Genomic DNA, 56,564 nt, shown 5'->3' with positions numbered 1-56,564 from the left:
ACCCGGACCAGGCGAAGCTCCTGCACCGGCTCAAGGCCAAGGAGATGCCGGCCGAGCTCGCCGACGCCATCCCGAGCTTCGACGCCGACCCCAAGGGCATCGCCACCCGCGCCGCGTCGGGCAAGGTCATCAACGCCATCGCCGGCGTGGTCCCCGAGCTGTGGGGCGGCTCGGCCGACCTCGCGGGCTCGAACAACACCACCATCGAGTCCGCGCCGTCGTTCATCCCCGAGAGCCGCTCGACCAAGGAGTGGGAGGGCGACCCCTACCAGGGCCGGGTGCTCCACTTCGGCATCCGCGAGCACGGCATGGGCGCGATCATGAACGGCATCGCGGCCGACGGGCTGACCCGCGTCTTCGGCGGCACCTTCCTCACCTTCTCCGACTACATGCGCGGCTCGGTGCGGGTGGCGGCGCTGAGCCAGCTGCCGGTCACCTACGTGTGGACCCACGACTCGATCGGGCTCGGGGAGGACGGACCGACCCACCAGCCGATCGAGCACCTGGCCGCCCTGCGCGCCATGCCGGGCCTCGACGTCGTCCGCCCGGCCGACGCCAACGAGACCTCGGCCTGCTGGCAGACGGTCCTCTCGCACAGCGACCGTCCGGCGGCGCTGATCCTGACCCGGCAGAACGTCCCGGTCTTCCCGCGCGGCACCGACGGCTTCGCCACCACCGACAACGTGCACCGGGGCGGCTACGTCCTCCTCGACGCCGAGGACGCGACGCCCGACGTCGTGCTCCTGGCCACCGGCTCCGAGGTGCAGATCGCGGTCGAGGCGCGCGAGCTGCTCGCGGCCGACGACATCTCGGCCCGGGTGGTCTCGCTGCCGTGCCTGGAGTGGTTCGAGCAGCAGGACGCCGCCTACCGCGACCAGGTCCTCCCGCCCATCGTCAAGGCGCGGGTCTCGGTCGAGGCCGGCGTGAAGCAGGGCTGGCGCGAGCTGGTCGGCGACCGGGGCCGCATCGTCTCCATCGAGCGCTACGGCGCGTCCGCCGACTACGCGCGGATCTACCAGGAGTTCGGCATCACCGCGACGGCCGTCGCCGACGCGGCCCGCGACAGCATCCGTGAAGGGAACAACGCATGAGCGAGCGTCTTCAGGCTCTGGCCGACGCCGGAGTGTCCATCTGGCTCGACGACCTCTCCCGCGAGCGCATCGAGACCGGCAACCTGGCCGAGCTCGTCAAGGACAAGTCCGTCGTCGGCGTCACCACCAACCCGACGATCTTCGCCGCGGCCATCGCCGACGGCGAGCGCTACGACGAGCAGGTCCGCAAGCTCGTCGCCGACGGCGCCGACGTCACCAAGGTGATCTTCGAGCTCACCACCGAGGACGTCCGCAACGGCTGCGACATCCTCAAGCCGGTGGCCGACAGCACGAAGTACGACGGCCGGGTCTCGATCGAGGTCGAGCCCGACCTGGCCAACGACACCGACGCCACCATCGCCTCGGCCAAGAAGCTGTGGGCGGCCGTGGACCGGTCCAACGCCCTCATCAAGATCCCCGCCACCGAGGAGGGGCTGGCGGCGATCACCGCCGCGATCGCCGAGGGCATCTCGGTCAACGTCACGCTGATCTTCAGCGTCGAGCGCTACCGCAAGGTGATGGACGCCTACCTGGCCGGGCTCGAGAAGGCACGCGACGCCGGCATCGACCTGTCCACCATCCAGTCGGTGGCCTCGTTCTTCGTCTCGCGCGTGGACAGCGAGGTCGACAAGCAGCTGGAGGGCATCGGCACCGACGAGGCCCTGGCCCTGCGCGGCAAGGCGGCCGTCGCCAACGCCCGGATCGCCTACGCGGCGTACCTCGAGGTCGGCGCCAGCGAGCGCTGGAAGGCCCTCGAGGAGGCCGGCGCCAACCCCCAGCGGCCGCTGTGGGCCTCCACGGGCGTCAAGAACCCCGACTACCCCGACACCCTCTACGTCACCGAGCTGGTCGTCGCCGACACCGTCAACACGATGCCGGAGAAGACCCTCGACGCCTTCGCCGACCACGGCGAGGTCGAGGGCGACCGGGTCACCGGCGAGAAGGACGGCGCGCAGGCGGTCTTCGACCAGCTGCAAGAGGTCGGGATCTCACTGGACGACGTGTTCATCACCCTCGAGGAGGAGGGCGTGGACAAGTTCAAGAAGTCCTGGACCGAGCTGGTCGAGACCGTCCAGGGCCAGATGGAGCAGGCCGAGTCGTGACCCAGGGCTCGAGTGCCCCGGTCGACGCCACGACGACCGAGGCCTGGGACGCCCTGCGCGCCCTCGCGGACGGCTTCACCCCGAGCCTGCGGGCCTGGTTCGCCGAGGATCCCGAGCGCGTCGACGCGCTCACCTTCGCCGCGGCGGACCTGCACGTCGACCTCTCCAAGGGCCTCGTCACCCAGCCGGTGCTGACCGAGCTGCTGGCCCTGGCCGAGCAGGTCGGGCTGACCGAGCGGCGCGACGCGATGTTCCGCGGCGAGCACATCAACGTCACCGAGGACCGCGCGGTGCTGCACACGGCGCTGCGGCTCCCCCGGGACGCCCAGCTCGAGGTCGACGGCCAGGACGTCGTGGCCGACGTGCACGAGGTGCTCGACCGGGTCTACGCGTTCGCCGAGCAGGTCCGCTCCGGTGCGTGGACCGGCGTCACCGGCGAGCGGATCCGCACGGTGGTCAACATCGGCATCGGCGGCTCCGACCTCGGACCGGTGATGGCCTACGAGGCGCTCGAGCCCTACCGCCAGGAGGGGCTCGAGTGCCGGTTCATCAGCAACATCGACCCCACGGACGCCGCCCAGACCCTGAAGGGTCTCGACCCCGCGAGCACGCTGTTCATCGTCTCCAGCAAGACCTTCGGGACCCTGGAGACGCTGACCAACGCCCGGCTGTGCAAGGCCTGGCTGCTCGACGGCTTGTCGGGTCAGGACGAGGCCGAGGCGGTCCGCAAGCACTTCGTGGCTGTCTCCACCGCGTTGGACAAGGTGGCCGACTTCGGCATAGACCCGGACAACGCGTTCGGCTTCTGGGACTGGGTCGGTGGGCGCTACTCGATGGACTCCGCCATCGGCACGTCGCTGGTCGTGGCCATCGGGCCGGAGCGGTTCGCCGAGCTGCTGGCCGGGTTCCACGCGATGGACGAGCACTTCCGCACCACCCCGCTGGAGCGGAACGTCCCGGTGCTGATGGGGCTGCTGAACGTCTGGTACGCCGACTTCCTTCGCGCCCAGACCCACGCGGTGCTCCCTTACAGCCAGCTGCTGCACCGCTTCCCGGCGTACCTCCAGCAGCTGACCATGGAGTCCAACGGCAAGGGCGTGCGCTGGGACGGCACCCCGGTCAGCGCGGGCACCGGCGAGGTGTTCTGGGGCGAGCCGGGCACCAACGGCCAGCACGCGTTCTACCAGCTCATCCACCAGGGCACCCGGCTGATCCCGGCCGACTTCATCGCCTTCGCGGAGCCGGCCTACCCGCTGAGGGATGACCACGACGGACAGAGCACCGACGTGCACGAGCTGTTCCTGGCCAACTTCTTCGCCCAGACCCGGGCGCTGGCCTTCGGCAAGACCGCCGACGAGGTCCGCGCCGAGGGCACCGACGAGTCGGTGGTGCCGGCCCGGGTGTTCACCGGCAACCGGCCGACCGCCTCGATCATGGCGCCGGCGCTGACCCCGTCGGTGCTCGGCCAGCTGGTCGCGCTCTACGAGCACACCACCTTCACCGAGGGCGTGGTCTGGGGCATCGACTCCTTCGACCAGTGGGGCGTCGAGCTGGGCAAGCAGCTGGCCCAGCAGGTCACCGCCGCGGTGGCCGGCGACGAGTCGGTCGCCGCCGAGCAGGACCTGTCCACCCAACGGCTGATCGCCTACTACCGGGAGCACCGCCGCTGATGGCCGCGTCGTACACGAACCCCCTGCGCGACCCGCAGGATCGCCGGCTCCCCCGGATCGCCGGCCCGTGCGGGATGGTGCTGTTCGGGGTGACCGGCGACCTGTCGCGCAAGAAGGTCATGCCGGCCATCTACGACCTGGCCAACCGCGGGCTGCTGCCGCCGGGCTTCAGCCTCGTCGGCTTCGCCCGTCGCGACTGGGCCGACCAGGACTTCGCCGACATCGTCCACGACTCGGTCAAGCAGTACGCCCGCACCGAGTTCCGCGAGGAGACCTGGCGCCAGCTGGCCGAGGGCTTCCGGTTCGTGCCCGGCGAGTTCGACGACGACGTGGCCTTCGACCACCTGCGCCGCACCATCGAGGAGCTCGACCAGTCCCGCGGCACCGACGGCAACCACGCCTTCTACCTGGCCATCCCGCCGGCGTACTTCGGCACCGTCGCCCAGCAGCTCAAGGAGCACGGGCTGGCCCAGGCCAGCGAGGACCGCTGGCGACGCGTGGTGATCGAGAAGCCGTTCGGCCACGACCTGGCCTCCGCGCAGGAGCTCAACGCCGCGCTGATGGAGGTCTTCCCGCCGGACTCGATCTTCCGCATCGACCACTACCTCGGCAAGGAGACGGTCCAGAACATCCTGGCGATGCGCTTCGCCAACGAGATGATCGAGCCGCTCTGGAACGCCAACTTCGTCGACCACGTGCAGATCACGATGGCTGAGGAGGGCGGCATCGAGGGCCGGGCCGGCTACTACGACGGCATCGGCGCGGCCCGCGACGTCATCCAGAACCACCTGCTCCAGCTGATGGCGCTGACCGCGATGGAGGAGCCGACGTCGTTCGACGCCACCTCGCTGCGCCACGAGAAGCAGAAGCTGCTGGCCTCGGTCTCGCTCCCCCGCCGGCTCGACCTCACCACCGCCCGCGGGCAGTACGCCGCCGGCTGGTCCGGTGGGCGCAAGGTCAACGGCTTCCTCGACGAGGACGGCGTGGGCCGGCGCTCGACCACCGAGACCTTCGCCGCCGTCACCCTGCACGTGGACAACCGGCGCTGGGCCGGGGTGCCGTTCTACCTGCGCACCGGCAAGCGGCTCGGGCGCCGGGTCACCGAGGTGGCCGTGGTCTTCAAGCGCGCGCCGCACCAGCCCTTCAACGCCACCGCGGTCGAGGAACTGACCCAGAACGCCTTCGTCATCCGGGTCCAGCCCGACGAGGGCGTGACGCTGCGGTTCGGCTCCAAGGTGCCGGGCTCCTCGATGGAGATCCGCGACGTGAACATGGACTTCGTCTACGGCGGCTCGTTCACCGAGTCCTCGCCGGAGGCCTACGAGCGGCTGATCCTCGACGTGCTGCTGGGCGACCCGCCGCTGTTCCCGCGGCACGAGGAGGTCGAGCTGTCCTGGCAGATCCTCGACCCGATCCTCGAGCACTGGCAGCGCAAGGGCTCGCCCGAGCCCTACGCCTCCGGCGGCTGGGGTCCGCAGGCTGCCGACAAGATGCTCGCCCGCGACGGACGCACCTGGAGAAGGCCGTGATGCAGCCATGATGATCGCGCTCCGCGACACCGACTCCGCGGCCATCGCCGCGGAGTTCCGGCGGTCCCGCACCCGCGCGGGCAGCCCGGCCATGGGCATGGTGCTGACCATGGTCATCGTCGCCGACGAGGACGACGCCGACGCCGCCATGGAGATGGGCCGTGAGGCCTCCCACGAGCACCCCGCGCGGGTGCTCGGCGTGATCCTGGGCGACGGCCGGGGCGCCTCCCAGGTCGACGCCCAGGTCGGCACCGGCTCGGGCTGGACCGGCGAGACCGCACTCATCAAGCTGAGCGGCGAGGTGGTCAAGCACCCCGACTCGGTCGTGCTGCCGCTGCTGCTGCCCGACTCGCCGGTCGCGGTCTGGTGGCCGACCGACCCGCCCCTCGACCCGGCCGCGGACCCGCTCGGCGCGCTGGCCCAGCGCCGGATCACCGACTCGGCCAACGTCTCGCGCAACCACGCGGCGGTGCTGCGCAACCAGTGCAAGGCCTACACCCGCGGCAACACCGACCTGGCCTGGACCCGGCTCACCCCCTGGCGCGCGCTGCTCGCCGCGGCGCTCGACCAGCACCCGCTCAAGGTCACCGGCGGCTCGGTCACGGCCGAGCGGGCCAACCCGTCCGCCGACCTGCTCGTGGCCTGGCTGCACAGCCGGCTGGGCGTGGCCATCGAGCGCAAGAACTCCAAGGGCCCCGGCGTCACCGCCGTCGAGCTGACCACCAAGGAGGGCCCGATCCGCATCGACCGGCCCGACGGCCGGCTCGCGACGTACTCCTCCCCCGGCCACCCCGACCGTCCCATCGCCCTGCGTCGCCGCGACGTCCACGAGCTGCTGGCCGAGGAGCTGCGTCGCCTCGACAAGGACGACGTCTACGCCTCCGTCGCCCGCGCCCTCACCAGGAGCCACGCATGAACGCCCCCCGCGTCGAGGTCCACGACGACGCCCCCGCCCTGGCCACCGCCGTGGCCGGCGAGCTGCTCAACCGGCTCGCCGAGGTCCAGTCCGCCGGCGGCGAGCCGCACATCGCGCTGACGGGCGGCACCATCGCCGACGCGATCCACGCCGAGCTGGCCCGGCTGGCGCCGGCCTCGGACGTGGACTGGTCGCGGGTGGTCGTGTGGTGGGGCGACGAGCGGTTCGTGGAGCCGGCCTCCGACGACCGCAACGAGCGCGCCGCCCGCGAGGCGTTCCTCGACCACGTCGACCTCGACCCGGCCAAGGTCCACCCGATGCCCTCGACCGAGGCCGCGGCCGACGTCGACGAGGCCGCGGCGGCGTACTCCCGGGAGATGCAGGAGTACGGCTCGGGTGCCTTCGACGTGCTCATGCTCGGCGTCGGCCCCGACGGGCACGTCGCGTCGTTGTTCCCCGGCTTCCCGCAGCTCGACGTGGACGACCGGATCGCGGTCGGGGTCACCGACTCCCCCAAGCCGCCGCCGCTGCGGACCAGCCTGACCTTCGACGCCCTCAACCGGTCCAAGTCGGTCTGGTTCCTGGTCAGCGGCGAGGGCAAGGCCGACGCGGTGGCCCGCGCGCACGCCGAGGGCACGGACCGGCACGACTGCCCCGCCTCGGGGGTGCAGGGCACCGACGAGACGATCTGGTTCCTGGACCGCGAGGCCGCCTCCCGGCTCTGATGCGCTGATGAAGCTGCTGCTGACGTCCGGTGGCGTCACCAACCCCAGCATCGAGGCGGCGCTCGTCGACCTGCTCGGCCGGCCGATCGCGGAGTGCGACGCGCTCTGCGTCCCGACCGCGCAGTACGCCCACCCGTGGGTGGGTCCGGGGGTGAAGCCCTGGGGCTTCATCAGCGGCACCGAGCCGCACGCGATGACCGCGCTGGGCTGGCGCTCGGTGGGCGTGCTGGAGCTGACCGCGCTCCCCTCGATCCCGCGCGAGCTGTGGGAGCCCACCGTGCGGGAGGCCGACGTCCTGCTGGCGGCGGGCGGCGACGCGGCGTACCTCGCCCACTGGATGCGCGAGTCCGGCCTGGCCGACCTGCTGCCGGAGCTGGACGCGGTGTGGGTCGGGCTCAGCGCCGGCAGCATGGTGATGACGCCCCGGGTCGGTGCGGACTTCGTGCAGTGGGAGCCGCTCATCGGCGACGACCGACAGCTCGGCCTGGTCGACTTCTGCCTCTGCCCGCACCTGGCCGCGGACGGCGAGCCGGGCAACTCGATGGCCGAGTGCGAGGCCTGGGCAGCCGGGATCGGCCACCCGGCGTACATCGTGGACGACCAGACCGCGCTCGTGGTCACCGACGCCGGCGTGGAGGTCGTCTCCGAGGGCCGGTGGCGCTACGTCGAGCCGGCCTCCTAGAGGCGCGTCGCCGTGCGCACGAGCCCGGCGACGCCGGTCGACGTGCTCTGCGGCGGCCAGGCGATGACCGTGGTCACCTGTGGCGCGTCGCAAAGCGGGACGACCGCGAGGCCGTCGCGCAGGTTCACCCGGGCCGACTCGGGCAGCACCAGGGCGGTGCGGCCCAGCCGCACCAGCTGGAGGACCTGCGTGAGGTCGCGCAGCTCGGGGCCGGGGCCGTCGGGGTAGCTGCCGTCCACGCGTGGCCACCGCGGGGGCGGCAGGTCCGGGAGCGACCGGGCCTCGGCCACGCTCAGGCTGGTCCGGCCGCTGGCCGGGTGCCCGGCGGGCAGCACCAGGACCTGGTCCTCGACCACGAGCGGCTCGGTGTCGAAGCCGCTCAGGTCGTCGAAGGGGTCGTGGAGGATGGCCACGTCGGCCCGGCCGTCGCGCAGCATCAGGGCCTGGTGCCCGGGCGGGCTGAGCACGACCTCGACCTCGACGGCGTCGGGCTCCGCGGCGTAGGCGTCGAGCAGCTTGGCCATCAGCTCGCTGGACGCGCCGGCCTTGGCGGTCAGCACCACGCCGGCGGTCGTCCCGCGGCCGGCGTCGGCCGCCCGCCGGGTGCGGCGCTCGGCGGCGTCCACCGCGGCCAGCGCCGCGCGGCCCTCCTCGAGCAGGGTGTGGCCCGGGGCGGTGAGCGTCACGCCGCGCGGTCCGCGCACGAACAGGCGTGCGCCGAGCCGGCGCTCGAGCTGAGCGATGGCCCGCGACAGCGGCGGCTGGGCCATGCCCAGGCGCTCGGCCGCCCGCCCCACGTGCTGCTCCTCCGCGACGGCGACGAAGTAGCGCAGCTCGCGGGTCTCCACGTCAGCGAGCCTACGCCTGACCTGGTGTCATACCCGCGCGGTATGGCGCGGCACCGGATCGGTCCTGGTGCCGCGCAGGTGGCGAGCCCATGATCGAGGCATGACCACTGACTCGTCCTCCACCAAGCCGGTCGCCCTGGTGACCGGCGCCAACAAGGGCATCGGCTACGAGATCGCCGCCGGCCTGGCCCGCCTCGGCTTCCGCGTCGGCGTGGGCGCCCGCGACCCCCAGCGCCGGGCGGACGCCGTGGCGAAGCTGAGCGCCGAGGGCCACGACGTGTTCGGCGTACCCCTCGACGTGACCGACGACGCCAGCGTGGCCGCCGCGGCCGCCCAACTCGCCGACGAGGGTGGGCTGGAGGTCCTCGTGAACAACGCCGCCATCACCGGCGGGATGCCGCAGGAGCCCTCGCAGGTGAGCGCCGAGCAGGTCCGGGAGGTCGTGGACACCAACGTGCTCGGTGTCATCCGCGTGACCAACGCCGTGCTCCCGCTGCTGCGCGAGGCCCGCTCGCCGCGGATCGTCAACGTCTCCAGCACGGTCGGGTCGCTCGGCCTGCAGACCGCCCAGCAGGAGGCGGTGGGGCCGATCTCCGGCGCCTACTCGCCGACCAAGACCTACCTCAACGCGATGACCGTGCAGTACGCCAAGGAGCTGGCCGGCACGGGGATCCTCGTCAACGCCGGCTGCCCCGGCTACGTGGCCACGGACCTCAACGGCCACCGGGGCCTGCGCACGCCCGAGCAGGGCGCCGCGGTCTTCCTCGAGCTCGCCACCCTGCCCGACGACGGCCCGACCGGCACCTTCCGCGACGAGACCGGCGTCCAGCCCTGGTGAGGGCTCAGGCCCGGGGCCCGTCGCCGGGCGGGACCCGGGCCGCGCCCGCGAGCATCAGGTCCCGGACGTCGCCGAAGGTCGCGCTCCAGTCCTCGGCCAGCGCGGGCGTCCACCCCTCCCCGGTGAGCTCGCACATCGCGGCGAGCATGCACTCCTCGAACGCGTCGTACATCGGCTCGGTCACGCCCCACGCGGCGTGCTGCGCGCCGAGCGCGCCGAGCGCCGTGCTCAGCCAGTCCCGGTCACCCAGGTGCTCCAGGGTGGCCTGCATCGCCGTGCGGAGCATGGCCGCCTGCGGCCGCACGTCGGCGGCGAACAGCCGGCGCACCCCCGGGTAGGGCTCGAAGAGCAGGGCGTACAAGCGCCGGGTCAGCCCGTCGTCCGGAAGCGCCAGCAGGGCCAGGCTGTGCCTCCGGGTGCGCAGGTGCCGCGGGTCCTCGGTCCCGGGGGCGTTGCGGTCCTCGCCCAGCTAGCGCACCGCGCGGCTGCGCGGGTCGAGCACGTAGCTGTGCCACAGCGGCTCGTCGGAGGCCTCGTCGACGACGAACGTCACCACGACCGAGCCCGGCAGCTCGCCGCAGCTCAGGTCGAAGCTGACCGTGGCACCGTCGAACGGCCCGGCCTCGAGCTCTGCGGTCCAACCGCTGGGCTCCTCGCTCATCGGCGGCCAGTACCCTCTGGCCACCCGAGCACGCGCCTGGTCGGACGGCGCCGGCGGCGGCGCGAGGCTCAGAAGATGATGTCGCCGGACTTGCGCCGCGAGCGCAGCAGCTGCAGGGCCTCGTCGAGGATGTTCTCGGCCTCCTTGTCGGAGCGCCGCTCCTTCACGTAGGCCAGGTGCGTCTTGTAGGGCTCGATCTTGGGCGCCGGGGGCGGGTTGTCGGAGTCCACGCTGGCCGGCAGGCCGCACTTGGGGCAGTCCCAGGTCTCCGGGGCCGCGGCCTCGATGGCGAAGGTGACCACCGAGCGGTGGTCGTGGGAGCAGAAGTAGGTGATCGTCTGGCGGGGTGCGGCCTCGCCGCGCTCCGCCTCGCCCATGGGGCCGGCGCCGACCCGGCTGCCACGGATGGCGTTCCCTCCACCGGCCATGGTGTCCCCCTCAGCCCTGGTAGGCGAGCAGCAGGCCCAGCGCGATGACGCAGGCGAACCAGATGACGCCGATGCCGACCGTGAGCCGGTCGAGGTTGCGTTCGGCGACCGAGGAGCCGCCCAGCGAGCTGGAGACACCGCCACCGAACATGTCGGAGAGGCCGCCACCGCGACCCTTGTGCAGGAGGACCAGCATGATCATCAGCAGGCTGGCGATGATCAGGATGATCGTGAAGAGGAGATCCACGGCCGCGATCCTACGTCACGCAGGCATCCCACCCCTACGGGTGGATCAGAGCACCGGCATGTCGTAGTAGCGGCAGATGCCGCCGAACTCCTCGGCCTCGAGGCTGGCGCCCCCGACCAGGCAGCCGTCGACGTCGACCTCGGCCATGATCCCGGCCACGTTGGCCGCCTTGACCGAGCCGCCGTAGAGGATGCGCACGGCGTCCGCGGCCGCCTCGCCGTACGCCTCGCGCACCTGGCCGCGGATGGCCTGGCACACCTCCTGCGCGTCGGCCGGGGTGGCCACCTCGCCGGTGCCGATCGCCCAGACCGGCTCGTAGGCGATGACGAGGCCCGCGACCTGCTCGGCGCTGAGGCCGGCCAGGGACCCCTCGACCTGGCTCATGCAGTGCGGGACGTGCTCGCCGGCCTGGCGGACCTCCAGGCCCTCACCCACACAGACGAGGGGCGTCATTCCGGCGGCCAGGGCCTTGGCGGCCTTGGTGGCGACCAGCTCGTCGGTCTCGCCGTGGTGCTGGCGGCGCTCGCTGTGCCCCACGACGACGTAGGAGCAGCCCAGCTTGGCCAGCATGGCCGCGGAGATCTCGCCGGTGTAGGCGCCGCCGTCGTGCTCGGAGACGTCCTGCGCGCCGTACTTGATCTGCAGGCGGTCGCCGTCGACCAGGGTCTGCACCGAGCGGATGTCGGTGTAGGGCGGCACGACGGCCACCTCGACGCGCCCGAAGTCGTGCTTCTTGTCGGCGAGGATCCACGCCAGCTTCTGGACGAGGACCACCGCCTCCTGGTGGTTGAGGTTCGACTTCCAGTTGCCGGCCATCAGCGGCGTGCGGGTCATGCGCTCAGTCCTCGAGTACGTCGATGCCGGGGAGCGTCTTGCCCTCGAGGTACTCGAGGCTGGCGCCGCCGCCGGTGGAGATGTGGCCGAACGCGTCGTCGTCGAAGCCGAGCGTGCGCACCGCGGCCGCGGAGTCACCGCCGCCGACGACCGACAGTCCGTCGACCTGGGTCAGCGCCTCGGCCACCGCACGGGTGCCCTCGGCGAACGCGGGTGTCTCGAAGACGCCCATCGGGCCGTTCCAGAAGACCGTCCGCGCGCCCCGCACCTGCTCGGCGAAGGCCTGCGCCGACTCCGGGCCGATGTCGAGGCCCAGCGCGTCGTCCGGGATGGCGTCCGCGGCCACGACCTGCGGCTGCGGCTCGCGGTCACCGCTCGGGAACGCGGTGTCCACGACGATGTCGGTGGGCAGCACGATGGTCTTGCCGGTGTCCTGCGCGCGCTGGAGGTACTCGCGGCAGGTCTCGACCTGGTCCTCCTCGAGCAGCGACTTCCCGACCCCGAGGCCCTGGGCCCTGAGGAAGGTGAAGACCATCCCGCCGCCGATGAGCAGGGTGTCGGCCTTGCCGAGCAGGCTGTCGATGACGCCGAGCTTGTCGGAGACCTTGGAGCCGCCCAGCACCACGACGTACGGGCGCTCGGGGTCCTCGGTCAGGCGCCGCATCACCTCGAGCTCGGCCGAGACCAGCCCGCCCATGGCGTGCGGGAGCCGCTGCGCGACGTCGTACACCGACGCCTGCTTGCGGTGCACGACCCCGAAGCCGTCGGAGACGAACGCGTCGGCCAGCTCCGCGAGCTGGTCGGCGAACGCACCGCGCTCACCCTCGTCCTTGCTGGTCTCGCCCGCGTTGAAGCGGACGTTCTCCAGCAGGGCGACCTGTCCGTCCGCTAGCGCTTCCACCGTTGCCCGGGCGCTCTGGCCCACGGTGTCGGTGGCGAACGCGACGTCCTGGCCGAGCAGCTCGCCGAGGCGTACGGCGACCGGCTGCAGCGAGTACTTCTCGTCCGGCTCGCCCTTCGGCCGCCCGAGGTGGGCGGTCACGACCACCCGGGCGCCCGCGTCGGCGAGCGCCTGGATGGTCGGCACGCTGGCCCGGATCCGGCCGTCGTCGGTGATGCGCTGGCCGTCCAGGGGCACGTTGAGGTCCGACCGGACGAGGACCTTCTTGCCCTGCACCTCGCCCAGCCCGGCGTACTCCCCCACGGTTAGAGCGACTCGCCGACGTACTTGATGAGGTCCGCGAGGCGGTTGGAGTAGCCCCACTCGTTGTCGTACCAGCCGGCCACCTTGACCTGGTTGCCGATGACCTTGGTCAGCGGCGCGTCGAAGATGCACGACGCCGGGTCGGTGGTGATGTCGGTGGAGACCAGCGGGTCGGTGGAGTAGCGCAGGTAACGGCCGTCGGCGGCGGCCTTGACCGCCTCGTTGACCTCCTCGACGCTCGTGTCCTTGCCGGCCTCGAACGTGAGGTCGGTGAGCGAGCCGGTCGGGGTCGGCACGCGCAGGGCGTAGCCGTCGAGCTTGCCCTTGAGCTCCGGCAGGACCAGGCCGATGGCCTTGGCCGCGCCTGTCGACGTCGGCACGATGTTGAGCGCCGCCGCCCGCGCGCGGCGCAGGTCCTTGTGGATGTTGTCCTGGAGGTTCTGGTCCGCGGTGTAGGCGTGGATCGTCGTCATCAGGCCCTTGGTGATGCCGATCGAGTCGTTGAGCGCCTTGGCCATCGGCGCCAGGCAGTTGGTCGTGCACGAGGCGTTGGAGATGATCGTGTGCGCCTCGGGGTCGTACTGCTCGTGGTTGACGCCCATCACGATGGTGATGTCGTCGTTGCTCGCCGGCGCAGAGATGATGACCTTCTTGGCGCCACCGCCGTCCACGTGCGCCCGCGCCTTGGTCGCGTCGGTGAAGAAGCCGGTCGACTCCACCACCACGTCGACGCCCGCGTCGGCCCACTTGAGCTGACCCGGGTCCCGCTCGGAGAAGACGGTGACGTTGGAGTCGCCGACCTTGATCAGCCCGTCCTCGGCCGTCACGTCGACGTCGAGCCGACCCAGGATCGAGTCGAACTTGAGCAGCGGCGCCAGCGCCTTGGGGTCGGTCAGGTCGTTGACCGCGACGATCTCGAGGTCGAGCCCCTCCTGCTGCTGGAGGACTCGGACGGCGCGGTAGAAGTTGCGGCCGATCCGGCCGAAGCCGTTGATGCCGACGCGTACGGTCACTGGTCTTGCTCCTGGATCTCGGTGACGTCTGGATCGTTCAAGTCGACCCTACCGAGCCCGCTGAGAAGCGCCAGCGCGGCGTCCGGCGTACGTGCGAGTAATCGGGCTCCGGAGGAATTCGGCGACGGCTCTGCGGCTCGGGGGCCGCGGCGCGGCGACTGGACTGTGGCTCGAGGGCACCGGCGCGGCGACTGGTCTGCGGCTCGAGGGCAGCGGCGCGGCGGGTGTCATGGCGCCGGCAGCGCCAGCGACACGCGGAGCCGGGCCTCCTCGAGTGACCACCTGACGGCGCGCCTCCCGCGGCAGCAGCTCGGCGCGCCGGATCGGCCCGCGTGCCTCGGACGGGAGCCCGTGCGGTCCGCACGCAGTGCGGGCGGCGGTCGTCGTCCGTGGTGCGCGGGCCGGTTCGTCGGAGCGCGCCGAGCACGCGGCGACGGAGTCGCCGCCATCTGCACAGCCCTCACTCCTCGGCGAGCATCTCCGGGGTGAGGCTCGCCTCGGTGTCCGGGATGCCCAGCTCTTCTGCGCGCTTGTCCGCCATGGCCAGCAGTCGGCGGATGCGGCCGGCGATGGCGTCCTTGGTCAGGACGGGGTCGTGCAGCTGGCCGAGCTCCTCGAGGGAGGCCTGCTTGTGCTCGAGGCGGAGCTGGCCGGCCTGGCGGAGGTGGTCGGGGATCTCGTCGCCGAGGATCTCGAGGGCGCGGTCGACGCGGGCGCCGGCGGCGACGGCGGCGCGGGCGGAGCGGCGCAGGTTGGCGTCGTCGAAGTTGGCCAGGCGGTTGGCGGTGGCGCGCACCTCGCGGCGCATCCGGCGTTCCTCCCAGGCCATGAGGGACTCGTGGGCGCCGAGGCGGGTGAGGAGCTGGCCGATGGCGTCGCCGTCGCGCATGACGACGCGGTCGACGCCGCGGACCTCGCGGGCCTTGGCGGAGATGCCGAGGCGGCGGGCGACGCCGACGAGGGCGAGGGCGGCCTCGGGACCGGGGCAGGTGACCTCGAGGGAGGAGGAGCGGCCGGGCTCGGTGAGGGAGCCGTGGGCCAGGAAGGCACCGCGCCAGGCGGCCACGGCGTCGCAGCCGCCGCCGGAGACGACGGCGGGCGGGAGGCCGCGGACGGGGCGGCCGCGCTGGTCGAGCAGGCCGGTCTGGCGGGCCAGGGCCTCGCCCTGCTTGGTGATGCGGACGAGGTAGCGGCTGCCCTTGCGGATGCCGTTGCCCTGCACCATCACGACGTCGGACTCGTGGCCGTAGACCTCGGCCACGTCGGTGCGCAGCCGGCGCGCGGCGGCACCGGTGTCGAGCTCGGCCTCAACCACGATCTTGCCGTTGACGATGTGCAGCCCCCCGGCGAAACGGAGCATCGAGGCCACCTCGGCCTTGCGGCAGCAGGTCTTCGTGATCGAGGTGCTCGCGAGCTCGCTCTTGACCTGTGCCGTCATCGCCATGCGCCGATCCTCGCACGGGAGTCAACAACCCTCGGAGGGTGCCGGAAGCCCTTGCTCCTAGGCGGTTCCGGCGATGATCTTGGCGTACGCCGCGGCCAGCTTGAGCGGGTCGTGGCGCGGCGTCCCGGGGGCCTCGGCCACGTCCTCGAGGACCAGGTGCGCGCCGTACGCCGCGACCACCGACTCGAGGTCGGCGAGCTCGTCGGCGGCGGTGCCGAGGTCGGCCAGCACGGTGTGCACGCGCAGGTCGGGGGCGTGCTCCGCGAGGACGCGCAGGTGGTCGGCGGGACCGAAGCCGGGCGTCTCGCCGTCCTCGGCCGCGAGGTTGAGGACCACGACGACGCGGGCGTCGGTGGCCACCAGTGCGTGCCGCAGCGCAGGCACCATGAGGTGCGGGATCACGGACGTGAACCACGACCCCGGCCCGAGCACGACCCAGTCGGCGGCCTCGATGGCCTTGAGCGCCTTGGGCGCCGCGGGCGGGTCCGGCGGGACCAGTGCGACGGACTCGATGATCCCGTCGGTGCTGGCCACCTCGACCTGCCCGCGCACGGCGACGAGGGCGTCCGGGTCCTCGGGCACCAGCCCGCGCACCTCGGCCGTGATGTCCATCGGCACCAGCGCCATCGGCAGCACCCGCCCGGTCGCACCGAGCAGCCGGCCGACGTAGTCCAGCGCGTCCACGTGGTCGCCCAGCAGCTCCCACAGCCCGACGATCAGCAGGTTGCCGATCACGTGGTCGCGCATCTCGCCCTCGCCGGCGAACCGGTGCTGCAGCACCCGCGACCACGTCACGCCCCACTCGTTGCGCCCGCACAGCGCGGCCAGGGCCATCCGCAGGTCCCCGGGCGGGAGGACGCCGAACTCGCCGCGCAGCCGCCCCGACGAGCCGCCGTTGTCGGCGACCGTCACCACGGCGGTCAGGTCGTCGACGACCAGCTCGTCGACGAGCAGCCGCAGCGCGGAGAGCGAGGCGAACAGGCCGTGCCCGCCGCCGAAGGCCACCACCGCGACGGCGCGGTCCGGCAGCACGTCCTCGGCGGACGGCGTCACGCTCACTCCCGCCCCAGGTCGCGGTGGTAGGCGCGCGCCTCGATGCCGCGCTCGCCGAGCCGGCGCACGACCTCCTCGGTCACCGTCACGCTGCGGTGCTTGCCGCCGGTGCAGCCCACCGCGACCTGGGCGAACCGCTTGCCCTGGCGCAGGTAGCCGTCGGCGACGCCCGCGATGAGGTCGACCCAGCGCCGCACGAACTCCTCGGCGCCGTCCTGGCGCAGCACGTAGTCGGCCACCTCGGGGTCCAGGCCGGTACGCGGGCGCAGGTCGGGGATCCAGTGCGGGTTGGGCAGGAAGCGCATGTCGGCGAGGTAGTCGGTGTCGACCGGGATGCCGTACTTGAAGCCGAAGCTCACCACGCTGACCTTGAGCCGGACCTTCTCCGGCGTACCGAACTCGGAGGCGATCCGGTCGGTGAGCTGGTGGACGTTGAGCGAGGTCGTGTCGATGACCAGGTCGGCGTCGCCGCGCAGCCCGGCGAGCACCTCGCGCTCGCGCTGCAGGCCGTCGAGCAGCCGGCCGTCGCCCTGGAGCGGGTGCGGGCGGCGGGCCGCCTCCTGGCGCCGGACCAGCACCTCGTCGGTGGCCTCGAGGAAGACCAGGGTGGCGTGCCGGCCGGTCGCGCCGTGCGCGAGGTGCTCGGCCAGGGAGTCGAAGAAGGCGCCCGAGCGGACGTCGGTCACCACCGCCACGGGGGTGTCCGCACCGCGGCTGTCGTCGACCAGCCGGATGACGTCCTTGATGAGCCCGGGCGGCAGGTTGTCGACGACGAAGTAGCCGAGGTCCTCGAGCTCCTTGGCCGCCGTGCTGCGACCGGCGCCGGTCATGCCGGTGACCACGACCAGCTCACCGGGCCGGGCGGTGGCGTCCTGGGTGACGGGTGCGCTCACTCCTCCACGATCTCCCCGGTCGCGGCGTTGAAGGCAGGCGTCACGGAGACAGTCTCGCGAGAACCGGAGGCCGCGGCCACCGCTTCCTTGATCGAGGCCGCGGTCGCCGGCCCGATCCCCGGCACCTGGGCGATCTCGGCCACCTCGGCGTCGCGGAGCTTCTTCAGCGACCCGAAGTGCTTGAGCAGCGTCTTGCGGCGCACCTCGCCGAGCCCCGGCACGTCGTCCAGCGCGCTCTCGACCATGGACTTGGAACGCCGCGAGCGGTGGTGGGAGATGGCGAACCGGTGGGCCTCGTCGCGGATGCGCTGCAGCAGGTAGAGCCCCTCCGACGAGCGGCGCAGGATCACCGGGTCCTCCTGGCCCGGCACCCACACCTCCTCCAGCCGCTTGGCCAGGCCCACGACCGGGATGTCGTCGATGCCGAGCTCGTCCAGCGACCGCTGCGCCGCCGCGACCTGCGGCGGGCCACCGTCGACGACGACCAGCCCGGGCGCGTAGGCGAACTTGCGCGGCCGGCCGGTCTCGGGGTCGACCAGCATCGGCCCGGACTCCTCGGTGCCGGGCTTGAGCTCGGAGCGCGCCTGCTCGTCCAGCAGCCGGCGGAAGCGCCGGGTGATGACCTCGTGCATCGACGCGACGTCGTTCTGCCCGTCGACGCCCTTGATGACGAAGCGGCGGTACTCCCCCTTGCGCGCCAGCCCGTCCTCGAAGACGACCATCGAGGCCACCACCTCGGTGCCCTGGAGGTTGGAGATGTCGTAGCACTCGATGCGCAGCGGTACGTCGTCCAGCTCGAGCGCCTGCTGGATCTCCTCCAGCGCGCGGTTGCGGGTGGTGAGGTCGCTGGCCCGCTTGGTCTTGTGCAGAGCCAGCGCCTCGAGCGCGTTGCGGGCGACGGTCTCCTGCAGCGTCTTCTTGTCGCCGCGCTGCGGCACCCGGATCGACACCTTGACCCCGCGCAGGTCGCTGAAGAGCTGCTCGAAGGTGTCCACATCGGGCGGTAGCGCGGGGACCAGGATCTCGCGCGGGATGGCGTCGGAGTCGCCGGCGTACAGCTGGAGCAGGAAGTCCTCGACCAGCTCCGACGTGCCGCCCTCGTCGACGCGGTCGGCCACCCAGCCGCGCTGACCGCGGATCCGGCCGCCGCGCACGTAGAAGATCTGCACCGCGACCTCGAGCGGGTCCTCGGCCAGCGCGATGACGTCGACGTCGGAGCCGTCGCCGAGCACGACGGCCTGCTTCTCCAGGGCGCGGTTCATCGCGCCGAGGTCGTCGCGCAGCCGGGCGGCCTTCTCGTAGTCCTGCCGCTCGGACGCGGCGAACATCTCCCGCTCGATGCGGCGCATGAACGGCCGGGTCTGCCCGCCCATGAAGTCGCAGAAGTCCTCCACGATCGCGCGGTGGTCCTCGGCGGAGATGTTGCCGACGCACGGCGCCGAGCACTTGTCGATGTAGCCGAGCAGGCACGGGCGCCCGATCTGCCCCGACCGCTTGAACACGCCGTTGGAGCACGAGCGCATCGGGAAGACCCGCAGCAGGATGTCGACGGTCTCGCGGATGGCCCAGGCGTGGCTGTAGGGGCCGAAGTACCGCGTCCCCTTGCGCTTGGCGCCGCGCCCGACCATGACGCGCGGGAACTCGTCGCCCAGCGTCACCGCCAGCCAGGGGTAGGACTTGTCGTCGCGGTACTTCACGTTGAACCGCGGGTCGAACTCCTTGATCCAGGAGTACTCCAGCTGGAGCGCCTCGACCTCGGTCCGCACCACGGTCCAGTCCACCGCCGCCGCCGTCGTCACCATGGTCGCGGTGCGCGCGTGCAGGTTGCCGATGTCCTGGAAGTACGACGACAGGCGGGCCCGGAGGTTCTTGGCCTTGCCGACGTAGATCACGCGCCCCCCGCGCGTCGCGGAAGCGGTAGACCCCGGGCTGGGTCGGGATCGACCCCGGCTCGGGACGGTACGACGCCGGCCCGCCACTGGTGCGAGGAGTCCGGCGAGCCACCCCTCAACCCTACGGTCGGCCGGGGACAGTCTCCGCGGGTGCGGTCGGGTGCCGCCGGTGCGCGCGCAGGTGCGGGCCCGCAGCGTCTGCTCCGTCCGGTCCAGGTCGGCGCGACACGCCGTGGTGGGCTTGGACAGCAAAGTCGAGTGATCTAGTCTACTTGCATGCCGTGTCGTGACCCCTACGGGTACGCCCTCACCACCTCGCCCGAGGCGGCTGCGGCGTACTCCCGGGGGCTGCTCGACGTACTGCGCCTCAAGAGCGGGTCACTGCCCGCGCTGGCCTCGTCGCTGGCGCACGACCCGACCTTCGCGCTGGGCCACGCGGCGCTGGCCCTGCTGGGCCACGAGCTGTGCGCGAACGTCGACGTGCAGGCCCGGCTGCGGGACGCCTCGCTGCACGCGGCGCGCGGCACCGAGCGCGAGCGCAGCCACGTGCACGCGGTGGTGCGCCACGTGGCCGGGGACTCCGAGCCGCTCGTCGCGCACCTGCGCGCGTACCCGCTGGACGCGCTGCTGCTGTCGACCGCGGTGCCGACCATCGCGTTCGCAGGGGTGACCGAGGTGCCGGAGCAGGCGTGGTCGATCGTCGAGGGCGCGGCGCCGGCGTACGGCGACGACTGGTGGTTCACGGGGCTGCTGGCCTTCATCCGGCAGGAGCAGGGCCGCTTCGACGAGGCGATGGCGCTCTCGTGCGCATCGCTGGCCGTCGAGCCGGTCGCGGGCCACTCGGCGCACGCCCGGGCGCACGCGCACTACGAGACCGGGGACCACGCCGCCGGGCTGGCGTGGATGGACTCCTGGGTCACCGGCGACGGCGCGTCCATCGACTCGCTCTCGCACTTCGCGTGGCACGCCGCGCTGCACGAGCTGTCGCTGGGCGACACCGAGGCGGTCCGGCGTCGGTACGACGCGCAGCTGAGTCCGGAGCACGGCCTCGGCTGCCGGGCCCTGGTCGACACCGGGTCGCTGCTGTTCCGGTGGGCGCTGACCCCGGACGCCACCGACGTCCCCGGCCTCGAACAGGTCGCGGCACTGGCCGGCCGGGGCGTGCTGGAGCGGCCCTCGACGCCGTTCCTGGCCATGCACAGCGCGGTGACGCTGCTGGCCCTCGGCGACCGGGCGGGCCTCGACCGCCTGGCCGCCTGGGCCGGCCGGCACGACCACCCGACCCAGCGCGAGGTGGTCGCGCCCCTCGCGCGCGCCCTCGGCCGACTCGCGGCCGGCCGGGCCGGAGAGGCCGCCGACGACCTGGCAGCCCTGGCCGGGCCGAGCCGGCGGCTGGGCGGCTCCGACGCCCAGCGGGAGGTCCTCGAGGAGACGCGGATCGCGGCGCTGGTGCGCGCCGACCGGCTCGACGAGGCGCGGCAGCTCCTCGACGGCCGGCTCGACCGGCGGGTCTCGCCGCGCGACCGGCGCTGGCGCGAGCAGTGCCAGCAGGCGCTCGCCGCCCAGCTGGAGCAGGCGCAGCCGGCCTGACCGGCGGCTAGGGCAGCCCGGCGTGCGGCACGTCGACGGTGACCGCCCGGATCGTGGCCTCCCGTGCGGCACTGCGCGCGTGCTCGTCGAAGTCGGGCGCGCAGCAGATGAAGAGCGTCCGGCCGTCGCTGCCGCCCAGCATGCAGGCGAACGCGCCGGTGCCGGGCGAGACGGTCTCCAGGATCTCGCCGCCCTCACGGACGCGGCAGACCCGACCGCCGAGCGCGTCGGCCACCCACAGGCAGCCGTCGGCGTCGAGGGTGCAGCCGTCCGGGGCGTACTTGCCCTGCGGGATGGCCTCGGCCAGCGCGCGGCTGGTGGACAGCTCGCCGAAGGTGGCCCAGTCGCGCCGCTCCCCCAGCGAGCCGTCGGGGTGGATGTCGAAGGCGCTGATCCGGTTGCCGAGGGTCTCGTCGACGATGAGCGTGCCGCCGTCGGGGGTGACCACGCTGCCGTTGGGGAACCACAGGTCGTCGGCGACCGCCGTGACCGTGCCGTCCGGGTCGATCCGCAGCAGCCCGGTGGTCTCGATGTCGGCGCCGCCCATCAGGTCGAAGCCGAAGTTGCCCAGCCAGGCCCGACCCTCGGCGTCGACCACCATGTCGTTGGCGTGCCCGGTCACGTGGTCCGACACGTCGGCGTGCACCACCGACGTGCCGTCCGGCTCGCGCCGCATCACCAACCGGTCGCGCATCGAGACGTAGAGCAGCCGTCCGTCCGGCAGCCAGCCGAGGCCGGACGGCTGCTGCGGCACCTCGACCTCGGTGCGCAGGTCCGAGCCGTCCTCGGCCACCGAGCAGACGACGTGGGTGTAGAAGTCCACGAACCACAGCCGGCCCTCGTGCCAGCGCGGGCACTCGGTGAAGGACATCCCGGAGACGACGGTGCGCAGCTCGTGGTCGGCCATGGGGACCACCCTGCCACCGCGGCCGGGGCTAGCCCAGGGTGATCGAGTCGCCCGCCACGTTGATCGGCTCCTCGGCCAGGGCGAAGGTCGCCGGGCCGGTCACGACCGAGCCGTCCTCGATGGAGTACTGGCTGCCGTGGCAGTCGCAGTTGATGGTGCCGCCCTTGACGTCGCTGACGATGCAGCCCTGGTGGCTGCACACGGCGGTGAAGCACTTGAACTCGCCCGCGGCGGGCTGGGTGACCACGACCTCCTGGTCGGCGAAGATCTTCCCGCCGCCCACCTCGATGTCGGAGGTGGAGGCCAGCGCGTCGCCGCCGGGTGCGGCCGCGCTGCTCTCCGGTGCCGCGCTGGAGGACGCCGCCGTGGGCGCGCTCGACGAGGCCGCGGCGCTGCTGGCGGGGTCGGAGGCCGTGGCGCCCGAGTCGTCGCTGCCGCACGCGGCCAGCAGGGGTACGCCGACCCCGGCGGCGGCGAGCCCGCCGAGCGTGCGGCGCGAGATCTGGTCCGAGAGGTGGCCCGAGAGTCGGCCCGAGGGCTTGTCGGAAGTCATGCGTGGAGTACGGGCGGGGTCCCCGGACGGTTCACCCGGCCTCACGCCGACTTGCGGGTGCTGCGCGTGGCCTTCTTGGCGGTCGCCTTCTTCGCGGTCGCCTTCTTGGCCGGCGCCTGGACCGCTGCGCGCGGCCCGCGACCGACGGGCGCCGCCGAGGCCGGCTTCTTGCGCGTCGGCTGCTTGGCCTCCTTGCCCTCGAGCAGGGGCTTGAGGAACACGCCGGTGAAGCTCTCGGGGTTGTCCGCGACGTCCTCCGGCGTCCCCTCGGCCACCACCAGCCCGCCGCGCGAGCCGCCCTCCGGACCCATGTCGACCAGCCAGTCGGCGGTCTTGATGACGTCGAGGTTGTGCTCGATGACCAGCACGGTGTTGCCCTGGTCGACCAGGCGGCCGAGCACGAGCAGCAGCTTGCGGATGTCCTCGAAGTGCAGCCCGGTCGTGGGCTCGTCGAGGACGTAGACGGTGCGGCCGGTCGAGCGCTTCTGCAGCTCGGAGGACAGCTTGACGCGCTGGGCCTCGCCACCGGACAGCGTGGTGGCGGGCTGGCCCAGGCGGACGTACCCCAGGCCCACCTCGACCAGGGTCTTCATGTGCCGGGCGATCGCGGGCACCGCGGCGAAGAAGTCGACGGCCTCCTCGATGGGCATGTCGAGGACCTCGGCGATGGTCTTGCCCTTGTAGTGGACCTCGAGGGTCTCGCGGTTGTAGCGGGCGCCGTGGCAGACCTCGCACGGGACGTAGACGTCCGGCAGGAAGTTCATCTCGATCTTGATCGTGCCGTCACCGGCGCACGCCTCGCAGCGCCCGCCCTTGACGTTGAACGAGAACCGGCCCTGCTGGTAGCCGCGCATCTTGGCCTCGGGCGTCGAGGCGAAGAGCCGGCGGATGTGGTCGAAGACGCCGGTGTAGGTCGCCGGGTTGCTCCGGGGCGTGCGGCCGATCGGCGACTGGTCGACGTGGATGACCTTGTCGACGTGGTCGAGACCGGTGATGCGCTGGTGGCGGCCCGGGATGGTCCGCGAGCGGTAGATGGTCTTGGCCAGCGAGGTGTAGAGGATGTCGTTGACCAGGGTCGACTTGCCCGAGCCGGACACGCCGGTGACCGCGACGAACAACCCGAGCGGGAAGGTCACGTCGATGTTGCGCAGGTTGTGCTCGCGCGCCCCGACCACCTTGAGCTCGCGCCCGGTCGTGCGCGGTCGCCGGATCGGCGGGACCGGGATCTGCCGCTTGCCGGAGAGGTACTGCCCCGTGACCGAGTGGTCGTTGGTCAGCAGGTCGGCGACCGGACCGCTGTGCACCACCTGGCCGCCGTGCTCACCCGCGCCGGGGCCGATGTCGACGACCCAGTCGGCGACCTGGATGGTGTCCTCGTCGTGCTCGACGACGATGAGGGTGTTGCCGAGGTCCTTGAGCCGGACCAGGGTCTCGATGAGCCGCTGGTTGTCGCGCTGGTGCAGCCCGATGCTGGGCTCGTCGAGGACGTAGAGCACGCCGACCAGGCCGGCGCCGATCTGGGTCGCGAGCCGGATCCGCTGGGCCTCGCCGCCGGACAGCGACCCGGAGGGCCGGTCGAGCGAGAGGTAGTCCAGGCCGACGTCGAGCAGGAAGTTGAGCCGCTCCTGGATCTCCTTGAGCACCCGTTCGCCGATCTGGCGCTCGCGGGCGGACAGCTCGACGTCGCGCAGGTAGGCGGCGGTCTCGTTGATGGGCAGCGCGCAGACCTCGGCGATGTTGAGCCCGCCGCGGCCGGTCTCGCGCAGGGCCAGGTCGCCCAGGGTGACGGCCATGCTGACCGGCTTGAGCCGGCTGCCCCGGCAGACCGGGCACGGCACCTCGCGCATGAACCCCTCGAACCGCTCGCGGCTCGTGTCGGACTCGGCCTCGCGGTGCCGGCGCTCGATGTAGGTCCGGACGCCCTCGAACTCGGCCCAGTAGGCGCGCTGGCGGCCGTAGCGGTTCTTGGTGACCACGTGGACCTTGGTCTTGTGCCCGTCGAGGATCGACTTCTGGGCGCTCGTGGGCAGCTCGCGCCACGGGGTGTTGAGGTCGAAGCCGAGCTCCTCGCCCAGCGCGTTGAGCAGCCGGAGGAAGTAGTCGGCCACGTGGGCCTGGCTCCACGGCTGGATCGCGCCCTCGCCGAGGGTCGCCTCCTGGTCGGGGACGACCAGCTCGGGGTCGACCTCCATGCGGGTGCCGAGACCGGTGCACTCCGGGCAGGCGCCGAACGGGCTGTTGAACGAGAACGAGCGGGGCTCGAGCTCGTCGGTGTCGATCGGGTGGTCGTTGGGGCAGGCCATCTTCTCGCTGAACTTCAGCTCCCGGCCCGGGTCCTTGGCGTCCAGGTCGACCAGGTCGAACACGACCAGACCGCCGGCCAGGTTGAGCGCGGTCTCCACCGAGTCGGTGAGCCGCCGCTTGCTGGTGTCCTTGACCGCGAGCCGGTCGACGACCACCTCGATGGTGTGCTTCTTCTGCTTGTCGAGCTTGGGTGGGTCGTCGAGGGTGTGGATCTCGCCGTTCACCCGAGCCCTCGAGAAGCCCTGGGTCTGGAGCTGGCGGAACAGCTCGACGTACTCCCCCTTGCGGCCGCGGATGACCGGCGCGAGGACCTGGAAGCGGGTGCCCTCCTCGAGCGCCATCATCCGGTCGACGATCTGCTGCGGGGTCTGGCGCTCGATGGGCGCCTGGCAGACCGGGCAGTGCGCGCGGCCGGCGCGGGCGTAGAGCAGGCGCAGGTAGTCGTAGACCTCGGTGATGGTGCCGACGGTCGAGCGCGGGTTCTTCGACGTGGACTTCTGGTCGATCGAGACCGCGGGGCTCAGGCCCTCGATGAAGTCGACGTCCGGCTTGTCCATCTGGCCCAGGAACTGGCGCGCGTACGCCGACAGCGACTCGACGTAGCGGCGCTGGCCCTCGGCGAAGATCGTGTCGAAGGCCAGGCTGGACTTGCCGGACCCGGACAGACCGGTGAAGACGATGAGGGAGTCGCGCGGCAGGTCGAGCGAGATGTCCTTGAGGTTGTGCTCCCGGGCGCCCCGGATGATGAGCTTCTCCTGCACCAGCGAGTCCTCGTCCCTGTCCTCGTCGTTCGAACAAACGTTCCCACAGTAGCGGTCCGAGCAAGCGTCTCACGCACCGCCGACAGTGGTCCCGGCCCGCCCGGCGGGCGGCCGTCCCGGGACCGCCGGATGGTGTTGGATGGCGGTCATGGCGGACGCCCAGCTGCTCGAGCTGCTCGACTCCGGTACCCGCAGGCTGGTCCGCTCCGTCGACGGTCTCACCGACGAGCAGTGGAGCGAGCCGTCGCTGCTCCCCGGCTGGACCCGCGCCCACGTGGTGGCCCACCTGACCCTGAACGCCGAGGCGCTCGGCGCCGCGCTCGAGGGTGTCCACGAGGGCCGGGCGGTGCCGATGTACGCCTCCGACGAGGCCCGCGACGCCGAGATCGTGGCGCTGGCCGAGCAGGAGCCGTCGACGATCCGGGACCGCTTCTACGCCTCCAGCACCGTGCTCGGCGAGTGGGTGGAGGAGCTGGCCGACAACCTCGCCGGCGCCACCGTCGAGCGCACCCCGGGCGGCCGCACGTTCACCGCCGGGCAGGTCGGCACGATGCGCACCCGTGAGGTCGAGATCCACCACGCCGACCTGGGCCTCGACTACACGGCCGCCGACTGGCCGCCGGCGTTCGCCGCCCTCGTCCTCGCCACCCGCGCCGCCGACCACCCGCCCGGTCCCGGCCCGGTCGCCCACGCCGTCGACCTGGACCAGCGCTTCGTCTTCGGTGACGGCTCCGGCCCCACCGTGTCCGGACCCGGCAGCGCCCTGGCATGGTGGGTGACCGGCCGGGGTCCCGGCGAGGGACTGACCAGCGACGACGGCCAGGTGCCGAGGATGGAGCCGTGGTGAGCGAAGAGACGTACACCGGCCACGTGACCCCGGGCGGGCCCGCCCAGACCCGGACCCTGGAGCACCTGAGCATCATCAAGGTCGCGGTGGACGAGCAGATGTCCAACAACTGCTACCTGCTCACCTGCCGCGAGACCGGCGAGCAGGTGCTCATCGACGCCGCCGACTCCGCCCAGACCCTCCTCCCCCTCGTCGGCGACGGCCCGCTCACCCACGTCGTCACCACCCACCAGCACTGGGACCACCACCGCGCCCTGGCCGACGTCGTCGGCGCCACCGACGCGGCCACCGTGGCCGGTGACCCCGACGCCGAGGCCATCACCGAGCAGACCGGCGTCCCCATCGCCCTGCAGGTCGGCGACGGCGACACCGTCCCGGTCGGGTCCTGCTCGCTCTCGGTCATCGCGCTGGCCGGTCACACGCCCGGCTCGATCGCGCTGCTGTACGACGACCCGTCGGGTCACGGCCACCTGTTCACCGGCGACTCGCTCTTCCCCGGAGGGGTGGGCAACACCCAGGGCGACGCGGAGCGCTTCCGCCAGCTGCTGGACGACGTCGAGGCCAAGATCTTCGACCGGCTGCCCGACGACGTCTGGTTCTACCCCGGCCACGGCGACGACTCGACCCTCGGCGCCGAGCGCCCGCACCTGGCGGAGTGGCGCGAGCGGGGCTGGTGACCCGGGCCGCCGCCGGCGACCGGTGCGACGTCGAGGTCGGCGGACTGCGGCTCTCCTGCCTCCGGGCAGGTGGCCCGGGGCCGACTGCGGTCCTGCTGCACGGCCTGCTCGGCAGCGCCGCGACGTGGGCGCCGGTGACGCGGCTGCTCGAGGCCGAGTTGCGGGTGGTGGCGCCCGACGCCCGCGGGCACGGCCGCTCGAGCGCGCCGACCACCGGCTACCGCTACGAGGACCTCGCCGGCGACGTGGTGGGGCTGCTCGACGCGCTGCACCTGGACCGCCCGGTCCTCGTGGGCCACTCCATGGGCGGGCTGACGGCGCTGCTCGCCGCGACCCGCCTCGGGCCGCGGCTGCGAGGCCTGGTCCTCGTCGACCCGACCTTCCTCGACGAGACGCGCCAGCGCGAGGTGTACGCCGACGACGTGCTCGGCCAGCACCTCACGGCGGTGGCCCGCGGTGAGGCGGCGCTGCTGGACGAGGCCCGGAGCCGGCACCCCCACCGCTCCCCCGAGGTCCGCGCCGCCCAGGTCAGGGCGCGGCTGGACACCGCGCCGGCGGCGTTCGACGTGCTGCGCCCGCCCAACCCGCCCTACGACGAGCTCGTCGCCGCGCTGGACGTGCCGACGCTGCTGGTCGTGGGCGACGCGCCCGTCGTCACGCCCGACGTGGCGGAGCGGCTCGTGGCGCTCAACCCGCTCGTCCACGTGCAGGAGGTGGCCGACGCGGGGCACGGGCTGCCGTTCGACCAGCCGGAACAGCTGGTCGAGGCCGTGCTGACCTTCGTGCGCGGACTCAGCCGACCCGCTCGCCCAGGGCGACCGTGATGCCGCCGACCACCCTGTAGCCGTCCGCGGCCAGCCGGTCGACGGTGGCGTCGAGGTCGGAGACGGTGATGCCAACGCTAGGCTCCCTCCCCGTGCTGGGACAGGGCGTCGATGGCTGAGCCGACGCCCGCGCCGCCCTGGCGCCGCCGGATCGGGACCATGCCCAAGACGTGGGTGCTGCTCATGGCGGTCGGGGTGTCCCTGGGCTGGCTGCCGTTCGCCGGGCGCTCGCTCAGCCCGGACGAGGCGGGCTACCTCATCGTCGGCGGCCAGTGGTCGGACGGCGTGAGCCTGTACGGCGACTACTGGGTCGACCGGCCGCCGGTGCTGGTCGCGCTGTTCGGGCTGGCCGACGGGCTGGGCGGGGCGGTGCCGCTGCGGCTGCTGGGCGCGCTGGCCGCGGTGCTCACGGTGGTCCTGGCCGGCGTCCTGGGGCGGCTGGCCGCCCCGGAGCGGCGCTCGGCCCCGCTGCTGACGGCCGGCACGGCCGCGGTGTGCGTGGGGACGCCGCTGTTCGGCGGCACGGTGGTGGACGGCGAGGTGCTGGCGCTGCCGTTCCTGGTCGGCGGCATGGCGGCGTACGTCGCCGCGGCGGCCAGCCGGCACCGCGTCCGCGGGACGGCGCTGAGCGTGCTGGCCGGGGCGGCGGGCGCGGTCGGCATGCTGGTCAAGCAGAGCCAGGTCGACGTGTTCGCACTGGTGGTCGCGCTGCTCTTCACCAGCCGGGCCGCCCGGCGAAGGCTGCCGGGGTTCGTGGTCGGCGCGCTGGTGGCCGGCGGCCTGGTCGTGGTGGCGGCGGCCGCGCGCGGGACGGCACCGGCCGACCTGTGGGACGCGGTGGTGACCTTCCGGCTGGACGCGGCCCGCGAGCTGGCCGGCGACAGCGGCGCGGCCTCACGACGGCTGGTGGCCGTGGTCGAGGCCCTCGCGGCCAGCGGGCTGCCGCTGGTGGTGGCGACGTTCGTCTGGAAGGGCCGCGGCGAGCCGTCGGTCCAGGGCCCGTGGACCGCTCCGGACCTGCGCACGGCGGCGTACGTCGTGCTCGCCGTCGAGGTCCTGGTGGTGGGCCTGGGCGGGAGCTACTGGCTGCACTACCTGATGGGGCTGGTGCCCGGAGCGGTGCTGGTGGCGGCCGGGTTCGCCCAGCGGCCGGCGCCGGTCACGCGGAGCATCGGCACGTCGTTCGCGCTGGCCGGGCTGTCCAGCGCCGTGGTCATCGGCTGGGTGCTGGCCCACCCCATCGATCGGCCCGAGGAGCAGGCGATCGCCTACCTCGACGACCACGGCGGGCGCGGCGACTCCGCGGTCGTGGTCCTCGGCGCGGCCAACATCATCCGCGACGCCGACCTCACCTCGCCCTACCCGTACCTCTGGAGCCTGCCCGCGCGCGTGCGCGACGCCGACCTGCGCACCCTGGTCGGCCTGCTGCGCGGCCCCGAGCGCCCGGAGTGGGTGCTGGTCGCCGAGCACTCCCTGGACGTCTGGCGCCTGGACTTCTCCACCGCGCAGGGCGAGCTCGACCGCGAGTACGACGAGGTCACCCAGGCCGGCAAGTTCACCGTCTACCGCCGCGCCGACGCGTGAGCCGCCGCGTCCTCGCGGTCGCGGCGTACGCCGTGGCGCTGCTCGCCTGGTGCTGGCTCGTCGGCCTGCCCAACGACCCGCCCGGGGTGGCGATCTGGCTGTGGCTGCTGGCCATCGCCTGGCGCGGCGACTGGGCCTGGCAGTTCCCGCGGGACTGGTGGCCGTGGCTGGTCGCGCTCGCGACGTACGGCGTGGTCCGGGGCGTCACCGACGACCTCGGCTTCGCCCCCCCACGAGACCTGGCCGATCCACGCCGACGAGTGGCTGGCCCACCTGTGGGGCGGCAGCCAGGTGCCGACGGTGAGCCTGCAGCACGAGCTGTGCGGCGACCCGTGCGTGCCGCGGCTGCGGTGGTGGGACTACCTCACCAGTGCGACGTACGCCTCGCACTTCGTGGTCGGCCTCGGCCTGGCCGGCGTGCTCTGGCTGCGCGACCGGGCGCTGTGGCTGTCGTGGATCCGGCGCTACGTGACCATCGCCTACCTCGCTCTGGCCGGCTACATCGTGTTCCCGATGGCGCCGCCGTGGATGGCCTCGCGCGACGGGCTGCTGCCGCCGCTGGCTCGGATGTCGAGCTACGCCCTCCACGACCTCGGCCTCGAGCGCACGACCATGGTCTTCGGCGGGCTGGCCAACAAGACCGCGGCGATGCCGTCGCTGCACACCGGCTTCTCCTGCCTGGTCGCGCTGTGGGCGGTGACCCGGCTGCGGGCGTGGTGGCGCTGGGTGTTCCTGCTCTACCCCGCGCTCATGGCGGGCGCGCTCGTCTACTCCGGCGAGCACTACCTGGTCGACACGCTGTTCGGCTGCCTCATCGCCGGGCTGGCCATGCTCATCGGCGCCTGGTGGGACCGGCGCCGGCCGCCGGAGGCCGTGACAGGCTGAGCGCGTGACGCCGTACGGCCACCGCACGCGCCGCCTCCCGGCCCCGCCGCACGCGGTCTGGTCCGACCTGGTCGAGCCGGCGCGCACCGGGCCCCGGGTGTGGCTGGCGCTGCTGGCCGACGAGGTGGCGCCGCGGGTGGTGGAGTCCGAGCGCCCGACGCGTGTGGTCTGGTCCTCGCTGTGGCCGAGCCGGCCCGACGACCGGGTCGTGCTCGAGCTGGCCCCTCACGGCGGCGGGACGGCGCTGACCTTCACCCTGCTCGCCGCCGGGGAGCCGCCCGAGCAGAGCAGGACCGGCCACCTGCGCAAGCGGGTGAACGAGCTGCTCTACCGCGACCTGCAGCTCTCCTACGGCCAGTGAGGGCCGGGAGCGCTCAGCCCTGCTCGATCCAGGGCGTCCACTGGTGCCGGGCGCCCAGGTGGTCGAGGAACGGCGCCTCGTAGACGACGGTCGGCTGGAGGTCGCCGGTGTTCATGGTCGAGACGGCGACGCGGAGGGCGTCGGCCTCGAAGCAGCCGGGCCGCTTGACCACGACGTACTGGAACCACCGCAGGTGGTGGCCCCGGTCGTGGGTGAGGCCGGCGTCGGTGACGCAGCGGCCCTCGGGCGAGTGCCCCCAGGCGGGCGTGGGCTGCTCGCGCCACTTCGCGACCTCGGCGAACCGGTAGTCGCTCCAGAACTCCATGAAGTGGCCGTACTCCGCGCCGGGCCGGTCGGCGTCGGTGTCGATCCAGACCGAGACGTTGCCGGTCGGGAAGTCGTAGACCTTGCCGTTGCCCGGGAACGCGACCCGGACGACCAGCTTCTTCGCGGTGTTCTTCACCGTGACCGACCGGATGTCGAGCTTGGTGTTCGCGACGTCGCCGGCCGGGTCGCCGTACGTCGCGGTGCCGGCGTGGGCCGGCACTGCCGGGACGAGCAGGAGCAGGGCCAGGAGCGGGAGCAGGCGCCTCACGAGGATCATGGGCAGGAGCCTGCGGGGGCGGGTGTCCCCTCGGGAAGGGACGGGCGTCCTGTCAGGAGTAGGTCACGCGCACGACGTCGGTCACCGGCACCGACTGGCAGCCGAGGCGGATGCCGTCGGCGAGGTCGTCGTCGTCGAGGACGTCGTTGTGGAGCATCTTGACCTCGCCCTCGAGCAGCCGGACCGCGCAGGCCGAGCACTCCCCCTCGCGGCAGGAGTACGGCGCGCGGACGCCCTTGGCCTCGAGGTGCTCGAGGAGCTTGGTGCCGGGCGCCCAGTCGTCGTAGGCGTACGTCTGGCCGTCCAGCTCGACCTCGAGGTGCGTGGCACCCTCGCCCGAGGCGGTGGCCGGCTCGTCCGTCGGCTCCTCGCCCTCGGCCTCCTCGATCTCGTGCTCGGCCTCGGCCTGCTCCTCCGGGCTGGCGTCGAGGTCGCCGAACGGGTTGCCGCCCAGCGAGACGAACTTCTCCTGGTGCCGCCGCTCGCGCGGGAAGCCCAGCTCCTTGAGCGCGGCGACGGTGAGCTTCATGAACGGCGCGGGCCCGCACACGAACGCGTCGTGGGTGGCGAACGGCTCGGCGAACGCGCGCAGCTGGTCCTGGGTGGGCAGGCCCTGGACGGACTCCAGCCAGTGCACGACGACCAGCCGCGCCGGGTGCGCGGCGGCCAGCTCGCTCAGCTCACGGGAGAAGATCACCGACCGCTCGTCGCGGTTGGCGTAGAGCAGCACGATCCGCCCCGAGCCCTCGGCCAGCGCGGTGCGCGTGATGGACATGACCGGCGTGATGCCCGAGCCGCCGGCGAAGAGCAGCAGGTCGGCGTCCAGCGAGGCCGGCGTGAAGATCCCCGACGGCGGCAGCGACCGGATCGTCGAGCCCTCGCGCAGGTGGTCGCAGATCCAGTTCGAGGCGTAGCCGTCGACGGTCCGCTTCACCGTCACCGTCAGCGGACCGCCGTCGTGCGGCGAGGACGACAGCGAGTAGCAGCGCGCGGCCACGCCGGTCTGGTCCGAGGGCACCGCGAGGGTCAGGAACTGCCCGGGACGGTAGGAGAAGTCCACGCCGGCGGGCGGCGCGAAGGAGACCGAGTGCGCGTCGGCGGTCTCCTCCACGACCCCCACGACGCGGAGGTCGTACGACGATTCAGCCATCCTCTAGTAGCCGTCCTCCGCACCGATGGGCACGGCGCCCTCGCGCGCGGCCGCGTCGATGCTAGCCGCGAGCCGTGGGCAGGCCGGGTGCGACTCCCGCCCGGACGTGCGCCGCGACAGCTCGGGACACGCGGCCCGGGCCTCGGCGGTCCACTGGATGGAGGTGTGGTGCTCGGAGTTCTTCTTCACCCCGACCGTGGCCAGGCAGTCCAGGCAGGCCACCTGAACGAGCCGGGCCGAGGTGTAGAGCCGCTGGTCCTCCAGCGTCTCCGGGCTCAGGGGGACGAACGACGGCATCAGGTGCCGCTCATCAGCTGGGGTGTCTCCTCGGACCCGGCGTCCTCGTCGGCCTTGAGCCGGAGGTTCTCGGCCACCTCCTCCTGCCAGAACTCGTTGGCCTTGGTGGTGTCGACCTCGAACTCGAAGCGGTCCACCATCTCCGGGACCACGTCGGCCCGGTCGACGTAGAACTGCTCGTACCACCGCCGCAGCTGGTAGACCGGGCCGTCCTCCTCGCACAGCAGCGGGTTCTGCACGGGCACCTTGTTCTTCCAGATGTGCACGTCCTGCAGGAACCCCTCGCCGAACATCTCGGCGTACTTCTTCGCGATGTAGGCGGCCGTGTCGTCGTCGAGCCCCTCGGGCTTCTTGACCGTGATGCCGTACTGCAGGGTGAAGGAGTCCGGACCGGTCGGCAGGTGGCAGTTGATGAGGATGACCTCGGTCTGGAAGCCCTTGTAGTCGACGTCGAGCCAGTTGACCATGTACGCCGGACCGAAGTACGTCGCCTCGGACTTGAGGAAGAGGTCCGGGCTGCCGTAGCCGCCGGCCTTGTCCGGGCGGCCCTTGGACTCCATGAACTGGGTGGCTTGGGTGGCCTCGAAGACGTTGCGGAAGCTGGTCGGGAACGAGAAGTGCACGTAGTAGAAGTGCGCCATGTCCACGACGTTGTCGATCAGCTCGCGGCAGTGCGAGCCCGCGATCGGCACGACCTCCCAGGACCACGGGGTGTACTCGCCCTCGGCGATGCCGGGCAGCTCCGGCGGCAGGATGTCCAGGTCCGGCGCCGACCCCTCGACGTCGTGCCAGACCAGCAGCTGGTCGTTGCGGATGACGACGGGGTACGTCACCGTCCGCGCGCGCAGCGGCACCCGCCGCGCGTACGGGATCTGCTTGCACCTGCCGTCGCCGCCCCAGCGCCAGTCGTGGAACGGGCAGGCGATCTCGTCGCCCTTGACCGAGCCCTGGGTGAGGTCACCGCCCATGTGCCGGCAGTAGCCGTCGAGCACGTGCAGCTCGCCCTCGCGGTCGGCCCAGACGACCAGCTTCCCGCCGAACGCCTCGATGCCGTGGGGCCGGCCGTCGCGGAAGCCGTCGGCGAGCCCGAGGCAGTGCCAGCCACGTGCGAACCGCTCCGGCGGGGCGCCCTGGTCCAGCTGTCGCGTGCCGCTCTCCACCATGCTCACCAGACTAGAACACGTTCCAGTTTCAGGGTAGTTTCGCGCCATGCGCATCGCCCTGGACCCCGAGCAGGTCGCCCTCAAGGAGGAGCTCCAGGCCTACTTCGCGGCCCTGGTCACGCCCGAGGTCAAGGCGGGGCTCGCGTCGGCCACCGGCGAGTTCGGCGAGGCCGGCGTCTACAAGGCGGTGATCAAGCAGCTGGGCACCGACGGGTGGCTCGGGATCGGCTGGCCCGCGGAGTACGGCGGCCAGGACCGCTCGGTGCTCGACCAGCTCGTCTTCACCGACGTGGCCGCCGACTTCGGCGTGCCCGTGCCGTACCTGACGCTCAACACCGTCGGCCCGACGATCATGCGCTACGGCACGGAGGAGCAGAAGGCGTACTTCCTGCCCAGGATCCTCGCCGGCGACCTGCACTTCTCGATCGGCTACTCCGAGCCCGGCTCCGGCACCGACCTCGCCTCGCTCGGGACCAGGGCGGTGCGCGAGGGCGACGAGTGGGTGATCAACGGCCAGAAGATGTGGACCTCGCTCATCCAGTACGCCGACTGGATCTGGCTGGCCTGCCGCACCGACCCCGACCTGCCCCGGCACAAGGGGCTCTCGATGATCCTGGTGCCGACCTCGGCTCAGGGCTTCTCCTACACGCCGGTGCACACCGTGGCGGGGGTGTCGACCAGCGCGACGTACTACGAGGACGTGCGGGTCCCCGCGTCCAACCTGGTCGGCGAGCTGAACGGCGGCTGGCCGCTCATCACCAACCAGCTCAACCACGAGCGGGTCTCGCTCACCTCGTCCGCGCCCCTGACCCTGTCGCTGAAGCTGGTGCGCGAGTGGGCGCAGCAGACCAAGAACCCCGACGGCTCGCGCGTGATCGACACCGAGTGGGTCCAGGTCGCGCTGGGTCGCGCCCACGCCCAGATCGAGGCGCTCACGCTCATCAACTGGAAGCTCGCCTCGGACGCCGACACGGGGGTCGCGCTCTCCCCCGCCGAGGCCTCGGCCACCAAGATCTACGGCTCCGAGCTGGCCACCGAGGTCTACCGCACGCTCACCGAGGTCATCGGCCCCGCCGCGCTGCTGCCGGCCGGCTCGGACGGCGCGGTGCTGGCCGGGCGGGTGGAGCGGTTCTACCGCTCGGCCCTGGTCATGACCTTCGGCGGCGGCACCAACGAGATCCAGCGCGACATCATCGGCTACGTCGGGCTCGGGCTGCCCGCGGCGAAGAGGTAGAGATCGATGGACTTCACCTTCACCCCCGAGCAGGACGAGGCGGCCGCCCTGGCCGCCAGGATCCTGGGCGACCGGGCGACCAACGAGCGCCAGAAGGCGGTCGAGGCCGGCGGCTCGCGCTTCGACGGGGAGCTGTGGGGCGAGCTGGGCGCTGCCGGGCTGCTCGGGCTCTGGCTGCCCGAGGAGGCCGACGGCTCCGGGCTCGGGCTGGTCGAGCTGTGCCGCGTGCTCGTCGAGGCGGGCCGGGTCGTCGCCCCGGTGCCGCTGGCCGCCCACGGCCCCGCGTCGCGGTTCCTGGCCGAGCACTCCCCCGGCTCGCCGTGGCTGAGCGCGGACGGGTCGACGCTGTTGACCGTGGCCCTGGCCGAGGAGCGCGACCACGCGCCCGCGCGGCCGACGACGACGGCCTCGGCCGACCACGTCCTCGACGGCACCAAGGTGGTCGTCCCCGCCGGCGCCGACGCGCACGCCTTCCTGGTCCCGGCCTGGACCGGCGCCACGGTCGGCGTGTACGTCGTGCTCCCCGACGACCCCGGTGTCACGGTCACCCCGCTGCCGTTCTCCGGCGGCGACCGGGTCGCCCGCCTCGACCTGGCGGGCGTCGCGCTGGACGGCGACCGGGTCGTCGGTCCGGCCGACGGCGCGGCGTACGACCGGCTGCGACACCTCGTGCTGCTCGCCGCCGCGGCCGAGCAGCTCGGGGTCTGCGAGGGGGCGCTCGCCCTCACCGCGGCGTACAGCAAGACGCGCGAGCAGTTCGGCCGGCCGATCGGGACCTTCCAGGCCGTGTCGCAGCGACTGGCCGACGGCTACATCGACACGCTCGGGCAGCGGCTGACCCTGTGGCAGGCCGCGTGGCGGCTCGCGGAGGGGCTGCCCGCCGACACCGAGGTGGCGGTGGCCAAGCTGTGGGCGGCCGATGCCGGGCACCGGATCGCGCACACCACCGTGCACGTGCACGGCGGGGTGGGCATCGACCTGGACGGCGAGGCCCACCGCTACTTCACCGCGGCCAAGCGCTTCGAGTTCCTGCACGGCGGGAGCACCGAGCAGGCGCTGCACATCGGTCGGACCCTGGCCGCCGAGCCGGCCTGAGCCGCATCGTGGCCGAGACCCTGCAGCAGCTGCTGCGCGAGCGCGGCGAGGACGACCGGCCCGGGGTCCGCTGCGGCGACCGGACCTGGACCTGGCGCGAGCACGTCGCCGGGGCCTCCGCGCACGCCGCCGCCGTCCTGCAGCGCCTCGACCCCGACCGGCCGCCGCACGTCGGCGTGGTCCTGGGCAACACCCCGGACATGCTGACCGCGATGGCGGCCGCGGCCCTGGGCGGCTACGTGCTGGTCGGGCTCAACACCACCCGCCGCGGCGACGCGCTCCTGGCCGACGTCCAGCGCTCGGACTGCCGGCTGGTGCTGAGCAACGCCGAGCACGCGGACCTCGTCCCGGGCTCGCTCGACATCGCTTCCCTGGAAGCGGAACCCTCTTCCGCGGAAGCGGTCCTGGTGCCGCGGGCCGAGGCCGGCGCCATGGACACCTTCATGATGATCTTCACCTCCGGCACCAGCGGAGAGCCCAAGGCCGTGCAGGTCCCGCACCTGTTCCCGCTGTTCTCCGGCGCGCACCTGGTCGACCGGTTCCAGATCACCGCCGACGACGTCTGCTACGTCTCGATGCCCCTGTTCCACTCCAACGCCGTGGTGGCCGGCTGGGCCGTGGCCCTCACCAGCGGCGCGTGCGTCGTGCCCGCGACGTTCTCCGCCTCGCGCCTGCTGGACGACGTGCGGCGCTACGGCGCGACGTACCTCAACTACGTCGGCAAGCCGCTGGCCTACGTCCTGGCCACGCCCGAGCGGCCGGACGACGCCGACAACCCGCTGCGCACCGCCTTCGGCAACGAGGCCAGCGACCGCGACATCGCGGAGTTCGCGCGACGCTTCGGGTGCCACGTCATGGACGGCTTCGGCTCCACCGAGTCCGCCGTCATCGTCACCCGCACCGAGGGCACCCCGCCCGGGTCGATCGGCCAGGGCTTCGACGGCGTCGCGATCTACGACTCCGTGCGCCTCGAGGAGTGCGCGGTCGCCGAGCTCTCCCCCGACGGCGTGCTGCTCAACCCCGACGAGGCCATCGGCGAGCTGGTGAACACCCAGGGCGGCGGCATGTTCCAGGGCTACTACAACGACGCCGGCGCCAACGACGAGCGGCTGCGCCACGGGATGTACTGGTCCGGCGACCTCGCCTACCGCGACTCCGACGGCTGGATCTACCTCGCCGGCCGCACCGCCGACTGGATGCGCGTGGACGGCGAGAACCTCGCCGCCGCGCCCCTCGAGCGCATCCTGCAGCGCCTGCCCGCGGTCGCCCTCGTGGCCGTGTACGCCGTGCCCGACCCGGGCGGCGTCGGCGACCAGGTCATGGCCGCCCTGGTGCTGCACGAGGACGCCGCGCTCACGCCCGCCGAGCTCGAGGCGTTCCTGGACGAGCAGCGCGACCTGCCCGGCAAGGGGCGGCCCCGCTACGTGCGCATCGCCGCCACGCTCCCCCAGACCGCGACCAACAAGGTCCTCAAGCGCGAGCTGATCCGCCAGGGCGCCACCGCCGGCGACGGCGTGCTGTGGGTGCGCGAGGAGCGCGGGACGGCGTACGCCGTGCCGGCCGAGGCGTGAGCGGGCCGTTCCGGCCCCGACCTGAGGAGCGCTACCCGGCCAGGGCGTCGATGTAGGGGACGCGGATCCGCCCGGTCGAAGTCCCGCTTGCCCGCGGACCAGAGCGCGCCGACGGCCATCGTCCGCCGCACCGCACCGAAGGTGATCACGTGGGCGATGGTGCCGCCCAGGCTGTGGGCGACCAGAGGCTCGCACGTCGTGTCGACGAAGGTGTCGGCCATCGCGGCGTCGGCGACGGCGCCCGCCACGAACGCGCGGTAGTCACGGCCCGCCACCTCGTGGCGCGCAGCCAGGCCGGCCATGGACTGGTCACTCTCGTCCGGCCACCCGCCACCCCGCAACGCCGACAGCCAGTGCTCCTCCTGGGTGACCATGCCGTTGATGAGACCTCGCAGGGTCGGGTCGTCGTCGACGCCCTCGACCGACTGCGTGATGGGTTGGTCGAGGACGTCGTCCGTCAGGTCGGCAGCGGCCTCGATGATCGCCGCCAGTGACGCGACGTGGTGGTCGACCAGGTGCTGGATGAGGTCCATGCCGTTCTCCTTGTGGGTGGCCGGCAGGCGCAGCCCGCCAGGTGGGTGGAAGTGGACACCGCTGGGCGCGGCGAGCTCGAGATCGCGGAACGTCGGTGGAGGGTCGGCCCGCAGCGCCGAGGGCGTCGTGCCGTAGGCCCGGGCGAAGGCCCGGGTGAACGCCTCGTTCGAGCCGTAGCCGGCCTCGACCGCGATGTCCAGGACGGTGCGGTCGGCTCGACTGGTCAGGCGGTGCGCCGCACGCTCGAGCAGCACCCGCCGACGCAACGCACCCGGCGGCTCGCCCGCGCTGGCCGAGACCAGCCGGTCGAAGTGGAACCGCGAGAGGTGGGCCCGCGCCGCCAGCTCGTCGGCACCCACGCCGGGGTCGTCGAGGGCGGCCTGGGCCAGGTCGAGGATCCGGGCCACCGCGTCGCTCATCGCCACGCCACCACTGTGCCGCGGAACCGACGCGACCGCCTGATCAGGCTTGCGGACCTGCGTCTCACCGGCACACCGGCGCGGTGGCCGTCGTGCACGCTGCCGCCGCGTCCCGGCCCGCCCCGTGTGGGACCCTGACCGGGTGGCCGGCAACGACGTCCCGATCAGCGACTGGCTGAGCGCGGACCCGAGCGAGCCGGGCGCGGTCGCCGAGCGCTACGACGCGTGGGCGGCGAGCTACGACGACGACCTGGCGTCGTGGTCCTACCAGGCGCCGGTGGTGGTGGCCCGGACCGTGCGGAACCGACACCCCGAGGCCGCCGACGTCCTCGACGTCGGGTGCGGGACCGGGCTGGTCGGGCGCGAGCTCCGCACGCAGGGGTACGCCGGCCGACTGGTCGGCCTGGACCTGTCGCAGGCGTCGCTGGACCTGGCGGGCGAGGCCGGCGGGTACGACGCGCTCGAGCGGACCGACCTCCAGCGGCCGTTGCCGGTGGCCGACGACAGCGCGGACGCGGCCGTGTGCGTCGGGGTGATGACCTACCTGCCCGAGGTCGAGGCGTTCTGGCGCGAGCTGGCCCGGGTGGTGCGACCGGGCGGGCTGGTGGTGGTCACCCAGCGCGAGGACCTGTGGCACGACCGGGACTGCGCCGGGGTGGTCGAGCGGCTCACCGCGGACGGGCTCTGGCACCTGGAGGACCTGACCGGGCCGGCGCCGTACCTCCCCGACGGCTACGGCGACGGCGCCGCCGTGCCGTGCTACTACCTGACCGCACGCACCTGAGCCCACTCGACGGCTGACCTTCACCCGGCGTTCAGCACCGCGCCGCCGGGCGCCCCTAGCGTCCGGCCGTGACCGATCCCCACCCGCACCTCACCCCCGCCGCCAGCCGCCGCCAGCTGCTCGCCCTGGCCGGCCTCGGCCTGGTCGGCCCCGGACTGGCCGGAGCGCTCGGCGGACCCTGGTCCGACACCGCGGAGGCGGCCGAGCCGCGCGCGGTCGAGCCCCTCGGGCCCCTCCGCCCGGCCGGGCCGGAGCTGGCCCTGCCCGAGGGGTTCAGCTACACGACGTTCGGCCGTGCAGGGACGCCGATGAGCGACGGGCTGGCGACGCCCGGCTGCCACGACGGGCAGGCGCTCTTCCGGACCGGCACCCGCGGCGAGCTGCGGCTGCTGCGCAACCACGAGGTCGACCTCGACATCCCCGGTGCCGCCCAGCGCTCGATCGGCGGCGAGCGCGCGTACGACCGTGCCGCGCCGGGCGGTGTCACGTCCAGCCGCTGGAGCGCGACCGGCGGCCTGCTCGAGAGCTTCCTGGTCCTCAACGGCACGCTCAGCAACTGCAGCGGCTCCCCAACGCCGTGGGGCACCTGGCTGTCCTGCGAGGAGACCACCGACGGCACCGGCGCGGGCTTCGAGAAGCCGCACGGCTACGTCTTCGAGGTGCCGGCCGACGCCACCCGGCCGGTCCGGCCCGAGCCGATCCGGGCCATGGGCCGCTTCGAGCACGAGTGCGCACCGATCGACCCGCGCACCGGCGTGGTCTACATGACCGAGGACAACGGCGACCCGGGCGACGGGTTCTACCGCTACCTGCCCGACCGGCCCGGGAAGCTGCACCGCGGCGGCCGGTTGCAGATGCTCGCGATCACCGGCGAGCCGCGCTACGACACCGCCTCGGGCCAGCGCGTCGGCGAGTCGCTGCCGTGCCACTGGGTGGACATCAAGCACCCGGACCCCTCTGACGCCGAGGACGAGCCGGGAGCGGTCTACCTCCAGGGCCGCCGGCTGGGCGGCGCGCGCTTCTACGGCCTCGAGGGCGCCGCGTGGCACGACGGCGGCGTGGTCTTCTTGGCCAGCGAGGCCGGCGACGCCGGGCAGGGTCAGGTCTGGCGCTACGAGCCGCGCGGCGACCACCGCGGTCGGCTCACGCTGCTGTTCGAGTCGCGCAGTGCCACCGTCCTCAACCAGCCCGACGCCATCGAGGCGGGTGGTCGCCGCGACCTGGTGGTGATGGCCGAGGACGGCGACGGCGAGGACCCCGGCGGCACCAACTTCCTGCGCGTGCTGACGCCGCGGGGCCGGATCGTGGACCTGGCCCAGGTCATCGAGCCGCTCGACCTGCACTACTGGGCGCCCGACGACTACCCGGGGCCTGGGAAGTACGGCGCGAGCGAGATGGCCGGGCCGCGCTGGTCGCCGGACGGGTCGCGGCTGTTCGTGAACGTGCAGTACCCGGGCGTCACCTGCGTGATCGAGGGCCCCTGGCACCGGCTGCGGCGGGCGGGCTAGGGCTGGCCCTCGCCGCGGCGGGTGGGGCAGTCGGCGTGGGTGCAGACGCGCTCGTCCACCGTGGCGTCGGGCGCGGCGGCACCCTCGGTGTCGCCGATGTCGTCGGCGGTGCGGGCGCGCAGCTCGACCTCGGCGCCACACACCTGGCAGGGGCGGTTGTCGGCGTACACGGGGCTCCTCTCGGGTCCGGACCGGCCCGGGCGGTACCCGCAGGACCGGATCGGGCACTGTGGGAGACGTGCCCGACCCCGCCCTCACCGACTGGCTGCTCACCCAGGACGAGCGGGGAAACCCCGCGACGCGGCTGGACGACCAGCACCCGGGCCAGCAGGCGTGGTCGGAGGGCAACCTGGTCCGCCCGCTCGTCCACGGGGCGACGTACTTCGCCGAGCTGTACGAGCGCATCGAGGCGACCCGGCCGGGCGACCTCATCTTCTTCACCGACTGGCAGGGCGACGCCGACGAGCGGCTCACCGACGAGCCGGGCAGCGAGGTCGCCGAGGTGCTCGGGCGGGCGGACGAGCGTGGCGTGGACGTGCGCGGGCTGGTGTGGCGCTCGCACTCCAGCGCGATCGGCTTCACCGCCGACGAGAACCTCCGCCTCGGCCGGACCCTGCAGAAGCGCGGCGTCGAGGCGATCCTCGACATGCGGGTGCGCACCGGCGGCTCGCACCACCAGAAGATGGTCGTGATCCGGCACGGCGACGACCCGACCCGCGACATCGCCTACGTCGGCGGCATCGACCTGTGCCACTCGCGCCGCGACGACGCCGAGCACCGCGGCGACCCGCAGCCGCTGGACGCGATGGCCGAGGAGTACGGCGCCACGCCGCCCTGGCACGACCTCCAGGCCGCCATCCAGGGGCCGGCGGTGCACGACGTGGAGACGGTCTTCCGCGAGCGGTGGGAGGACCCGACCACGCTCAGCCACAGCCCGGTCATCCTCCTGCGCGACAAGCTCCGCGGCCTGGACACCGAGCCCGACCCGCTGCCGGAGCAGGCGCCGCCGCCCCCGCCGGTGGAGGGCGCGACGCACGTCGTGCAACTGCTGCGGACCTACCCGAACCTGCGCCAGGGCCGCGACTACGCCTTCGCGCGCGGGGGCGAGCGCAGCGTGGCGCGCGGCTACACCAAGGCGGTCGAGCGGGCCCGGCACCTGGTCTACGTCGAGGACCAGTACCTCTGGGGCGACCACGTCGGCAACGTCTTCACCGAGGCGCTGGGCCGGCACCCCGACCTGCACGTCATCGCCGTCGTGCCGATGCACCCCGACGTGGAGGGCTTCCAGCGCACCGCGCAGATGGTCGGCCGGCGGCGCGCGATGCTCGACATGGCCCGCACGGCGCCGGACCGGGTCGCCGTCTACGGCATCGAGAACGCCGAGGGCACGCCCATCTACGTGCACGCCAAGACCTGCATGGTCGACGACACCTGGACCACCATCGGCTCGGACAACTTCAACCGCCGCTCCTGGACGCACGACTCCGAGCTGTCCGCGGTCGTGCTGGACACCGCCGGTGAGTACGCGCGGACGCTGCGACTGCGCCTGGCCGGCGAGCACCTGGACCGGACCGACCCCCTGGACGACTGCGTCAGCCCGGAGGGCATGTTCCGCGCCTACGCTGAGTGCGCGGCCGCGCTCGACGCCTGGCACGCCGGCGGTCGGGTCGGCCCGCGCCCGCGCGGGCGGCTGCGCAAGCTGGAGCCCCCAGAGGTCTCGCCGGCGGCCCGCGCGCTCGCGCTCCCGGCGTACCTGTTCCTGCACGACCCGGACGGCCGGCCCAAGCCGCTGCAGAAGACCGACGGGTTCTGAGCCACAATCGAGGCGTGGCGCTGCGCAGGCTCGGCTTCCTGACCATCGGGCTCTTCGACCCGGCCGCGCCGGCGGCGGGCCACGAGACCACGCTCGGGATCATCGAGCTCGGCGAGAGGCTCGGCTTCGACAGCGCGTGGGTGCGCCACCGGCACCTGCAGTTTGGCATCTCCTCGCCGGTCGCCGTGCTCGCCGCCGCGACCCAGCGCACCTCGCGCATCGAGCTCGGCACGGCGGTCATCCCGCTCGGCTGGGAGAACCCGCTCCGCCTGGCCGAGGACCTGGCCACCGTCGACGTGCTCAGCGGCGGCCGGCTCAACCCCGGCGTCAGCGTCGGCCCGCCGATGCACTGGGACGACGTACGAGCCGCGCTCTACCCCGACACCGCCGACGCCGAGGACTTCACCTACGAGCGGGTCGAGCGGCTGCTGCGCTTCGTCGAGGGCTCGCCCGCGACGACGTTCCGCGGGCCCGAGGGCATCGTGGAGGAGTGGTCGGACCGCGTCGAGCCGCACTCCGCCGGGCTGCGCGAGCGGCTCTGGTACGGCGGCGCCTCGCTGCGCTCGGCCCAGTGGGCGGGCGAGCACCGGATGAACTTCCTGACCAGCAGCGTGCTCAAGCCCGAGGACGGCCGCACCGACTTCCCCGAGGTGCAGGCCGAGCAGATCGACGCCTTCCGCGACCGCCACCCCGAGGGCCGGGTCTCGCAGGGGCTCGTGGTCATCCCCACCGACTCCGCCACCGCCGACCAGGCGGAGCGCTACCGCGCGTACGCCGCCGCGCGCCTGCCCCGGACCCGCACCCTCCAGGGCCCCGGCATGCTCTTCTCCCCCGACCTGGTCGGCACCTCCGCCGAGCTCGCCGAGCAGCTGTCCGCCCACGCCGGCTTCCGGCGCGTCGACGAGGTCGCCTTCGCGCTGCCGTTCAGCTTCCGGCCCGAGGACTACGAGCAGATCCTGACCGACCTGGCCGAGCACCTCGGCCCGGCGCTGGGCTGGACACCGGCGACAGACTGAGACCGTGCGGGCGGCGCTGGGCACCGTGGTGTTCTTCGTCGTCGCGCCCGGAGGCAACGCCGCCCTGGTCCCGTGGCTCGTGACCGGCTGGGCCCACCCGCACCTCGGACCACCCGGCGTGCTCGGCGTCGCGCTGGTGGCGCTCGGCGCGGCCGCCGTCGTCGCCTGCTTCGCGCGCTTCGTCACCGAGGGGCGCGGCACGCCCGCCCCGGTCCTGCCCACCGAGGAGCTGGTCGTCGGCGGCCTCTACCGCTTCGTGCGCAACCCGATGTACCTCGGCGTGGCCGCCGCCGTCGCCGGTCAGGCGCTGCTGTTCCGCAGCGCCGGCGTCGCGATCTGGCTGGTGGTGTTCCTCGTCGCGGTGGTGGGCTTCGTCAAGGGCTACGAGGAGCCGCGGCTGGCCGACCGGTTCGGTGCGTCGTACGAGCGCTACCGCGCCGCGGTGCCCGGGTGGTGGCCGCGGCTGCGGACCTGGGACGCGAGTCAGGTCCAGTAGCGCAGCGGTGCGCCGGGCAGCCGACCGGAGCCGGGCCGTCCCGCCCTCGCAGCGGCCGGTGACCTCCTCGGCGTTCAGCTCGAGGACGTGGCGCGGGATCCAGAGGCGGGGACGCGACGGTGCTTCCGGGAGAGCGGGCACCACCCACGCCGCAGCCGGTGGCGATCAACCGGTTGAGCCCCGGAGCCCAGGCGCAGCGCCCGGGTGCCGCACCACACTGGCCGGGTGCCCGTCGCCGGCCGGGGACGGGTACCGCGCGTCCGTGCCGGACACCTCCTTCCCCGGGTTCACCCTCGAGCACGTCGACGTCGACGAGGTGACGCTGCGGGTGCGCCACGGCGGCTCGGGGAGCCCGGTGGTGCTGCTGCACGGCCACCCCCGCACCCACACGACCTGGCACGCGGTGGCGCCGCTGCTCGCCGCCGAGCACACGGTGGTCTGCCCGGACCTGCGCGGCTACGGCCGCTCGACGCTGCCGCCCGACCGGCCGGACCACAGCCAGTCGTCGAAGCGGGCGATGGCCGGCGACGTGGTGGCGCTGATGGCGCACCTCGGCCACGAGCGGTTCGCCGTGGTCGGCCACGACCGCGGGTCGGCAGTGGCGTACCGGACCGCGCTCGACCACCCCGGCGCGGTGACCCGGCTGGTGGTCATGGACGGGCTGCCGCTGGTCGAGCACCTCGAGCGGACGGACGCGCGGTTCGCGCAGGCGTGGTGGCACTGGTGGTTCCTGGGCCAGACCGAGAAGCCGGCCGAGCGGGTGATCAGCGCCGATCCCGACGGGTGGTACGCGACCCCGCCGCCGGAGCAGCTCGGTCCGGAGAACCACGCCGACGTGTGGGCCGCCCTCCGCGACCCCGCGGTGGTGCACGGGATGTGCGAGGACTACCGCGCGGGCCTTGGCGTCGACCGCGCGCACGACGAGGCCGACCGGGCGGCGGGCCGGCGGATCGCCTGCCAGACGATGCTGCTGGAGTCGGCCCGGGACGACCTGGACATCCACGGCGACCCGGCCGCGATCTGGGCGCCGTGGCTGGAGCAGCCGCTCACCCACCGGGTCGTGGACAGCGGGCACCACCAGGCCGAGGAGGCGCCCGAGGAGGTCGCACGGGCGCTGCTGGGCTACTTGCGGTAGGTCTCCAGCCGGGCCACCGCCTCGTCGTACTCCTCGACCAGGCTGGCCACCACGTCGGCGACGGGGCGCACGGCGTTCATCCGCCCGACGACCTGGCCGATCGGCATGGAGATGACGTCGGGGTCGTGGGAGGCGTTGATGCGGTTGTGGGCCTCGGCGACGAGGAGGTTCTGCAGCGGCATGGGCAGCGGCTCGGGGGCGTCCTGCGACGCCCACGCCTCGGTCCACCGCGTCTTGAGCAGGCGCGCCGGCTTGCCGGTGTAGATGCGGGTGCGGACGGTGTCGGAAGAGGTGGCGCGGAGGAAGGCCGTCTCCCAGCCCCGGTTGGAGGCGAGGTTGCGGTACTCCTCGGTGCCGAGCCAGATCGAGCCGGTCCACACGCCCTGCGCGCCGAGGGCGAGCGAGGCGGCGACCTGGCGCCCCGAGCCGATGCCGCCGGCGCCGAGGACGGGGACGTCGGGCCCGACGGCGTCGACGACGTCGGGCGTCAGCACCATCGAGGCGACCTCGCCGGTGTGGCCGCCGGCCTCGTAGCCCTGGGCCACGATGATGTCGACGCCGTTCTCCACGTGGCGCAGCGCGTGCTTGGCCGCGCCGGCCAGGGCCGCGACCTTGACGCCGTGCTCGTGGGCCTTCTCGATGACGTCGACCGGCGGCGAGCCGAGGGCGTTGGCGATCAGCACGGGCCGGTGGTTGAGGGCCACGTCGAGGTGGCTGCGCGCCACGGAGTGCAGCCAGCCGAGCACGCCCTCGCGGCCCTCGCCCTCGGGCAGCGGCGGGACGCCGAGCTCGAGCAGCGTCTGGTCGACGAACCGCTTGTGGTCCTCGGGGATGTACGCCGACAGGTCGGCCGAGGTGCCCTCGGTGGGGATCTTCATGGGCATGACGATGTCGACGCCGTACGGCTTGCCGTCGGTGTTGTCGTCCAGCCAGGTCAGAGTCCGCTCGAGCTCGTCGGTGTCGTTGAAGCGCACGCAGCCGAGCACGCCGAGGCCGCCGGCGCGCGAGACCGCCGCGGCGACGTGCTCGGAGGGGGTGAAGGCGAAGATCGGGTAGTCGATCCCGAAGGTGTCACACAGGGACGTTCGCAAGGGCCATCTCCTTGGCTGCGGGGTACTGCGCCTTGCCGGTGGCGTTGCGCGGCACCTGGGGCACGAGGGTGAGCGAGCGCGGCAGCTTGTAGCCGGACAGGTGCGTGCGCAGGAAGTCCCGCAGCTCCTCCAGCTCCAGCGACGCGCCCTCGCGCAGCTCGACGACGGCGGCGACGGCCTGGCCGTACGTCGCGTCGGGGACGCCGACGACGAGGCAGTCGTAGACGGCCGGGTGGGCCTTGACCGCCATCTCCACCTCCTCGGGGTAGACCTTCTCCCCGCCGGTGTTGACACAGTTGGAGCCGCGACCCAGCAGCGTGACCTTGCCGCCCTCCTCGATGCGCGCGAAGTCGCCGGGGACGGAGTAGCGCTGGCCGTCGATCTCCAGGAAGGTCCGCGCCGACTTCTCGGGGTCCTTGTAGTAGCCGACCGGCACGTTGCCGCCGCGGCCCAGCCGGCCGATCCTGCCGATGTCGACGGCCGGGTCGAGCAGCCGGTTGTCGTCGTCGATGACCACGCTGCTGGGGCCGAGCCCGACGACCGGGCCGTCGGTGGAGATCTGCTCCTTGTCCTGCAGCCCCATCCCCTGGAAGCCGGTCTCCGTCGCCCCGACGGAGTCGGTGAACACCGCGCCGGTGAACGCGTCCATCCACCGCTTCTTCACGTCCGGGCTGAAGATCGCGGCGCTGGAGGAGATCGCGAAGAGCGAGCTGCCGTCGTACGGCGTGCCGGTGGCGGCCCGGCGCTCGTACTCCTCGATGAGCGGGCGGGCCATCGCGTCGCCGGTCATGAAGATCAGCTGCACGCCCTCGCGCTCGATGATCTCCCAGGTGCGCCGGGGGTCGAACTTGGGCTCGAGGATCGTCAGGTGCCCGGCGAACAGGTGCATCAGCAGCCCGGCCTGCGCGCCGCCGTGCATGAGCGGGCTCAGCGGGAAGGTGACCATCCGCGGGTCGGTGGCCTGCTTCGACTGGCTGAACTCCTCGAGCGGCTCACCGGTGTAGAAGTCGATGCCGCCGCCGAGCACCCGCCAGAAGTCCTCGTGGCGCCACATCACGCCCTTGGGGAAGCCGGTGGTGCCCCCGGTGTAGATGATGTGGATGTCGTCGGGGCTGCGCTCGTCGAAGTCGCGCTCGGCGCTCTGGCCCTGCGTCGCCTCGGCGAGCGTCACCCCGCCGAAGGAGTCGATCGGCGTCTGGTCGTCCGGGTCCGTCGCGTCCGGCAGCGCGACGAAGGTGTGCATGCGCTCGTGCCGGGGCGCGCACCGCGCCACCAGGTCGGCGTACGGACGCTCGAAGAGCAGCGCCACCACGTCGGCGTTGTCGAAGAGGTAGTCCAGCTCGGTCTCGACGTAGCGGTAGTTGACGTTGATGGTCGTGGCCCGCAGCTTGACCGTGGCCAGCACGGCCACGACGTGCTCGATGGAGTTCTTGCTGTAGACCGCGACGTGGTCGCCCGCCCGGACCCCGCGGTCGGCCAGGAAGTGCGCCAGCCGGTTGCTGTCGCGCTCCAGGTCGGCGTACGTCGCGGTCCGGTCGCCGACCTTGAGGGCCAGGTTGTCGGGGGCTGCGTCGACGGCGTGCTCGAAGAGGTCAGCGATGTTCAGCGCCACGGTCCGCAGACTAGAACACGTTCTCGTTTCTGGCTACGCTCACCGCTGTGACCAGCAACGACGGCTCTGCTCCGCACTGTCTCGTCGAGCAGGACGGCCACACCCTCGTGGTCACCATGAACCGTCCCGAGCGCCGCAACGCCCTCTCCGGCGAGATGCTCGCGATCATGTCGGACGCCTGGGACCGGGTGAACGCCGACGACTCGATCCGGGTCTGCGTCCTCACCGGCGCGGGGGGCTACTTCTGCGCCGGGATGGACCTCAAGGCCGCCCACGAGAAGCCCCCGAGCGAGTCCTTCGAGGACGGCTCGTACGACCCCACCGTCATCAAGCCGCTGCTCAAGGGCTTCCGGCTGACCAAGCCGCTCATCGCGGCCGTCGAGGGGCCGGCGATCGCCGGCGGCACCGAGATCCTCCAGGGCACCGACATCCGGGTGGCGGGCGAGTCCGCGACGTTCGGCATCAGCGAGGCCCGCTGGTCGCTCTACCCGATGGGCGGCTCCGCCGTCCGGCTCGTGCGCCAGATCCCCTACACCGTCGCCGCCGACCTCCTGCTCACCGGCCGCCACGTGCTCGCGCCCGAGGCCAAGGAGCTCGGCCTCATCGGCCACGTCGTACCCGACGGCCAGGCGCTGGCCAAGGCCCGCGAGCTCGCCGACCAGGTCGCCGCCAACGGCCCCCTCGCCGTCCAGGCCATCCTCAAGACCATGCGCGACTCCGAGGGCAGGCACGAGGACGACTGCTGGGCCGACGACGCCCGCGTCGGCGCCGCGGTGTTCGCCAGCGAGGACGCCAAGGAGGGCCCGCGCGCCTTCGCCGAGAAGCGGCCGGCGGTGTTCCGGGGGCGCTGAGCCCTCCCCACGTCCGTCGTGTGACGGCTCAGCGCCGCACCTTCACCGCCTTGGTCACGGTGATCGTGGGCAGCCAGCCCTCCCGGGTGGCGACGACCTGGGCGGCGATCTTGTGCCCGCGGTCCTTGCGGGTCACCCGGTATCGCGCCTTGGTCGCCTTCTTGATGGGCTTGCCGTCCCGGGTCCAGCGGATCGTGACGGTCGTGGGCGCCGGCACCCAGCTGCCCGGCTTCACCGTGAGGACCTTCCCCACGCGCGCCCGGCCGGCCACCGCGGCGGCCTTCGACACGGTGAGGTGCTGGGGCTGGGCCTTCGGCACGTCGGGCGTCTGGCCGACCGCGGCGGCGGACCAGCTCGGGTCCGAGCCCCCCGCCGCGACGAGGACGTCGAACCGGGTCTCGTCGTCGCAGTCCATGTCGCTGGACCGGTAGATGCCGGTCGGCTCGGCCCAGGCGAGGGTCGACCCGTCGGGGGCGACGGTCGGCTCGTGCACGTCGCCGTCCGCCAGCGAGATGTCGCACCACCGGGTGGACGGGGTGGGGGTCCACGGCGAGGTGCTGGTCAGGACGTCCCCGCCGGTCGGCAGGACGACCACCGACTGGTCGCCGACGTCGCCCCGGACCCCGACGACCCAGCGACCGTCGCGCGAGACCTCCAGGTCGGAGAGCTCCTTGGCCGGGTTGGCGTAGAAGCGCTCGTCGAACCAGGCGGTGTCGCGCTGGCCCAGGTCGTAGAGGTGGGTCTTGTTGCGGTACCAGTGGTTGAGGACCACCCGGCTGTTGGTCACCCACGACGGCTTGTCGTAGAAGGCGAGCCCCCACTGCTGGGGGTCGGAGAGCCCGCCGGCGTCGGTGAACGCGGTGGTCCACCGCTTCTCCCCGTAGGAGAACTTGAAGTAGGTGTAGGCGATCTTGCTGCCGTCCGGCGAGATGGCGGTCTCGGTCAGGTCGCGTCCCTCGAGCCGGTTGCCCAGCGTGTCCGGGAGGGCCGGCGGGTCGATGGTGTTGAAGACCTCGCCGCGCTGGTTCATCCGGTAGATGAGGCCGCTGTGGTGGGCGACCACCACGCCCGCGTCGGACTGGGTCGGGGACTGCCACGGGTCCGCGGCCGTGCCGCCGGTCGTGACCTGCCGCTGGACGCTCCCGTCGCCGTCGGTGATCCAGACGTTGAAGTCCTTGACGTAGACGATCGAGCCGCCGCCCGTCGCCCCCTGGGCGGCGGGCAGGGCGCCGGGCGCCAGCGTGAGGGCGGAGGCGGCCAGGCCGAGGACGAGGCCGGAGACGGTCGCGCGGAGCCGTCGGTGCGTGGGTGACACAGGTTGTCCCTTCGGAGTGCGGTTCTCGTCGGGAAGCCTGCGGGCGAGCGCTGGGAGTGCTCTGGGAGACCGCTGGGACCGGTCTGGGGCCACCACGAAGAAGATCACGTGCGCGGCGACGTGCAGCGGGAGCCAGTCGTCCTCGCCGCTCAGCAGCAGGGCGAGCCCGCTGAGCGGGATGAGGAAGAGCGACGCGAGCAGCGCCTTGCTCACGCCGCCGTACCCGTGGTGCCCGTTCCGCACCGGCACGGGCGGGTGGTCGCGCTAGACCGGGGTGATCGGCAGCGACCGGCGCGGCTCGAAGGCGAAGCCGGCGCCCGTGCTGAACCGCGTCACGGCCACCTCCTCGGCCACCGGCGCGGGCTGGTCACGGCGCACGACGGTCGCCGTCCAGTCGGTGTCCGTGCCCTCGACCGACACGTCGAGGTGCGGGTCGACCGCCCGCAGCGCGGCCTGCAGGGGCCGGGTGCGACCGGGCCCGCAGAGCGACAGCCAGCCGCCGTCCTCGTGGGCGGGCGAGGCGGTGACGGTGAGCGAGTCGGGGCCGGACGACGTGACGACGTACGCCGCCGGGTTGAGCAGCGGGTGCAGGGCCAGGGTCGCGAGCGGACCGGTGCCGAGGGCGGCGGAGATCCGCGCGGCGGCGACGCCGGCGATGCCGACCAGCTGCTTCGTGGCGATCTCTTCGGCCTGCTCGGGCGAGGCGGCCCGGGCCCGGACCGCGAGCAGGAAGGCCAGGTCGAGCAGGTGCATCTGCAGACAGACCTCGTCGGCGATGCGCACGAGGGCCCCGTGCGAGAAGGCGCGGAAGTCCAGGTCCGAGACGAGCGCACCGGCGTAGTCCGCGCGGCCCTCCCCCGACGGCACCACCGGGTCGAGTTCCAGGCCCGCGGCCCGCGACGCGGCGACCTGCGCGAGGGCTGGGACCGGCTCGGCCGGCTCGTGCGCCGGGTCGATGGTGACCGTCCACGCGCAGTGCGGGCGCCCGTCGGCCGCCCGCTCGTCGGCCCGTCGCGGTGGCCGGTGGACCGGCCGCACCTGGGCGTGCGGGTTCGAGGCGAACGCCGTGGCGTCGAAGGTCGGGTCCTCGATGTCGTGGCACATCGAGCGGACGTAGTCCTCGCCCATCGACTCGACGTCCATGAGCGCGCCGCAGTGGTCGAGGTGGAACTCGCCGTGCCACGGGTCGTGCACGGTGTAGCGGAAGTCCATGAACTGCGGCGGCGCCCCGATGTCGAGCTGCAGCCCCTTGAAGATCGTGACCACGTCGCCCTGCCCGGGTTCGGACGGCGCGTAGCCGAGCGCCCGCTGCATCCGCCGGGTGTAGACCGGCGAGGACGCGGCCCACTCCTCGATGGCGATCTGGGCCATCTCCTCGCGGCCGAACGCCGCGATGCACCACGCCATCCCGGACCGGTCGATCAGCTGCCCGACGAGCAGCAACTCGGGGACCAGGACCGCGAGCTGCTCGCGGGAGAGCGCGGCGTACCGGCTCACGGCCTCAGCCAACGCTCCGCTCGCCCGTCCAGTACTGCGCCCGCAGCGCCTTCTTGTCCGGCTTGCCCAGCCCGGTGAGCGGGAGGGCCTCGGTGGCGACGACCTGCTTGGGCGCCTGGACCGAGCCCTTGCGCTCCTTGACCATGTCCTGGATCTCGCGGACCACGTCGTCGGTGAGCTCGTGGCCGGCGCGGAGCACGACGATCGCGGTGACGGCCTCGCCCCACTTCTCGTCGGGCGTGCCGATGACGCCGACCTGGGCGATGGCCGGGTGCTGGGCGACGACGTCCTCGACCTCGCGCGGGAACACGTTGAAGCCGCCGGTCACGATCATGTCCTTGGTGCGGTCGACGATGTACCAGAAGCCGTCCTCGTCCTCGCGCGCCACGTCGCCGGTGTGCATCCAGCCGTCGCGGAAGGTCTCGGCGGTGGCGTCCGGCAGCTTCCAGTAGCCGCCGCACAGCAGCGGGCCGGCCACGCAGATCTCCCCGGGCTGCCCCGGCTCGACCGGGTCGCCGTCCTCGTCCAGCAGCGCGGTGCGGATGAACGCCGAGGGCTTGCCGCAGCTGCTCAACCGCTCGTCGCCGCCGCTGACGTGGTCGTCCTTGGCGAAGTAGGTGATCACCATCGGGGCCTCGGACTGGCCGTAGTACTGGGCGAAGATCGGCCCGAACCGGTCGATGGCCTCCTTGAGCCGGACCGGGTTGATCGCGCTGGCGCCGTAGTAGACCGTCTCCAGGCTGCTCAGGTCGCGGGTGCGCGAGTCCGGGTGGTCCATCATTGCGTAGAGCATGCTCGGGACCAGCATGGTCGCGGTGATCCTCTCGCGCTCGATCACCTCGAGCACCTCGGCGGGGTCGAAGCGCGAGGTGACGTACAGCGAGCCGCCCTTGATCACCGTCGGCCCGAAGAACGCCGCACCGGCGTGGCTCAGCGGCGTGCAGAGCAGGAACCGCGGGCTCTCCGGCCACTCCCACTCCGCCAGCTGGATCTGCTGCATGGTCGTGAACGCCTGGACCATGCCGATGACGCCCTTGGGGTTGCCGGTGGTCCCGCCGGTGTAGACGATCGAGGTGATGTGGTCCGGCGGCAGCACGGCCGCCTCGAGCGGGCGGGCGTCGTGCCTCGCGGCCTCGGCGACGAGGTCCTTGCCCACCGCGCTGAGCGCCTCCGGCACCGGCCCGATGGTCAGCACCTGCTTGAGGCCGGGGCACTTGTCCAGCAGCCCCACGGCCCGGTCCACGAACACCGGGTCCACGATCAGCGTGCTGATCTCGGCGTCGTTGATGACGTAGGCGTGGTCGTCCAGGGAGCCGAGCGGGTGCAGCGACGAACGCCGGTAGCCCTGGGTCTGGCCCGCACCGAGGATGAACAGCACCTCGGGCCGGTTGAGCGCCAGCAGGGCGCCGCCGGAGCCGGTCCCGGCGTCCAGCGCCTCGAACGCCTGGACGTACTGGCTGATCCGGTCGGCGACCTCCTGACCGGTCAGCGTCGTGTCGCCGAGGTGGATCACCGGCTTGGTCCGACTGCGCCTCAGCGCCGCCACGAACACGTGGCCGTTGTGGGTCCCGACCCGCATCGGGTCGGCGAGGTCCGCGGGGTCGCCGGTCATGCGGCCGAGACTAGAACGTGTTCCAGTTCTGGGCAATCAGCCGCGTCAGCCGGGGCGGCGCACCAGCAGCGTCGAGTCCTGGATCTCGAGCTCGTGACCGTCCCGGACCGCGACGCGGGGTCGCTGCTCGACGACGAGGACCTCGAAGCCGTCGGGTACGCCGGGCAGCAGCTCCTCCGCAGTCCACATCGCGCGGCGGTGGCTGTCGGTCAGCTGGGTGTGGTGCGCGTGGGGCGAGTGGCCGACGACGAGCAGGTGGCCGCCGGTTGCGACCGCCCCGGCCAGCCGGCGGGTGACCTCCACGATGCCGTGGTCCGGCGGGTGCAGGAAGTGGGTGGTGACCAGGTCCCAGGTGCGGCCGGCGGGGTCGAAGCTCCGGGCGTCGACCTGCCACCAGTCGCAGCGCTCGCCCACTCCGGCCTCCTCGGCGTGCCGGGCCGCGCGGGCCAGGCCGTTGGCGGAGAAGTCCGCGCCGGTCGCCCGCCAGCCCTGCCGGGCCAGCCAGACCACGTCGCCGCCCTCGCCGCACCCGACGTCGAGGGCGGTGCCCGGCGTCAGCCGGCCGGCCTCGGCGACCAGCTGCGGGTTGGCGTCGCCGCTCCAGACCGACTCCGGCCCGGCGTACCGCTCCTCCCAGCTCGACGACTCGAAGTAGTCGGGGCCGGGCTCAGCTGTCGGCTCGTGCTGGTGCTCGTGACTCATGGCTCCAGCCTGCGGTGCCGTCGCCGCACCGACAACTCCTGTTGCCGTTCTGGCAAACTGGCCCGGTGCAGGAGGTGCTGGACGCCGTCGGCCCGCGGCTGCGGGCGCTGCGCTCGGAGCGCGCGGTCACGCTGGCCCAGGTGTCGGAGACGACCGGGATCTCGGTCAGCACGCTCTCGCGGCTGGAGTCCGGGCAGCGCAAGCCCACGCTCGAGCTGCTGCTGCCCCTGGCCCGCGCCTACCAGGTGCCGCTCGACGAGCTGGTCGACGCGCCGGAGACCGGCGACCCGCGGGTGCGGGCCAAGCCGTTCACGCGGCACGGCCGGACCTTCATCCCGCTGACCCGCCGGCCCGGCGGGGTGCAGGCCTACAAGGTCGTGATCCCGGCGCACGACCCGCGACCGCCGTACGAGCCGGCGACCCACGAGGGCTACGAGTGGCTCTACGTGCTCTCCGGCCGGCTGTTCCTGGTCCTGGGCACGAAGGAGCTGGAGCTCGGCGCCGGCGAGGTCGTGGAGTTCGACACCCGGACACCGCACGTGGTGGCCAACCGCGGTGACGTGCCGGTGGAGATGATCGGCCTCTTCGGACCGCAGGGCGAGCGCATGCACGTGCGCTCCTAGTCGTCCGGCTCCTCGCGGACGAGCGCGACGTCGACGTCGGCGACCTCGGTGCCGAGCGCCTGCAGCGCCCGGACCACGGCGAGGGCCAGCTGGGGCGCGCCGGCCAGCGAGGTCTGGCGGGACAGCGCGGTGTCGCCGTCCTGCCACGGCTCCTCCCAGCCGGCGCGCAGCAGCGCGGCGCGCTGGTCGCCGGTGACCGGCCAGACCTCGGCGATCAGCACGGTCCGCGCCGCGGTGACCTGGGCGTAGCGGCGCGGCTCCGGGGCCTTGCGGAACAGCCCGCGCTTGGCCTCGGCGTGCGCGCGGAGCACGAGGGCGTCGTGCAGGTCCAGGGCCAGCAGGGCGCCGACCAGCCGGCGGTTGACGTCGTCCCAGGTGCCGCGCACCGCTGCTACTCCGTGGCCAGTCGGTGGTGTGCGCCGTCGAGGGCGCGGTCGAGCGCGACGTACGCCCCGGACTCGCGCAGCTCCCGCGCGACCTGCTCGTTGACGCCGCCGGGCGTGGCGTACTCCGCGGCCAGCTCGTCGAAGCCCGCGCCACCCTCGAGCTGGCCGAGCGCGCCGGCGTACGTCGCGGCGACGTAGCTCCGCGCGTCCTCCGCCCCGATCCCCTGCCGCTGGAGCCACGCGGTCTGGGTGGCGAGGTAGCCGAAGAAGCCGGACAGCGTGGCCGAGGTCGCCGAGAGGGCCTCGTAGGCAGCGACCTCCTCGACCTCGAGCGTCGAGCCGAGCCGGTCGAAGAGCGCGCGCGCCTCCTGCAGCGGTGGGTGCACCGCGGTCAGCCCGGCGCGCTCGGCCACCGGCGGCATCGGCACGCTGCGGCAGACCCGGGTGGCCGGCGCGACCAGCGCGAGCAGCCGCGGCACGCCGAGGGCCGCCGTCGCGCTCACCACCACGTGGTCGGGCCGCCAGGTGAGGTCGGCGAGCACGTCGGTGTCGGTCGTGCGCAGGCAGACCAGCACCACGTCGGCCGCGTCGAGCACGGCCTGGTTGTCCTCGGCCACGCGAACCGTCTCGTAGCGACCGGACAGGGCGGCCGCCGTGGCGGCGCCGCGCGGGGACAGCACCAGCTCGGGCGGCGCCGCGACCCCCTCGCAGAGGCCTGTGACGACGGCCTTCGCGATCGAGCCGACCCCGAGCACGCCGTACGTCGTCATGCGGCCATGCTCCCCTACGCTGCGCAGGTGGCGGTTCCCGAGGCGAGCAGGATCATCGACGCGCACGCTCACTGGTGGCGGCCGAGTGAGCACCCCTGGTACCCCGGGCTCCCGGCCTGGGCGGAGGCGCTGCCGCCGGGGGCCGGCGACGGCTTCAACCGCGACTTCACGGCGCAGGACCACCGGGCGGCCGCGCCGTTCACCGTCGACGGCTTCGTGCACGTCTCGGCGGTGACCGCCCCGCACACCTACCTCGACGAGGCCGCGTGGGTCGAGGCGCAGGCCGCCGAGCACGGCGTCGACGTACGGCTGGTCGGCACCGTCGACCCCGCCCTCGACGCCGCCGCGATCCGGGCCGACCTGGACCGGCAGGCGGCCTCGGACCGGTTCGCGGGCGTCCGGGTGCTCTACGGCTTCGAGCCCGACTCCCCCGCCGTGCCCGTGGTCCTCGCCTGGCTGGCCGAGCACGACAAAGTCCTCGACCTGGTCAGCCACCCGGCGCAGGCCGACGTCTGGCTGCGCGCCCTCGAGCCGTACGCCGGGCTGCGCGTGGTCCTGGAGCACACGGGGTGGCCCGAGTCCGCCGACGACCTCGGGCCCTGGCGCGCCGCCATGGCGCGGCTGGCGGGCGAGAGCGACATGGTGTGCAAGCTCTCCGGGCTCGGCATGGTCCTGATGACCCTCGACGCCGACACCCTGCGCCCCTGGGTGGAGGGCGCCCTGGCCACCTTCGGCCCCGACCGGCTGCTGTTCGGCAGCAACATGCCCATCGAGACCATGGGCGGCGGCTACGCCGAGCTCGTGGCCACCCTCACCGGGCTGGTCGGCGGCCCGGCGGACCAGCCGGGCTTCTGGGGCGGGCACGCCGCCGCGACGTACGGCTTCTGAGAGCGCGCCGGCGAGGCACCGCTCAGGGGTAGAA

At 73.1% G+C, this 56,564-nt stretch carries 55 protein-coding genes and 2 pseudogenes (2 of these 57 only partly in view); 27 read left to right on the top strand and 30 right to left on the bottom strand.

Features of this window, described 5'->3' with window-relative positions; all coding sequences use genetic code 11:
* The 7 genes in view from tkt to G5V58_RS10250 are tightly spaced (at most 7 nt apart) and all read left to right on the top strand, a layout consistent with a single transcriptional unit that may run on beyond the window.
* On the top strand, positions 1–1,091 hold the 3' portion of the coding sequence (gene tkt, locus G5V58_RS10280; RefSeq protein ID WP_230487345.1) for a transketolase. The gene continues 943 nt to the left of window position 1, outside the view; only the last 1,091 of its 2,034 coding nucleotides appear in the window; its start codon lies off the left edge, out of view; it ends in the stop codon at positions 1,089–1,091.
* Positions 1,088–2,194: a transaldolase gene (gene tal, locus G5V58_RS10275; protein WP_165231933.1), complete on the top strand. Its 1,107-nt coding sequence runs from the start codon at positions 1,088–1,090 to the stop codon at positions 2,192–2,194. Before tkt ends, tal begins: the two co-directional genes overlap by 4 nt.
* Complete coding sequence (gene pgi / locus G5V58_RS10270; protein ID WP_165231930.1) at positions 2,191–3,864, top strand: glucose-6-phosphate isomerase; 1,674 nt, start codon at positions 2,191–2,193, stop codon at positions 3,862–3,864. Before tal ends, pgi begins: the two co-directional genes overlap by 4 nt.
* Entirely contained in the window at positions 3,864–5,393 is a 1,530-nt protein-coding gene (gene zwf / locus G5V58_RS10265) for a glucose-6-phosphate dehydrogenase (protein ID WP_165231927.1), read from the top strand. Before pgi ends, zwf begins: the two co-directional genes overlap by 1 nt.
* A 7-nt stretch (positions 5,394–5,400) precedes the next feature.
* Positions 5,401–6,309, top strand: a complete 909-nt coding sequence (locus G5V58_RS10260; RefSeq protein WP_230487250.1) for a glucose-6-phosphate dehydrogenase assembly protein OpcA — start codon at positions 5,401–5,403, stop codon at positions 6,307–6,309.
* Positions 6,306–7,034: a 6-phosphogluconolactonase gene (gene pgl / locus G5V58_RS10255; protein ID WP_165231925.1), complete on the top strand. Its 729-nt coding sequence runs from the start codon at positions 6,306–6,308 to the stop codon at positions 7,032–7,034. Before G5V58_RS10260 ends, pgl begins: the two co-directional genes overlap by 4 nt.
* A gap of 7 nt (positions 7,035–7,041) precedes the next feature.
* Positions 7,042–7,716, top strand: a complete 675-nt coding sequence (locus tag G5V58_RS10250; RefSeq protein WP_165231922.1) for a Type 1 glutamine amidotransferase-like domain-containing protein — start codon at positions 7,042–7,044, stop codon at positions 7,714–7,716.
* Here G5V58_RS10250 and G5V58_RS10245 read toward each other — a convergent pair.
* Entirely contained in the window at positions 7,713–8,564 is an 852-nt protein-coding gene (locus G5V58_RS10245) for a LysR family transcriptional regulator (RefSeq protein ID WP_165231918.1), read from the bottom strand. The two genes, G5V58_RS10250 and G5V58_RS10245, sit on opposite strands and share 4 nt — an antisense overlap.
* A gap of 100 nt (positions 8,565–8,664) precedes the next feature.
* Here G5V58_RS10245 and G5V58_RS10240 point away from each other — a divergent pair, with 100 nt between their 5' ends.
* A complete protein-coding gene (locus G5V58_RS10240) occupies positions 8,665–9,402 on the top strand; it encodes an SDR family NAD(P)-dependent oxidoreductase (RefSeq protein WP_165231915.1) in 738 nt (245 codons plus the stop codon).
* A gap of 4 nt (positions 9,403–9,406) precedes the next feature.
* Here the strand turns inward: G5V58_RS10240 and G5V58_RS10235 are convergent, their stop codons facing one another.
* The 11 genes and pseudogenes from G5V58_RS10235 to uvrC all read right to left on the bottom strand — a co-directional run bounded on the left by G5V58_RS10235 (position 9,407) and on the right by uvrC (position 19,183).
* Positions 9,407–9,763 carry a globin domain-containing protein gene (locus tag G5V58_RS10235; protein ID WP_230487249.1) on the bottom strand — a complete coding sequence of 119 codons (357 nt, stop codon included), beginning with the start codon at positions 9,761–9,763 and terminating at the stop codon, positions 9,407–9,409.
* A gap of 108 nt (positions 9,764–9,871) precedes the next feature.
* Positions 9,872–10,063, bottom strand: coding sequence for a hypothetical protein (locus G5V58_RS10230; protein WP_165231912.1), 192 nt, complete (start codon positions 10,061–10,063; stop codon positions 9,872–9,874).
* Positions 10,064–10,131: 68 nt separating this feature from the next.
* On the bottom strand, positions 10,132–10,491 hold the full coding sequence (locus G5V58_RS10225) for an RNA polymerase-binding protein RbpA (protein WP_165231909.1): 360 nt from the start codon (positions 10,489–10,491) through the stop codon (positions 10,132–10,134).
* A gap of 10 nt (positions 10,492–10,501) precedes the next feature.
* A complete protein-coding gene (gene secG, locus G5V58_RS10220) occupies positions 10,502–10,738 on the bottom strand; it encodes a preprotein translocase subunit SecG (RefSeq protein ID WP_165231907.1) in 237 nt (78 codons plus the stop codon).
* A gap of 45 nt (positions 10,739–10,783) precedes the next feature.
* Positions 10,784–11,572, bottom strand: coding sequence for a triose-phosphate isomerase (tpiA, locus tag G5V58_RS10215; RefSeq protein WP_165231904.1), 789 nt, complete (start codon positions 11,570–11,572; stop codon positions 10,784–10,786).
* A gap of 4 nt (positions 11,573–11,576) precedes the next feature.
* Positions 11,577–12,776, bottom strand: a complete 1,200-nt coding sequence (locus tag G5V58_RS10210; RefSeq protein WP_165231901.1) for a phosphoglycerate kinase — start codon at positions 12,774–12,776, stop codon at positions 11,577–11,579.
* A gap of 2 nt (positions 12,777–12,778) precedes the next feature.
* Entirely contained in the window at positions 12,779–13,789 is a 1,011-nt protein-coding gene (gene gap / locus G5V58_RS10205) for a type I glyceraldehyde-3-phosphate dehydrogenase (RefSeq protein WP_165231898.1), read from the bottom strand.
* Between the two features lie 460 nt (positions 13,790–14,249).
* Positions 14,250–15,233 (bottom strand): DNA-binding protein WhiA, encoded by a 984-nt coding sequence (gene whiA, locus G5V58_RS10200; RefSeq protein ID WP_165231895.1) that lies wholly within the window; start codon positions 15,231–15,233, stop codon positions 14,250–14,252.
* A 57-nt stretch (positions 15,234–15,290) separates the two neighbouring features.
* On the bottom strand, positions 15,291–16,286 hold the full coding sequence (locus G5V58_RS10195; RefSeq protein ID WP_230487248.1) for a gluconeogenesis factor YvcK family protein: 996 nt from the start codon (positions 16,284–16,286) through the stop codon (positions 15,291–15,293).
* Positions 16,287–16,288: 2 nt separating this feature from the next.
* Positions 16,289–17,116 (bottom strand): RNase adapter RapZ, encoded by an 828-nt coding sequence (rapZ, locus tag G5V58_RS10190; RefSeq protein WP_165238932.1) that lies wholly within the window; start codon positions 17,114–17,116, stop codon positions 16,289–16,291.
* Between the two features lie 59 nt (positions 17,117–17,175).
* Positions 17,176–19,183 (bottom strand): annotated as a pseudogene (gene uvrC / locus G5V58_RS10185) (excinuclease ABC subunit UvrC).
* Between the two features lie 164 nt (positions 19,184–19,347).
* Between uvrC and G5V58_RS10180 the strand changes: the two are divergent.
* Positions 19,348–20,661, top strand: a complete 1,314-nt coding sequence (locus G5V58_RS10180) for a pyridine nucleotide-disulfide oxidoreductase (protein ID WP_165231890.1) — start codon at positions 19,348–19,350, stop codon at positions 20,659–20,661.
* 7 nt (positions 20,662–20,668) lie between these two features.
* Here the strand turns inward: G5V58_RS10180 and G5V58_RS10175 are convergent, their stop codons facing one another.
* The 3 genes from G5V58_RS10175 to uvrA are packed head-to-tail and all read right to left on the bottom strand — an operon-like array spanning position 20,669 to position 25,186.
* Positions 20,669–21,568 carry an SMP-30/gluconolactonase/LRE family protein gene (locus G5V58_RS10175; RefSeq protein ID WP_165231887.1) on the bottom strand — a complete coding sequence of 300 codons (900 nt, stop codon included), beginning with the start codon at positions 21,566–21,568 and terminating at the stop codon, positions 20,669–20,671.
* A gap of 28 nt (positions 21,569–21,596) precedes the next feature.
* Positions 21,597–22,121, bottom strand: a complete 525-nt coding sequence (locus G5V58_RS10170; protein WP_165231884.1) for a Rieske (2Fe-2S) protein — start codon at positions 22,119–22,121, stop codon at positions 21,597–21,599.
* Positions 22,122–22,162: 41 nt separating this feature from the next.
* Positions 22,163–25,186: an excinuclease ABC subunit UvrA gene (gene uvrA / locus G5V58_RS10165; protein ID WP_165231881.1), complete on the bottom strand. Its 3,024-nt coding sequence runs from the start codon at positions 25,184–25,186 to the stop codon at positions 22,163–22,165.
* A 148-nt stretch (positions 25,187–25,334) separates the two neighbouring features.
* On the opposite strand from uvrA, the gene G5V58_RS10160 reads away from it, so the two are divergent.
* From G5V58_RS10160 to G5V58_RS10135, 6 genes are all read left to right on the top strand, one after another.
* Positions 25,335–26,033, top strand: coding sequence for a maleylpyruvate isomerase family mycothiol-dependent enzyme (locus G5V58_RS10160; RefSeq protein WP_165231878.1), 699 nt, complete (start codon positions 25,335–25,337; stop codon positions 26,031–26,033).
* Positions 26,027–26,710: an MBL fold metallo-hydrolase gene (locus G5V58_RS10155; protein ID WP_407939731.1), complete on the top strand. Its 684-nt coding sequence runs from the start codon at positions 26,027–26,029 to the stop codon at positions 26,708–26,710. The genes G5V58_RS10160 and G5V58_RS10155 overlap by 7 nt, the downstream gene beginning before the upstream one ends.
* Positions 26,707–27,534 (top strand): alpha/beta fold hydrolase, encoded by an 828-nt coding sequence (locus G5V58_RS10150; protein ID WP_165231873.1) that lies wholly within the window; start codon positions 26,707–26,709, stop codon positions 27,532–27,534. The genes G5V58_RS10155 and G5V58_RS10150 overlap by 4 nt, the downstream gene beginning before the upstream one ends.
* Positions 27,535–27,645: 111 nt before the next feature.
* Positions 27,646–29,118 (top strand): hypothetical protein, encoded by a 1,473-nt coding sequence (locus tag G5V58_RS10145; protein ID WP_165231870.1) that lies wholly within the window; start codon positions 27,646–27,648, stop codon positions 29,116–29,118.
* 300 nt (positions 29,119–29,418) lie between these two features.
* A complete protein-coding gene (locus tag G5V58_RS10140) occupies positions 29,419–30,003 on the top strand; it encodes a phosphatase PAP2 family protein (protein WP_165231867.1) in 585 nt (194 codons plus the stop codon).
* 4 nt (positions 30,004–30,007) lie between these two features.
* Positions 30,008–30,364: an SRPBCC family protein gene (locus tag G5V58_RS10135; RefSeq protein WP_165231864.1), complete on the top strand. Its 357-nt coding sequence runs from the start codon at positions 30,008–30,010 to the stop codon at positions 30,362–30,364.
* A 13-nt stretch (positions 30,365–30,377) separates the two neighbouring features.
* Here the strand turns inward: G5V58_RS10135 and G5V58_RS10130 are convergent, their stop codons facing one another.
* From G5V58_RS10130 to G5V58_RS10115, 4 genes are read right to left on the bottom strand one after another with little or no spacing between them, the layout of a single operon-like run.
* Complete coding sequence (locus tag G5V58_RS10130; RefSeq protein ID WP_165231861.1) at positions 30,378–30,968, bottom strand: hypothetical protein; 591 nt, start codon at positions 30,966–30,968, stop codon at positions 30,378–30,380.
* A 52-nt stretch (positions 30,969–31,020) separates the two neighbouring features.
* Entirely contained in the window at positions 31,021–32,118 is a 1,098-nt protein-coding gene (locus G5V58_RS10125; RefSeq protein ID WP_165231858.1) for a ferredoxin--NADP reductase, read from the bottom strand.
* Between the two features lie 3 nt (positions 32,119–32,121).
* Positions 32,122–32,415, bottom strand: coding sequence for a hypothetical protein (locus G5V58_RS10120; RefSeq protein WP_165231855.1), 294 nt, complete (start codon positions 32,413–32,415; stop codon positions 32,122–32,124).
* Positions 32,415–33,578, bottom strand: a complete 1,164-nt coding sequence (locus G5V58_RS10115; RefSeq protein WP_165231852.1) for a Rieske 2Fe-2S domain-containing protein — start codon at positions 33,576–33,578, stop codon at positions 32,415–32,417. The genes G5V58_RS10120 and G5V58_RS10115 overlap by 1 nt, the downstream gene beginning before the upstream one ends.
* A gap of 46 nt (positions 33,579–33,624) precedes the next feature.
* Here G5V58_RS10115 and G5V58_RS10110 point away from each other — a divergent pair, with 46 nt between their 5' ends.
* The 3 genes from G5V58_RS10110 to fadD1 are packed head-to-tail and all read left to right on the top strand — an operon-like array spanning position 33,625 to position 37,478.
* A complete protein-coding gene (locus tag G5V58_RS10110) occupies positions 33,625–34,812 on the top strand; it encodes an acyl-CoA dehydrogenase family protein (RefSeq protein WP_165231849.1) in 1,188 nt (395 codons plus the stop codon).
* A 6-nt stretch (positions 34,813–34,818) separates the two neighbouring features.
* The gene (locus G5V58_RS10105) at positions 34,819–35,907 is read left to right on the top strand and encodes an acyl-CoA dehydrogenase family protein (protein WP_165231846.1); all 1,089 of its coding nucleotides are present in this window, start codon (positions 34,819–34,821) and stop codon (positions 35,905–35,907) included.
* 8 nt (positions 35,908–35,915) lie between these two features.
* Positions 35,916–37,478, top strand: a complete 1,563-nt coding sequence (gene fadD1, locus G5V58_RS10100; RefSeq protein WP_165231843.1) for a fatty-acid--CoA ligase FadD1 — start codon at positions 35,916–35,918, stop codon at positions 37,476–37,478.
* Between the two features lie 686 nt (positions 37,479–38,164).
* On the opposite strand, the pseudogene G5V58_RS25955 reads toward fadD1, so the two are convergent.
* Positions 38,165–38,431 (bottom strand): annotated as a pseudogene (locus G5V58_RS25955) (helix-turn-helix domain-containing protein); the annotation flags it as partial.
* 142 nt (positions 38,432–38,573) lie between these two features.
* Here G5V58_RS25955 and G5V58_RS10090 point away from each other — a divergent pair.
* Positions 38,574–39,215 (top strand): class I SAM-dependent DNA methyltransferase, encoded by a 642-nt coding sequence (locus tag G5V58_RS10090; RefSeq protein WP_165231837.1) that lies wholly within the window; start codon positions 38,574–38,576, stop codon positions 39,213–39,215.
* A gap of 68 nt (positions 39,216–39,283) precedes the next feature.
* Positions 39,284–40,723 carry an alkaline phosphatase PhoX gene (locus tag G5V58_RS10085; RefSeq protein WP_230487247.1) on the top strand — a complete coding sequence of 480 codons (1,440 nt, stop codon included), beginning with the start codon at positions 39,284–39,286 and terminating at the stop codon, positions 40,721–40,723.
* Here the strand turns inward: G5V58_RS10085 and G5V58_RS10080 are convergent.
* Positions 40,720–40,893, bottom strand: a complete 174-nt coding sequence (locus G5V58_RS10080; protein WP_165231834.1) for a hypothetical protein — start codon at positions 40,891–40,893, stop codon at positions 40,720–40,722. The genes G5V58_RS10085 and G5V58_RS10080 overlap by 4 nt on opposite strands.
* 68 nt (positions 40,894–40,961) lie before the next feature.
* On the opposite strand from G5V58_RS10080, the gene G5V58_RS10075 reads away from it, so the two are divergent.
* The 4 genes from G5V58_RS10075 (at position 40,962) to G5V58_RS10060 (ending at position 45,183) form a co-directional block, all read left to right on the top strand.
* Entirely contained in the window at positions 40,962–42,536 is a 1,575-nt protein-coding gene (locus tag G5V58_RS10075) for a phospholipase D family protein (protein WP_165231831.1), read from the top strand.
* 14 nt (positions 42,537–42,550) lie between these two features.
* Complete coding sequence (locus G5V58_RS10070) at positions 42,551–43,552, top strand: LLM class flavin-dependent oxidoreductase (RefSeq protein ID WP_165231828.1); 1,002 nt, start codon at positions 42,551–42,553, stop codon at positions 43,550–43,552.
* 4 nt (positions 43,553–43,556) lie between these two features.
* Positions 43,557–44,048: a methyltransferase family protein gene (locus G5V58_RS10065; RefSeq protein ID WP_165231825.1), complete on the top strand. Its 492-nt coding sequence runs from the start codon at positions 43,557–43,559 to the stop codon at positions 44,046–44,048.
* A 262-nt stretch (positions 44,049–44,310) separates the two neighbouring features.
* A complete protein-coding gene (locus tag G5V58_RS10060; protein WP_230487246.1) occupies positions 44,311–45,183 on the top strand; it encodes an alpha/beta fold hydrolase in 873 nt (290 codons plus the stop codon).
* Here the strand turns inward: G5V58_RS10060 and G5V58_RS10055 are convergent.
* The gene (locus tag G5V58_RS10055; RefSeq protein ID WP_165231822.1) at positions 45,171–46,274 is read right to left on the bottom strand and encodes an NAD(P)H-dependent flavin oxidoreductase; all 1,104 of its coding nucleotides are present in this window, start codon (positions 46,272–46,274) and stop codon (positions 45,171–45,173) included. The two genes, G5V58_RS10060 and G5V58_RS10055, sit on opposite strands and share 13 nt — an antisense overlap.
* Entirely contained in the window at positions 46,255–47,886 is a 1,632-nt protein-coding gene (locus G5V58_RS10050) for an acyl-CoA synthetase (RefSeq protein ID WP_165231819.1), read from the bottom strand. The genes G5V58_RS10055 and G5V58_RS10050 overlap by 20 nt, the downstream gene beginning before the upstream one ends.
* 47 nt (positions 47,887–47,933) lie before the next feature.
* Between G5V58_RS10050 and G5V58_RS10045 the strand changes: the two genes are divergently transcribed.
* The gene (locus tag G5V58_RS10045) at positions 47,934–48,737 is read left to right on the top strand and encodes a crotonase/enoyl-CoA hydratase family protein (protein ID WP_230487245.1); all 804 of its coding nucleotides are present in this window, start codon (positions 47,934–47,936) and stop codon (positions 48,735–48,737) included.
* A 28-nt stretch (positions 48,738–48,765) separates the two neighbouring features.
* Here G5V58_RS10045 and G5V58_RS10040 read toward each other — a convergent pair whose 3' ends face one another.
* Genes G5V58_RS10040 through G5V58_RS10025 form a run of 4 tightly spaced genes read right to left on the bottom strand, consistent with a single transcriptional unit; the run spans position 48,766 to position 53,863 of the window.
* Positions 48,766–50,301: a PD40 domain-containing protein gene (locus G5V58_RS10040; protein WP_165231816.1), complete on the bottom strand. Its 1,536-nt coding sequence runs from the start codon at positions 50,299–50,301 to the stop codon at positions 48,766–48,768.
* Positions 50,302–50,316: 15 nt separating this feature from the next.
* Positions 50,317–51,549: a hypothetical protein gene (locus tag G5V58_RS10035; RefSeq protein WP_165231813.1), complete on the bottom strand. Its 1,233-nt coding sequence runs from the start codon at positions 51,547–51,549 to the stop codon at positions 50,317–50,319.
* 4 nt (positions 51,550–51,553) lie between these two features.
* Positions 51,554–53,161: a fatty-acid--CoA ligase FadD8 gene (gene fadD8, locus G5V58_RS10030; RefSeq protein WP_165231810.1), complete on the bottom strand. Its 1,608-nt coding sequence runs from the start codon at positions 53,159–53,161 to the stop codon at positions 51,554–51,556.
* Between the two features lie 45 nt (positions 53,162–53,206).
* Positions 53,207–53,863 carry a class I SAM-dependent methyltransferase gene (locus G5V58_RS10025; RefSeq protein ID WP_165231807.1) on the bottom strand — a complete coding sequence of 219 codons (657 nt, stop codon included), beginning with the start codon at positions 53,861–53,863 and terminating at the stop codon, positions 53,207–53,209.
* A 65-nt stretch (positions 53,864–53,928) separates the two neighbouring features.
* Between G5V58_RS10025 and G5V58_RS10020 the strand changes: the two genes are divergently transcribed.
* Positions 53,929–54,486, top strand: a complete 558-nt coding sequence (locus G5V58_RS10020) for a helix-turn-helix domain-containing protein (protein ID WP_230487244.1) — start codon at positions 53,929–53,931, stop codon at positions 54,484–54,486.
* Here G5V58_RS10020 and G5V58_RS10015 read toward each other — a convergent pair.
* Entirely contained in the window at positions 54,483–54,872 is a 390-nt protein-coding gene (locus G5V58_RS10015) for a TY-Chap domain-containing protein (protein WP_165231801.1), read from the bottom strand. The genes G5V58_RS10020 and G5V58_RS10015 overlap by 4 nt on opposite strands.
* Positions 54,873–54,877: 5 nt before the next feature.
* Complete coding sequence (locus tag G5V58_RS10010; RefSeq protein WP_165231798.1) at positions 54,878–55,642, bottom strand: NAD(P)-binding domain-containing protein; 765 nt, start codon at positions 55,640–55,642, stop codon at positions 54,878–54,880.
* A 27-nt stretch (positions 55,643–55,669) separates the two neighbouring features.
* On the opposite strand from G5V58_RS10010, the gene G5V58_RS10005 reads away from it, so the two are divergent.
* Complete coding sequence (locus tag G5V58_RS10005; protein WP_165231795.1) at positions 55,670–56,530, top strand: amidohydrolase family protein; 861 nt, start codon at positions 55,670–55,672, stop codon at positions 56,528–56,530.
* Between the two features lie 22 nt (positions 56,531–56,552).
* Here G5V58_RS10005 and G5V58_RS10000 read toward each other — a convergent pair whose 3' ends face one another.
* Positions 56,553–56,564 carry the end of a hypothetical protein gene (locus tag G5V58_RS10000; protein WP_165231792.1) on the bottom strand. It continues 912 nt past the right edge of the window, so 12 of the gene's 924 nt are visible here — the last part of the coding sequence; the start codon falls outside the window, past its right edge; its stop codon occupies positions 56,553–56,555.

The sequence above is a fragment of the Nocardioides anomalus genome (genome assembly GCF_011046535.1).
Taxonomy (GTDB): Bacteria; Actinomycetota; Actinomycetes; order Propionibacteriales; family Nocardioidaceae; genus Nocardioides; species Nocardioides anomalus.
This window is presented reverse-complemented; position numbering and strand designations above follow the sequence as displayed.

Bases quoted from the DNA above. Each gene is read 5' to 3' on its own strand.
- G5V58_RS10240 (WP_165231915.1), top strand. From the start codon at position 8,665: ATGACCACTGACTCGTCCTCCACCAAGCCGGTCGCCCTGGTGACCGGC.
- G5V58_RS10010 (WP_165231798.1), bottom strand. From the start codon at position 55,642: ATGACGACGTACGGCGTGCTCGGGGTCGGCTCGATCGCGAAGGCCGTC.
- G5V58_RS10145 (WP_165231870.1), top strand. From the start codon at position 27,646: ATGGCTGAGCCGACGCCCGCGCCGCCCTGGCGCCGCCGGATCGGGACC.
- G5V58_RS10115 (WP_165231852.1), bottom strand. From the start codon at position 33,578: ATGGTGGAGAGCGGCACGCGACAGCTGGACCAGGGCGCCCCGCCGGAG.
- G5V58_RS10105 (WP_165231846.1), top strand. From the start codon at position 34,819: ATGGACTTCACCTTCACCCCCGAGCAGGACGAGGCGGCCGCCCTGGCC.
- G5V58_RS10260 (WP_230487250.1), top strand. From the start codon at position 5,401: ATGATGATCGCGCTCCGCGACACCGACTCCGCGGCCATCGCCGCGGAG.
- zwf (WP_165231927.1), top strand. From the start codon at position 3,864: ATGGCCGCGTCGTACACGAACCCCCTGCGCGACCCGCAGGATCGCCGG.
- G5V58_RS10180 (WP_165231890.1), top strand. From the start codon at position 19,348: ATGCCGTGTCGTGACCCCTACGGGTACGCCCTCACCACCTCGCCCGAG.
- G5V58_RS10160 (WP_165231878.1), top strand. From the start codon at position 25,335: ATGGCGGACGCCCAGCTGCTCGAGCTGCTCGACTCCGGTACCCGCAGG.
- tpiA (WP_165231904.1), bottom strand. From the start codon at position 11,572: ATGACCCGCACGCCGCTGATGGCCGGCAACTGGAAGTCGAACCTCAAC.
- G5V58_RS10230 (WP_165231912.1), bottom strand. From the start codon at position 10,063: ATGAGCGAGGAGCCCAGCGGTTGGACCGCAGAGCTCGAGGCCGGGCCG.
- rapZ (WP_165238932.1), bottom strand. From the start codon at position 17,116: ATGACCGGCGCCGGTCGCAGCACGGCGGCCAAGGAGCTCGAGGACCTC.
- G5V58_RS10225 (WP_165231909.1), bottom strand. From the start codon at position 10,491: ATGGCCGGTGGAGGGAACGCCATCCGTGGCAGCCGGGTCGGCGCCGGC.
- G5V58_RS10110 (WP_165231849.1), top strand. From the start codon at position 33,625: ATGCGCATCGCCCTGGACCCCGAGCAGGTCGCCCTCAAGGAGGAGCTC.
- G5V58_RS10250 (WP_165231922.1), top strand. From the start codon at position 7,042: ATGAAGCTGCTGCTGACGTCCGGTGGCGTCACCAACCCCAGCATCGAG.
- G5V58_RS10170 (WP_165231884.1), bottom strand. From the start codon at position 22,121: ATGACTTCCGACAAGCCCTCGGGCCGACTCTCGGGCCACCTCTCGGAC.
- tal (WP_165231933.1), top strand. From the start codon at position 1,088: ATGAGCGAGCGTCTTCAGGCTCTGGCCGACGCCGGAGTGTCCATCTGG.
- whiA (WP_165231895.1), bottom strand. From the start codon at position 15,233: ATGGCGATGACGGCACAGGTCAAGAGCGAGCTCGCGAGCACCTCGATC.
- pgl (WP_165231925.1), top strand. From the start codon at position 6,306: ATGAACGCCCCCCGCGTCGAGGTCCACGACGACGCCCCCGCCCTGGCC.
- fadD8 (WP_165231810.1), bottom strand. From the start codon at position 53,161: ATGACCGGCGACCCCGCGGACCTCGCCGACCCGATGCGGGTCGGGACC.
- G5V58_RS10125 (WP_165231858.1), bottom strand. From the start codon at position 32,118: ATGGCTGAATCGTCGTACGACCTCCGCGTCGTGGGGGTCGTGGAGGAG.
- G5V58_RS10025 (WP_165231807.1), bottom strand. From the start codon at position 53,863: ATGAGTCACGAGCACCAGCACGAGCCGACAGCTGAGCCCGGCCCCGAC.
- G5V58_RS10120 (WP_165231855.1), bottom strand. From the start codon at position 32,415: ATGCCGTCGTTCGTCCCCCTGAGCCCGGAGACGCTGGAGGACCAGCGG.
- G5V58_RS10130 (WP_165231861.1), bottom strand. From the start codon at position 30,968: ATGATCCTCGTGAGGCGCCTGCTCCCGCTCCTGGCCCTGCTCCTGCTC.
- G5V58_RS10175 (WP_165231887.1), bottom strand. From the start codon at position 21,568: ATGGCCGACCACGAGCTGCGCACCGTCGTCTCCGGGATGTCCTTCACC.